Here is a 57261-nt window from a genome sequence, read left to right on the forward strand (position 1 = left end):
CTGATCTTCACCTGACCGCCATTGCCGCGGTGATTGATCGAGACATCCAGCCCGAGAGTATCGGACAGCGTGCGTTCCAACGCCAGCGTATCGGAGTCCTTTTCATCCCTGCGCGCGCCGGCGGGACGTGGATCATTCTGTGCCTTGATATCGTGCTGCGCGAGACGCTCGGCATCGCGAACCGACATGCCCTTCGAAACGATGGTCCGTGCCAGCGCAGCCGGATCGGAGGTCGAAACTAGGGCACGGGCATGGCCGGCAGAAAGCGAGCCCGCGGCAAGCATATCGCGCACCGGATCGGGAAGCTTCAACAGACGCAGAGAGTTGGCGACATGGCTGCGGCTCTTGCCGATGATCTCGCCGAGATCGTTTTGCGTATAGCCGTGTTCGGCAATCAGTTGCTCGTAACCGAGCGCTTCCTCCAAAGGATTGAGGTCCGCACGCTGGACATTTTCCACGATGGCGATTTCAAGCGCGGTCTTATCGTCGACATCCCGGACGATCACCGGAATTTCGATCAGCCCGGCAAGCTGTGCCGCCCGCCAGCGTCGCTCACCGGCGATGATTTCATAACGATCGGTGGAAACAGTACGAACCACGACCGGCTGGACGATGCCATGCTGGCGAATGGAACTGGCGAGATCATGCAGCTCAGTCTCATCGAAGTAGCGGCGCGGATTGCGCGGGTTGCGGCTAATGAATTCGATCGGGACCAACCGGTCCGGATTGACTGCCGGTCGGCTTGCATCCACGGGCGTCGGCTGATCCATCTCCCCAATCAGAGCTGCCAGTCCGCGCCCGAGGCGCCGCTTCGAAAGATCATCATTCATCGCCGATACTCACCCTGAAACAAATACTAATGTCAGGCGGCAGCTTTCCGCTGCCGCTCTCTTTGAATGACTTCGGAAGCCAGCTGGAGATAGGCCTGGCTGCCTGCACACTTCAGATCATAAAGAATGGCCGGCTTGCCATAGGAAGGGGCCTCGGACACGCGCACGTTGCGCGGAATCAACGTATGGTAGACCTTTTCGCCCAAATGGGTCCGCACGTCGCTCACCACTTGCTGCGCAAGATTGTTGCGGGAATCGAACATGGTCAATACGATTCCCTGAATATCCAGCGACGGATTGACCGTGCGCCGAACTTGATCAACCGTCTCCAACAATTGGCTGAGGCCTTCCAGCGCGAAGAACTCGCATTGTAACGGCACCAAAACGGAATGGGCAGCGGCCATGGCGTTCATCGTTAGAAGATTGAACGATGGCGGGCAATCAACGAGAATATAAGAAAAGGAGAGGGCATCCGGCGCGTTCAACGCACGGCGCAGCTTGAAGACTCGATCCGACTGTTGCGCGATCTCCATCTCGATTCCAAGTAGATCCATCGTCGATGGAACGATGAAGAGATTCGGTACGGCCGTTTCCTGCACCGTATCCATGATGCCGTGAGTACCGACCAGCAGATCATAGGAGGACAATTTGCGATCGCGCCGCTCGATACCCAAACCGGTGCTGGCATTGCCCTGTGGATCGAGATCAACGATCAGCACACGCTCGCCGATGGCGGCAAGAGCTGTCGCCAAATTGATTGCCGTCGTCGTCTTGCCGACGCCGCCCTTTTGATTTGCGATGGTAATAATCCGGTTTCGTTCGCCGATCATCTGCCGCATATCCAATTATGGTTAAATCAGGCGTCGAAGCTGACTGAGTTCCAAAATCACAGAATCTCGCTCAACGACACTCAGATGTTTTACCAGATCGAATTGCCAACGACCACGGGCTTTCTGTAGCTCCCGCTCGTAATCCCGGCCTTTGTGCAGCAAAAGCCGCAGATTTTCGTTGCGCTCGAGCCAAGGCTCCGCGTAGTCCAGCAATATCTCAAGCTCCGCAAGAGCCCGCGCGGAGATGACATCGCAATTCTGAATGGCTGCAGGCACGTCTTCAATACGAATGGCATGAACCGCGCCGCGGGCTTCGCACTCGCGTAGGCAGACGCGCAGGAAGGCAGCTTTTTTCTGATTGCTCTCCACCAAATCGACATGGCCGGCGCCTTTTTCTGCCAGCAGAATCGCCGTTATCACGCCCGGAAACCCACCGCCACTTCCCAAATCGACCCAATGTTCCGTTTTGGGATGAAGCTGAAAAATCTGGGCGCTATCTGCAATATGGCGACGCCATAGATCATCGATGGTTGACGGTGCGACGAGATTGATGGTCTTGGCCCACTTCTGGAACAGTTGCGCAAAATGCTGCAGCCGCTCCTGTGTTTCACGTGAAACACGTACCCCGTTCAATTCCATGCTGTAGACTCTCTAACCTTGCAATGTCAGGAAACGAGCTTCTGTTCTTCGGTTGCGCCCAACTTCCTCAGATAAGCTAGTAGCAATGAGATTGCAGCCGGCGTCATTCCGTCAAGGCGTGAAGCCTGGGCGATATTCTTTGGCCGGGCAGCCGCAAGCTTTTGCTTCAGTTCGTTAGATAGGCCGGAAACAGTGGAGAAGTCGAATTCAGCTGGGATGGCCCGCTCTTCTTCCCTCCGAGCCTGAACAATATCGGCGGTCTGACGATCCATATAAACGGCATAGGCCGCCTCGATTTCAATCGCCTCGATAGTCTTTCGCTCCAGCGACCGCAACTCCGGCCAGACGCGCGAGAGATTTTCGACAGACTGACCTGGATGAGAAAGAAGCTCATAGGCCGAACGTCGCTGGCCATCCTTGTTTAGGTGGATACCGACTTTTTCAGCTTCGTTTGGTGTCACCGTCAAACTCTTCAGCTGACTGCGAGCCTCTTCAAGGCGCTCTATATACCGTGCAAAACGCGACGCCCGCGATGAAGCAACGCAGCCTATCGCGAGACCCATCGGCGTCAGACGCACATCTGCATTGTCGGCTCGCAGCGATAAGCGATATTCCGCCCGCGATGTAAACATGCGATAGGGTTCCGCGACCCCTCGCGAGGTCAAATCGTCGATCATTACCCCGATATAGCATTCGGTTCGGCTGAACTCGATTGCCTTGCCACCAGCAGCTAGACGTGCAGCATTCAATCCTGCAACGAGCCCTTGGGCGCCAGCCTCTTCATAGCCTGTTGTTCCGTTGATCTGGCCGGCCAGAAAAAGACCAGGAATCTTTTCCACCTCAAGGGAGAGCTTCAACTCTCGCGGATCGACATGGTCATATTCGATGGCATAAGCATGTTGAAGGATGCGAACTCGTTCCAGGCCCGGAATGGTCCTGATGAATTCCTCCTGGACGTCCTCGGGCAGGGAGGTGGATATGCCGTTTGGATAGACAGTGCTATCGTCCAAGCCTTCCGGTTCCAGAAAAATCTGATGACCATCCCGCTCGCCAAACTTGACAATCTTGTCTTCGATCGAGGGACAATAGCGGGGGCCGACGCCTTCAATCTGCCCTGAATACATCGCGGAGCGCTTCAGGTTTTCAGCGATAATTCTATGGGTTTCCGGCGTCGTGCGGGTAACACCGCATTCGATCTGCGGATTCACAATGGCATCCGTAAAGAAGGAGAAGGGGGTGGGATCGTCATCCGCGCCCTGACGTCCCACAGCGCTCCAGTCAATGGTCGTGCCATCGAGCCGAGCCGGGGTTCCAGTCTTCAAACGACCTAGAGCAAGTCCGTGTCGGAGCAACGTGTTGGAAAGCCCGATAGAGGGCTCTTCTCCCACTCTACCTGCCGGTATCTTTTTATCGCCAATGTGAATGAGACCGCGGAGAAAGGTACCTGTTGTGAGGACAACCGCTCCACACGCAATATGACGCCCATCCTTCAAGATTACGGCAGACACACGGCCGTGGTCGAAAGCTAGATCGAAAGCATCGCCCTCTATGATATCGAGATTGTCGATGGCGGCAATCTCCGCCTGCATAGCCAGGCGATACAGCTTACGATCAGCCTGTGTGCGCGGGCCGCGCACTGCCGGGCCTTTCTTGCGATTGAGCATGCGAAATTGAATGCCAGCTGCATCGGCGACGCGGCCCATGAGACCATCAAGGGCATCAATTTCTCGAACCAGATGTCCCTTGCCAAGCCCGCCAATCGCGGGATTGCAGGACATCACGCCGATCGTCTCGCGCTTATGCGTGACGAGTGCCGTGCGTGCACCTAAGCGCGCGGACGCCGCTGCAGCTTCCGTTCCCGCATGGCCACCGCCCACAACGATCACATCATACGCTTTATCGAACATCATCAAATCCTCGGTCGTGCCGCTTGTTTGGCACACCAATTTCAGGAGTCAAGAAGGTTTCACGTGAAACGTTTAGCGAGAGCATGCCGCTCTCTGTTTCACGTGAATCATTTGCCGATGCAAAATTCCGAGAAGATCACATCCAGGAGATCCTCGACATCGACGCGCCCGGTTATGCGTCCTAAACTCGTGGCCGCCTGCCGCAGGTATTCCGCTCTGATATCTAGACCTCGATCGCCTGACGCGAGCGCCGCCCCCAATGAATGAAAACTATCGGTCAGCAATGTGCGATGACGCAACCGGCTTGGCAGAGCCAAGGACAGCATTCCCGAACGCTCCTGCAAATCCTGCCGAAGAAGCTCATGGAGCTCAGCCAGACCGACGTCGGTCGTGGCTGATATCACCACATCGTAGCCATCGTGAATACCGGGGTGAATATCAGATTTTGTTCCGATAGTCAGCACCTTGCCTGCGAACCCCGGAAAACTTCTCTGTGCGGCTTCTCCTATTTCCGCGAGAGACAAGACAAGATCCGCATCGGCGACCGTCCGCAGCGCGCGTCGAATGCCTTCACGCTCGACGATCTCCTCGGTCTCTCGAAGCCCGGCGGTATCGTAAAGCTTGACGGCATAGCCCTCGATATTCAGATCGACATGCAGCACGTCACGCGTGGTTCCGGCAATGTCCGTGACGATTGCCACTTCGCGCTTTGCCAATGCGTTCATCAGGCTGGACTTGCCAACATTCGGAGGGCCCGCAATCACCACCTTCAGCCCATCGCGGATGATCTCACCGAGATCGGCGCCAGCCAGATGGTCAGATAGTTCGAGGTGCAATTGCTGCATGCCCGCCCAGACCATATCCGATACGGAGCCGGGCACGTCATCCTCATCGGCAAAGTCAAGCTCCGCCTCGATCAGAGCACGCGCGCGCGTTAGTCGATCCGCCCAGCCATTATAGAGCTCGGACAATCCACCAGCAGCATGCTCCATCGCGAGCCGCCGCTGCATCTCGGTTTCGGCGGTAATAAGGTCTGCAAGGCCTTCCACCTCAACCAGATCCATCTTTCCGTTCTCGAGCGCTCGTCGCGAGAACTCACCATGCTCCGCCAGACGACAATTTTCGAAACTCGAAAGTTCATCGAGAAGCGCATTCACCACGGCCTTGCCGCCATGGACATGGATTTCCGCGCAATCCTCACCTGTAAAGGAGGCGGGACCGGGAAAAATCAGAACAAGAGCGCGATCGATAATAAGACCGTTACGAGTCCGAATCGTTTTAAGCGCAGCACTTCGAGGCGTTGGAAGGGGGCCAGCCAGAGACGTAACGGCATGAAAGGCGCGATTTCCGCTGATACGGACGACTGCAACTCCAGACGGCAATCCTCCGCTGGAAAGTGCATAGATTGTTGCGTTTGTCGTCAACATGAGATTGAACCGCATCCGAATCGATTGCTCAAACGCTTATGGCATCTGACATTCGATACATCAAAAACAAAATCGGGCCGCAAAGAGCGGCCCGATCATAACACTATTTACTGCCGTCAAACTTGCGACAGTAGAAATTCCGAAGAAACTAGGTGTTCATCGAATCGAAGAAATCAGGATTGTTCTTCGTCTGCTTGAGCTTGTCGATCAGGAATTCGATCGCATCGGTCGTGCCCATCGGCGCAAGAATACGGCGAAGAACGAAGATTTTCTGCAGATCCTGACGCGGCACCAGCAAGTCTTCCTTACGCGTGCCGGACTTGAGAATATCCATCGCCGGGAAGATGCGCTTATCGGCAACCTTGCGGTCAAGCACGATTTCCGAGTTACCGGTACCCTTGAATTCTTCGAAGATCACTTCGTCCATACGGCTGCCGGTATCGATCAGAGCCGTCGCGATGATCGTCAGCGAACCGCCTTCCTCGATGTTACGGGCGGCACCGAAGAAGCGCTTCGGGCGCTGCAGGGCGTTGGCGTCGACACCACCGGTCAGAACCTTACCGGAGGACGGGACAACGGTGTTGTAGGCACGGCCGAGGCGGGTGATGGAATCGAGCAGGATGACGACGTCGCGGCCATGCTCGACGAGGCGCTTAGCCTTTTCGATCACCATTTCGGCGACTTGAACGTGGCGCACGGCCGGCTCATCGAAGGTCGAGGAGATGACTTCGCCGCGCACGGAGCGCTGCATGTCAGTCACTTCTTCAGGACGTTCGTCGATCAACAGAACGATCAGATAGCAGTCCGGATGATTGGCGGTGATAGAATGGGCGATGTTTTGAAGGAGAACAGTTTTACCCGTACGCGGCGGCGCGACGATAAGGCCACGCTGGCCCTTGCCGAGCGGGGCCACAAGATCGATTACGCGCGGCGATAGATCCTTAGACGTGGGAACGTCGAGTTCCATGCGGAAACGTTCGTTCGGATAGAGCGGCGTCAGATTGTCGAAGTGAACCTTGTGGCGGATCTTTTCCGGATCGTCGAAATTGATGGTGTTGACTTTCAGCAGCGCGAAGTAGCGCTCGCCTTCCTTCGGTCCGCGAATCGGTCCCTCGACCGTGTCGCCCGTCTTCAACGAGAAGCGGCGGATCTGGGAGGGAGAAATATAGATGTCGTCCGGACCGGGAAGATAATTAGCATTCGCGGAACGCAAGAAACCGAAGCCATCCTGCAGAACTTCGACGACGCCCTCGCCGATGATTTCTACGTCCTGGCTCGCCAGCACCTTTAGGATTGCAAACATCAATTCCTGCTTGCGCATCGTGCTGGCGTTTTCCACCTCGAGCGATTCGGCAAAGGCCAGGAGATCGGTCGGGGATTTATTTTTCAGTTCCTGAAGCTTCATTTCAGCCATGAAGGGAATTACTCATTTTTTTGGAGGGGGAAGGCAATGTTGCTCGTATTCAGAACCGCGATAGGGGCGCTCGCGGGAGACAGAATGGATACATGCCACGAAGAGAAGATGGCGGGAAAATAGCGACTCACTTTCCGAACCGCAAGAGGGCCACGCAAAATGAAAGAAATTTTACGTCGCCCCTAATACAGCCCCTGCTCACGCAAACGGCTTGACGACTACGAGAATGACGATCGCGATCATCAGAAGCGTCGGCGCCTCATTCATGACACGCCAGTATCGGGCAGAATGCTTGTTCTGGTCGCGGGCAAAAGCACGCACCGCAGCACTGAAATGGCCATGAACGCCCGAGAGGATCAAGACAAGTCCGATCTTGGCATGGAGCCAGCCTCCCTGGAAATCATAGACCGACCAGGCCAGATAAAGCCCGAAAATCCAGGTCAGGACCATCGCCGGGTTGATGATATAACGCAGCAGACGCTGCTCCATCACCTTGAAGGTCTCGGATTGCTCCGATCCCGGCGCGGCATCGGTATGATAGACGAACAACCGAGGCAGATAAAACATGCCGGCCATCCACGAGATGACGGCGATGATGTGCAAAGCCTTGATCCAGAGATAGAGATCGGCCGGGTGCCAGGCAAAGAGCCCTATCGCCAGCACCGCAAAGATCAGGATCATGACATAGGCCCGTCGTCCGGCCTTCTGGCCCGGCGCGGGATCCGTCTGCTTTTCCATCGTCATCAGTTCCTCCATCCCCGCACGCGTTCGACAAGTCTCGTGACATTGGCGGGGTCCGCCTGCGGCGTAATGCCGTGCCCAAGATTGAAGATCAGCGGGCCGTGTCCGAGCTGCTGCAGGATCTCGTCGATCCCGTCGTCTAAAGCCTTGCCGCCGGCAACCACGCGCATAGGATCGAGGTTACCCTGCACCGGCCCATCTTCCTGCAGTTCCCGAGCAAAGGCCAAAGGCACCGACCAGTCGAGACCGATCGCATCGGCGCCGGTCTTCTGCCGGTAGGTTTTCAGCAGATAACCCGCCCCTTTGGCGAAAGCGATCACCCGAGCCTGTGGACGCCGCGCCTTGATCGACGCGATCATCTTTGCGACCGGCTTGATGGCGAAGGCCTCGAATTCCTTCTCGCCAAGAACGCCTGCCCAGGAATCGAAAATCTGCACGGCATCTGCACCGGCATCGATCTGCGCAACGAGGTAATCGGCTGAGATATCCGCAAGCAGCATCAACAGATGCTCGAAGGCTTTGGGGTAACGATAGGCAAAGAGCCGGGCAGGGGCCTGGTCGGGTGTCCCGTGTCCGGCGATCATATAGGTCGCAACCGTCCAGGGAGCGCCACAGAAGCCGAGAAGGGTGGTTTCCGCAGGCAAGTCTCGCCGTAGTCGCCGCACCGTCTCCAGGACGGGCTCCAGATACGCTACGATGCCCTCTGGTCTCAAAGCCAGGATACCCGCCTCATCGATCGGGTCCATCTCCGGCCCGTGCCCTTCGGTGAAGTGAACATTCCGCTTCAGTGCATCGGGGATGACGAGAATATCGGAGAAGAGAATGGCGGCATCGAAGCCGTAACGCCGGATCGGCTGAAGCGTCACTTCGACGGCGTAGTCCGGTGTATAACAGAGATCGAGGAAACTCCCGGCCTTCGCACGCGTTTCACGATACTCGGGTAGATAGCGACCTGCCTGTCTCATCAGCCAGAGAGGGGGAGGGCTGAGCGTTTCTCCGCTCAAGACCCGCATGATCTTCCGGCGTTCATCGGTCACAGACGTCGTCCTATATAAAACCAAACATATATTGAAAGGTTTCTATTTCTTAGAGTCGGTGAGTAGCAAGGATTAAAGTTCATCCCTTGCCTGTCCAATTTGTCGCGCCTCGCGCCTAAAATTGGAGAGATTTCGAAATCCTCAGCCGATATGTGGAAAAGAAGGGTGATTTTTCAATCTTTTGAGGAGGTTGAAGAGACATTTAGCTCTTCGCCTTCTGGGGATAAGTCGGGGATGAGCGAGGCGTTGTCGATCTTGTCCACATTGCCCACAGCCGCCGTCAAAGCCTCCTCTCGAAAATCCCAAATGTGGAAAACTCGGCTGTTTTCCACTTGCCCTGGATAGCCCCCTTCTCGTACCTCTCTTTTCTCCCGAGATATCAACAGGCGATGGAAAGTAGCGTGGAAAACCGGACGAGCTTCTTTCATCTGCACCTGATTTCTGACTCAACGGGCGAGACTCTCATCTCCGCCGGACGCGCCGCTTCCGTGCAATTCCATGCCAGCCAGCCAATCGAGCACGTCTATCCGCTGATCAGAAACCGCAAGCAGCTTCTGCCTGTCTTGGAAGCGATCGACCACAGTCCCGGTATCGTCCTCTATACGATCGTCGATCGCGAGCTTGCCGATTTCATTGCCGAGCGCTGCCGCGAGATGGGCGTGCCATCCGTCAATGTTCTCGAGCCGGTCATGAATGTCTTCCAGACTTATCTCGGCACAGCCTCTCGTCGCCGCGTCGGCGCGCAGCATGTGATGAATGCGGATTATTTCGCCCGCATCGAAGCGTTGAACTTCACCATGGATCATGATGATGGCCAGATGCCCGATGATTATGATGAAGCCGATGTCGTCATCATTGGCATTAGCCGCACCTCGAAAACGCCGACCAGCATCTATCTCGCGAACCGCGGCATCAAGACAGCGAACATTCCGATCGTCCACGGCGTACCCCTGCCGGAAAGCCTGAGCAGAGCAACGAAGCCACTGATAGTCGGATTAGTGGCGACGACAGACCGGATCTCGCAGGTTCGCGAAAATCGCATCCTCGGTACGACTCCTGGCTTCGACCGCGGCGACTATACAGATCGGGCCGCCATCTCCGAAGAGCTGAAATATGCCCGCTCGCTCTGCGCCAGACATAATTGGCCGATCATCGATGTCACACGCCGCTCCATCGAAGAGACCGCCGCCGCCATTGTTGCCCTGCGACCCAAGCTGCGCTAAGCGCTCCCCATGACTATCTCGGAGGCAGCCGTCATGACCTCGCCCCTTATCCTGGCATCATCCAGCCCGTTCCGGCGTATGTTGATGGAAAATGCCGGACTGCATTTCCAGGCCGTCGCCGCCGATATCGACGAACGCGCCATCGAAGCCCCACTGGAACGGGATGGCGCTGGTCCGGATGCCGTCGCCCTTGTCCTTGCAAAGGCGAAAGCAAAGGAGGTGAGCGATCGCTTTCATGGTTCGCTCGTCATCGGTTCCGATCAGACCATGTCGCTAGGTGCCCAGGTCTTTCACAAGCCGAAGACGATGGCGGATGCGGAAAATCATCTGCGGACGCTATCGGGTAAAACTCATCGGCTGAACAGCGCCATCGCGCTCGCACGCAACGGCGACATCATATGGGAGCATGTGTCTCACGCCGATCTGACCATGCGGGACTTACCGGCCGATTTCATTCACCGCCATCTGGGCCGCGTCGGCGATAAGGCCTTGTCGAGCGTCGGCGCCTATCAGCTTGAGGGCGAAGGCATTCAGCTCTTCTCCAAAATCGACGGCGATTACTTCACCATCCTCGGATTGCCGATGCTGCCGCTTCTGGAAAAACTGCGAGAGTTGGGGACGATCGATGGATGATTCACGTGAAACACAAAGCGTAAACGCTTTTGTAACGGGTTATCCGGTCAAGCATTCGCGCTCGCCGCTAATCCATGGTTACTGGCTGAAGCAGCTCGGTCTGGCCGGCAGCTATCGTGCCCACGAAGTTCCCGTAGAAGCTTTCGAAGCCTTCATTGCATCCTTGAAGGACGGCACTAGCGGCTTCGTGGGCGGCAATATCACCATCCCTCACAAGGAAGCAGCCTTCAAACTCGCCGATCGGCCTGACGAACTATCAGAAGAGCTTGGCGCGGCCAATACCCTGTGGCTCGAATCCGGCAAGCTGCATGCAACGAACACCGATGGTCGGGGGTTCACAGCAAATCTGGATGAGCGTCATCCTGGCTGGGATCGCAGCGATCGTGCCGTCATTCTTGGAGCAGGGGGTGCCAGTCGTGCCGTGATCCAGGCGGTGCGAGACCGCGGCTTCAAGGAAATTCATGTCGTCAACCGCACCGTCGAGCGGGCGCAAGAACTGGCGGATCGCTTCGGCGAATGCGTCCATGCCCATCCGATGGCCGCACTCGGCGAGGTCATGCAGGGTGCCGGCCTCTTTATCAATACGACATCGCTCGGCATGGACGGCGAAGCTGCGCCAGGCATCGATTTTTCCTCTCTTGCAGAAGGCGCCGTCGTCACCGACATTGTCTATGTACCGCTGAAGACACCGCTTCTCGCTCAGGCTGAGCAACAGGGCTTCGCCATTGTCGATGGCCTGGGAATGCTTCTGCATCAGGCAGTGCCAGGCTTCGAAAAATGGTTCGGAAAGCGTCCAGTGGTGGATGAAACTTTGAGGGCATTGATCATCGCCGACATGGAAAAACACTAATATGATCAGGATCGGACTCACCGGATCGATCGGTATGGGAAAATCGACCTCGGCAAAACTCTTCGCCGAAGCCGGAATACCGGTAAACGATTCCGATGCGATCGTGCATGATCTATATAGTGGTGAAGCGGTCCCTCTGGTCGAGGCCGCCTTTCCGGGTACGACCAGCGACGGCAAGGTCGACCGACAAGAGCTCAGTCGAAAACTGGCAGGAGATCCCTTGGGCTTCAAGCGTCTCGAGGCCATCGTTCATCCGCTGGTGCGCGATCGCGAGCGCCAGTTCCTGGAATGTCAAAGCCAGGCGGGTGCCGATATGATCGTGCTGGATATCCCGCTGCTGTTCGAAACTGGTGCCAATAAGAGGGTGGATAAGATCGCCGTTGTCAGCTGCGATCCACAGATTCAGCGGGAGAGGGTGCTTGCCCGGCCCGGCATGACGGAGGAAAAATTCAATATGATTCTCTCCCGGCAAACGCCTGATGCGGAAAAGCGCGCGCGCGCCGATTACGTCATCGATACGGGCGGAAGCATTGATGACGCCCGCCATCAGGTGCAAGAGATCATCGCGGATATCAGGCGGAAACTGATCAAGAAATAGGGAATCGGAACCTGCATGCGCGAAATTATTTTCGATACGGAAACCACCGGCCTCGACAACAGGGCAGACCGCATCATCGAAATCGGTGGCATCGAGCTCTTCAACCATTTTCCGACCGGAAAGACGCTGCACATCTATATCAATCCGGGCGATCGCAAAGTGCATCCCGATGCTCTGGCGGTGCATGGCATCACCGATGAGTTTCTGGCGGACAAGCCGCCCTTCGAAACCGTGGTGGATCAGATCCTCGAATTTTTCGGCGATGCCAAGTGGATCGCGCACAACGCGACCTTCGACATGGGTTTCGTCAACGCGGAATTTGCACGTTTGGGCCGGCCGCCGATCCTTCCCGACATGGTGATCGATACGCTCGCCATGGCGCGACGCAAGCATCCGATGGGTCCGAATTCGCTGGATGCTCTTTGCCGTCGTTATGGCATCGACAACTCGCACCGCACGAAACACGGCGCGTTGCTCGACTCCGAACTGCTGGCGGAAGTCTATATCGAGATGATCGGTGGTCGGCAGACGGCCCTTGGACTTGGCAGCGCCACCGGTTCGTCGACGCGCTCACGCCAGAACGATGCCGTGGAGGAAGTTGTCGTCGACATCTTCGCGCGACCCGCTCCACTACCGAGTCGGCTGACCGAGGAGGAACTCGCGGCTCATGCGGCGCTGGTCGCCAAGCTCGGCACGAAAGGAATCTGGTCAAAATACAGCGCTTCCGAGTAAAAGCACTTTTCAAAACATCAAAAGAAAATGCCCGGACGTGGATCCGGGCATTTTGGTTTCTGGAAAAGGAAAAATTCAGGCTCAGTTCGGAACAGCCGAAACCTGGGCGCGAGCCTGTTCTTCAGCCATGCGCTGTGTGAACATCTGCGCGAAATCGATAGGGTCGATCATCAGCGGCGGGAAGCCGCCATTGCGCGTGACGTCGGCGATAATCTGACGTGCGAAGGGGAACAGCAGGCGCGGGCATTCGATGAAGAGCAGCGGCAGCATGTGTTCCTGCGGGAAGCCGGTCACACGGAAGACGCCGCCGTAAACCAGCTCGGTGTGGAAGAGAACGCGCTCGCCATCCTTGGCTTCGGCGCTCAGCGTCAGCACCACGTCGAAATCGGAATCCGACAGCGGGTTGGCGTTGACGTTCACATTGATATTGATGTCGGGAGCATTTTCCCGGGCCTGGAGCGAGCGCGGAGCACCCGGATTTTCGAAGGAAAGATCCTTGGTGTACTGAGCAAGGATGCTGAGGCTCGGGCTGGCTGCACCGTTGCCGTTGGTCTCGTTGGCCATGGGGGTGTCCTCTCACGTCTCGATGGGTGTCGCCATCTAGCATTTAGAAAAGGGGCTTACAACCCTTATGGCTCCGGCGCTGCGGAGGCTGTTTTCTAGTCTTCCAGCCGCTTTTGGTCCGACCAGGGCGAGTTGCGGTTCGGCTCGCGATGGAAATCGCCTTCATCGAGATCGACGACGTTTCCGGGTTTGTTCGGCCGGCCTTGCGGTCCGGCAGCTGGGCCTTGACCTCGGCGGAACGCCCGCGAATTGCCGACGACGACGATGCGCTTGCGCAAAACCTGCCAGGCGAGATCGCGTACGGCGGGGATGAAAAGCAGCAAGCCGATAATATCGGAGATGAAGCCGGGCAACATCAGGAAGAAGGCGGCTACCACGATCATGGCGCCATGCACCATCTCGCGGCCGGGATCGCCGCCATTGCGGCTTTCGGCCGAGATGCGCTGGAGAATGCCGATGCCCTGGATTCTCAAAAGAGCAGCACCCAGAAGTACGCTGAGGATGACAAGTCCAAGTGTCGCCCAGACGCCGATCATCTTTCCGACGACGATGAATCCGGCGATTTCAGCCAGAGGCATCAAAAAGACGAAGATGGGAAGAAGTGATAGGCGCATGTTAGGGTCGTCCTGAGAGCGGGGTTTCTTCGCGTAAGCGTTGGTTTCGCGCATATAATAAAGAAACTGGTCCGCTATTTGAATGATAGATCGATGCGGACTATATGGGGATGGATCTTTTAATTTTAACGGTGGTTCCGATACGAGATGGGTGCAAACGACTTTGTGACGATCTTTTTCCTGGTGGCAGCGGTGCTGATCTTCTTTCAGCTGCGCAGCGTTCTTGGCCGCCGCACAGGAAATGAGAAGCCGCCGCGCGATCTCTATGGTTCCGCAGATCCAGTCAATGGCCCAACGGCACCGGATGCCGGCAAGGTGGTGACCTTGCCGCGGCGCGATGGCACCGAAGAGGAAGATCGTTTTGCCGCCATCGATGCCTTCACCCCGGCTGGCACGGCGCTTAATGATTCGCTGCGCGACGTGAGCAAGGCCGATCCTTCCTTCAATCCCAAGGAATTCGTCAACGGTGCCCGCATGGCTTACGAGATGATCGTCATGGCCTTTGCCGAAGGCGACCGCAAGTCGCTGAAGGGACTACTGTCGCGAGAGGTCTACGAGGGCTTCGATGCGGCTATTAGCGATCGCGAAGCGAAAGGCGAAAAGGTGAAGTCCACCTTCGTCGGCATCGACAAGGCCGATATCGTCACCGCCGAGGTGAAGGGAACGGATGCCCTTATCACCATGCGCATCGTAAGCCAGATGATCTCCGCCACCTATGACAAGGCTGGCACGTTGATCGATGGCGATGCCGAGGCTGTCGCCGAGATCAGCGATCTCTGGACCTTTGCCCGCGATACGCGCTCGCGCGATCCAAACTGGAAACTCGTGGCGACCGAATCGGAACAATGACGAGCCCATCGCAGGAATTCAGGCTGGAGCCGGCAACCTTCGCCGATCTGAAGGGCTGGGAGGAGGATGATCCTTCCAGCCTTTTTCGCGCGATGAAGGGCTGTCGTACCCATATCCGCGATGTGAAGCCCTATCGCACGGGTGCGGTGGGACTGACGGCCGACGATCTCCTGCCGCTCCTCGATGCCGCAGAAGGGAAAGAGCCAGGTGATGCAGCCGAAGCCAGAGCCTTCTTCGAACAGCACTGCCAGCCCTTCTTCATTCGCCGCGATGGCGCTGCGGCCGGCTTCGTGACAGCCTTCTACGAGCCGGAAATAGAGGTTTCTGCTGTTCAGGACGAAACCTACCGCTATCCATTCTATCGCCGGCCGGACGATCTGATCGATCTGGATGAGAGCAACCGACCTGCGCAGCTCGACCCATCCTACATGTTTGGACGGCTGCGAGATGGGGTAATTTCCGCCTATCCCGATCGCGGAGAAATCGATCGCGGCTATCTCGAAGGCAAGGAGCTGGAAATCGCCTGGGCAAAATCCAAGGTCGATGTCTTCTTCGTGCATGTGCAGGGCGCGGCGCGTCTGCGCTATCCCGATGGGCGTCTTGGCCGCATCACCTATGCTGCCAAGGCCGGTCATCCCTTCTCGGCAGTCGGGCGCTTGCTCATAGACCGCGGCCTGCTGGATCGCGCCACGATCTCTATGCAGACAATCCGCGATTGGCTCTACGCGCATCCGGAGCAGGTCGACGAAGTCCTCTGGCACAATCGATCCTACATCTTCTTCCGTGAGGCCGATGTCAGCGATCCCGCTCTCGGGCCGATCGCAGCGGCGAAAGTGCCGCTGGTGCCCGGCCGTTCCCTTGCGGTCGATCGGCTCATCCACACTTTCGGTTTTCCCTTCTTCATCCGGTCTGAAAGCCTGACACATCTCGACGCCGGCAAGCCCTTCGCCCGGCTCATGCTGGCACTCGATACGGGTTCCGCCATCGTCGGGCCGGCGCGGGGCGATATCTTTACCGGTTCGGGTTACGATGCCGGAGAGCTAGCCGGCACCGTGCGCAATGACGCCGATTTTTATATACTCGTTCCGAAGGCGGCGGCGCAGAGGTTCGGCTGATGGCCCCGGAACGGAAGGACAAGGAACGAAAGCTCAGCGCGGAAGACCGTATCCTCTGGGGTAAGGTCGCCAAGAGCACCCGCCCCATGCCGGGGCGAATGGCTGACATCGAGGCTTTTGAGGCGGCGCTGCAAGCCGAAGCCGAAAGCGAGGAAACTGCCCGCGCCGCAAAGACGAAGCCAGTGCCTCTCTCCGCGGAAACACAGGAAACTACGGCGCCGGCCAAGCAGCCGGCCGGCCGCCATCATCCGCTCGAGCGCCCCGTCAAGCGCAAGATAGCCAAGGGCCATCTGGCGCTGGAGGCGAGGATCGACCTTCACGGCCTCATCCAGAGCGAGGCGCATTCCATGCTCCTGGATTTCCTGTTGCGCGCCCATAGCCGCGGTCTTCGCCATGTGCTCGTCATAACGGGCAAAGGCAGCTCTATGGGAAGCGAGGGAGCGCTGAAGCGTGCCGTGCCGCTTTGGTTCTCCAAGCCCGAATTCCGCTTTCTGATTTCTTCCTACGAAACGGCAGCACAGCATCATGGCGGTGAAGGTGCGCTCTATATCCGACTGTCGCGCCTGAAGGGGGAGAAGCCTTGACCCCGTTCGGCGAAGCGGTGCGAAAACTGAGATTGCGCAAGGGCGTCTCGCAGAAGCAGATGGCTGAGGCGCTGAATGTGACTCCGGCTTATTTATCCGCCTTAGAACACGGAAAGCGCGGCTTGCCGACCTTCGATCTCCTGCAGCGGATCGCCGGATACTTCAATATCATCTGGGACGAGGCCGAGGAATTGTTCCTATTGGCCCGTTTTTCGGATCCGCGCGTCGTCGTCGATACATCCGGGCTTGCGCCGGAATATACCGCATTTGTCAACCACTTGGCGGGCAAGATACGCAGCCTTGACGCGGTTACGATCCGCGAACTGTCGAAGGTTCTGGAAAATGCCGGAAAAACCGGCTGAAAACCACCTTAATCCCCTGTTTTATACCTGATTCCGGGGCCTTCCGTTTGGAACTTCAGGGTGAAACATCCTATATTCAGACTAGGAAAAACCGCTGATTCGCTAGGGATCGGCGAGATTCTCTAAACACTGGAAAGACTTCAATAAAATGACCGATATAACCGATAACGGCGGCAATGCTGAATATGGCGCAGATAGCATCAAGGTCCTGAAAGGGCTTGATGCCGTGCGCAAGCGTCCGGGCATGTATATCGGCGACACGGATGACGGTTCGGGCCTGCATCACATGGTCTACGAAGTCGTTGACAACGCTATCGACGAGGCGCTTGCTGGCCATGCCGATATCGTGACCGTAACCCTTAATCCCGATGGCTCCGTCACGGTCACCGACAACGGCCGCGGCATCCCTACGGATATTCACAGCGGCGAAGGTGTTTCGGCGGCTGAAGTTATCATGACCCAGCTTCATGCCGGCGGTAAGTTCGACCAGAATTCCTATAAGGTTTCCGGCGGCCTGCATGGCGTCGGCGTTTCGGTCGTCAACGCGCTTTCCGTCTGGCTGAAACTCAAGATCCGCCGCCAGGGCAAGATCCATGAAATGAGCTTCACCCACGGCGTGGCGGATGCTCCGCTGAAAGAAACGGGTGATGCGGGCGATGCAACCGGCACTGAAGTCAGCTTCATGCCGAGTGCTGAAACTTTCACCATGACGGAATTCGATTACAGCACGCTCGAGCATCGCCTGCGCGAACTCGCCTTCTTGAATTCCGGCGTCCGCATTGTCTTGACCGACAAGCGTCATTCCGATGTCAAGCAGGAGGAGCTGCTTTACGACGGCGGCCTCGAAGCCTTTGTCGCCTATCTCGATCGCGCCAAAAAGCCGCTGGTTCAGAAGCCGGTATCGATCCGCAGCGAGAAGGACGGCATCACGGTCGAAGTGGCGATGTGGTGGAACGACAGCTACCACGAAAACGTGCTCTGCTTCACCAACAACATCCCGCAGCGCGACGGCGGTACACATATGGCGGGCTTCCGCGCCGCTCTCACGCGTCAGATCACCTCCTATGCCGATTCATCGGGCATCACCAAGAAGGAGAAGGTGACGCTGACGGGCGATGACTGCCGCGAAGGCCTGACTGCTGTGCTGTCGGTCAAGGTTCCCGATCCGAAATTCTCCTCGCAGACCAAGGACAAGCTGGTTTCCTCCGAAGTTCGCCCGGTCGTCGAAAGCCTGGTCAACGAAGCGCTCAGCACCTGGCTCGAAGAGCATCCGTCCGAAGCCAAGGTGCTGGTCGGCAAGGTTGTCGAGGCTGCCGCTGCCCGCGAAGCTGCCCGCAAGGCCCGCGAATTGACGCGCCGCAAGGGCGCGCTGGATATTGCCTCGCTACCCGGCAAGCTTGCCGACTGCTCCGAGCGCGATCCTGCCAAATCCGAAGTCTTCCTCGTCGAAGGTGACTCGGCAGGCGGTTCGGCCAAGCAAGGTCGTTCGCGCGAAAATCAGGCCATCCTGCCTCTGCGCGGGAAGATCCTGAACGTCGAGCGCGCCCGCTTCGACAAGATGCTGTCGAGCCAGGAAATCGGCACGCTGATCACCGCGCTCGGCACGGGCATCGGCAAGGACGAATTCAACGCCGAAAAGCTGCGCTATCACAAGATCATCATCATGACGGACGCAGACGTCGACGGCGCGCATATCCGCACCCTGCTTCTGACCTTCTTCTTCCGGCAGATGCCCGATCTCATCGAGCGCGGCCATCTCTACATCGCCCAGCCGCCGCTCTATAAGGTGACGCGCGGCAAGTCGGTGCAATATGTCAAGGATGAGAAGGCGCTGGAAGAGTATCTCATTGGCCAGGGCACCGAAGATACCAGCCTGCGCCTCGGCAACGGCGAAGTCCGCATCGGCCAGGATCTGCGCGAGGCGATCTATGACGCGCTGCGCCTGCGCACGCTCATCGATAATCTGCATTCCCGCTATAATCGCGCCGTCGTCGAACAGGCTGCTATTGCAGGGGCCCTCAACGCCGAAATGGTCAGCGATCCCACGCGGGCGGAAGCGCTCGCCAACGACGTTGCCAAGCGGCTCGATGTCATCGCCGAAGAAACCGAACGCGGCTGGAGCGGCGCTGTGACCGGCGAGGGTGGCCTGCGCTTTGAGCGCACCGTACGCGGCGTCAAGGAGGTCGTCTTCCTCGACATGGCGCTCATTGGTTCGCAGGATGCCCGCCTCATCGACCAACTAGGCTCACGGCTGAAGGAAGTCTATGTCACACCGCCGAAGCTTGTTCGCCGCGACGGAGAGACGGAGATTTCCGGTCCCCGCCAGCTGCTGGATACGATCTTCTCCGGCGGCCGCAAGGGGCTGACGCTGCAGCGCTATAAAGGTCTCGGCGAGATGAACGCCGAACAGCTCTGGGAAACGACGCTTGATCCGAACGTCCGCTCGCTGCTGCAGGTGAAGGTCACGGATGCGACCGATGCCGACGGCCTGTTTGCGCGGCTTATGGGTGATGAGGTCGAGCCGCGGCGCGAGTTCATTCAGGACAACGCGCTGAACGTCGCCAATCTCGATATTTGATCGTTCTACATCCTATGCAAAAGGGCCCGCCGGAGTTTCGGCGGGCCCTTTTCTTTTATCGATTACATATCTTTTTATCGATTACTTAGCGATGAAGGTGCCGTTGAAGGCCAGTTCCGAAAGTGGCTTGCGCTGGCTCGGCACTTCGCGCTCGCGCAGCTTTTCCGGCAGCTGGTTCTTGTCGCCGATCTTGCCGATCGCCACGGCCGCTTCGACGCGGAACCCCTCCGGAACGCCGAGAACTTCATACGCCTTTTCGACATGGAAGCCCGTCATGCCATGAGCTTCATAGCCGGCTAAATGTGCCTGGATTGCCAGGAAACCCCAGGCCGCGCCCGCATCGAAAGAATGGCTGTAGCTGGGCTTCTGTTCGGCCGAGCCGAGTTCCCCACTATGTGTACGGGAAATGACGAAAAGCAGCGCACCAGCGGATTTCACCCAGCCCTGATTGAAGTCGATCAGGACGCTCAAAAACCGGTCCCAATGTTCCGAGCCGCGCAGGGCATAGAGAAAGCGCCAGGGCTGCAGATTCGAGGCGGAGGGCGCCCAATGCGCCGCTTCCAGAATGGTCAGCAGCTCGGCTTCCGGTATTGCTTCGTTGGAATAGGCACGCGGCGACCAACGATCGAGAAAGAGCTTGTCGATCGGATACTGGGATTCGCGGCTGTTGCTTGATGTCATGAGTGCTTCTTTCCTTGGAGATGATCGGCCGTGAGCGGTCGAAACCGGCCGTTGGCTGTGGTTATGAAAGGGAACGGAAACTTAAAGTGGAGCAGTCCAGCTCACGTCAAGCTCCTCGCGGAAGGCGAAGCGCTTGAGGTGGTCTGCAACGACGTTCTGCATGCGCTCGAGGTCTTCGGGCTTCTCGACCGTCAGCGTCATGACAAGGGTGCCGGGCTCTGCTGCCAGATCGAGGAAGGTTTCCGCGCTGAACGGCACCTTGCCTGCTGCGGCATCGAATTCCACGCTGAAGCGATGGCTCCAATGCTTGCAGAGCTGCTGGAGATAGCGGCTGGCATGTTCGGTCCTGACGTTGGAAACGGATGTCGCCATGGGATTTCTCCGATAAACCTGTTCGCAAACGCGCCCTTTGATACATAGAGGCATCTGCATTCGCCAGGTAGACAGTCTGTTTCAAGTTTGCGTTATTCCGGTGAAATTCTGTTTCGCTATGCTGAACGCCAATAGGAACGTGTGTGAGCGGAGACAGAGCCTTGCTGGTAGATGGAAAATGGACCGAGGATTGGCAGCCCGTCCAGGCCAAGGATGAGAAGGGCGGCTTCGTTCGCCAGATTTCGAGCTTCCGCAACTGGGTGACGCCTGACGGCCTGCCTGGGCCGACGGGGGAGGGTGGCTTTACGGCTGAGGCTGGCCGCTATCACCTTTACGTCGCACTGATATGCCCCTGGGCGTCGCGTACCCTGATTGGCCGCAAGCTGAAAGGCTTGGAGGACGTTATTTCCGTTTCCATCGTCGAACCTGTGCTGTCCAAGCAGGGCTGGCAATTCGGCGATTATCCCGGCGCGACGAACGATCCGATCAACAGCGCCAGCTACATGCACGAGATCTACACGAAGGCCGATCCTCACTTCACCGGCCGCGCTACCGTCCCGGTCCTATGGGACAAGCAGAAGAGTACGATCGTCAACAACGAGTCCTCCGACATCCTGCGCATGCTGAATGACGGTTTCGGCGATTTTGCCAGCAACGACATCGATCTCTACCCAGCTGGCAAACGGGGCGAGATCGATGCTTTCAACGCGCGGATCTATCCGGCGCTCAACAATGGCGTCTACCGCGCCGGCTTCGCGACAACGCAGATCGCTTATGAAGAGGCCTTCAACGAAGTCTTCAATTGCCTCGATCAGCTCGAGACGGAGTTGGAGGGCAAGGATTTTCTTTTTGCCAATCACCCCACCGAAAGCGATATCAGGCTCTTCGTAACGCTCGTCCGTTTCGACCTCGCCTATCAAGGCCTGTTCAAATGCAATCTCCGCCGATTGTCGGACTATGCCAATCTCCAGTCCTTCTGCCGCCGGATGCTCGATTGGCCAGGTGTTGCCGAAACGGTGAATTTCGACCATATCAAGCGCGGCTATTACTCGATCAAGACGCTCAATCCTGCGGGTATCGTACCGCTTGGACCGGCGCTGGACGAGCTGTTCTGATACTCGACCACATATCAAAACCGGTCTAAGGTCCGCCTCGTTCGATGGAACAGGGAGGACCGTGATGGATTGGGAAGAGTTCCGGCGGTGGTCGGAGAAAGCGGCACATTGGGGCGCGGATTACCGCGCGTCGCTTCGTGACAGGCCGGTCCGGGCAAAGATAGCGCCAGGCGAGATTGGGGCTCACATCGCCGATTCCCCGCCGGAATCGGGGGAAGCGATGGAGGATATCTATAGAGATTTCGAGGATATCCTCGTTCCCGGCATGACGCATTGGCAGCATCCGCGTTTCTTCGCCTACTTTCCCGCCAATGCCGCTCCGGTCTCTGTGGTTGCCGAATATCTGGTCAGCGCCATCGCCGCCCAATGCATGCTTTGGCAGACGTCACCTTCCGCCACCGAACTTGAAACGAAGGTCGTCGATTGGCTGCGACAGGCCCTCGGCCTGCCGGAAAGCTTCACCGGCGTCATTCAGGATTCCGCCTCGACAGCAACGCTTGCCGCCGTCCTCGTGATGCGTGAGAGAGCGCTGGACTGGCAGGGCAACAAAAGCGGCCTTGCGGCCAACAAGGCAGTTCGTATCTACTCGACCGACCAGGTGCACACGTCCATCGACCGCGCCATCTGGATTGCCGGCGTCGGGCAGGAAAATCTGGTGCGGATTCCCACCGGCGGTCCCAACAAGGCCATGGATCCGAAAGCACTTGCCGATGCGATCGAGCGTGATCGCGCGGCCGGGCTTTTGCCCGCCGGCGTCATCGCCTGCGTCGGCGGCACCAGCGTCGGCGCCTGTGACGATATCGCTGCCGTTGTTGAAGTTGCCCATGCGCATGGTCTCTATGTCCATGTCGATGCAGCCTGGGCCGGCTCGGCAATGATCTGCCCGGAATTCCGCACTCTGTGGCAAGGCGTCGAGCAGGCCGATTCCATCGTTTTCAATCCGCATAAATGGCTCGGCGCGCAATTCGATTGCTCCGTCCAGTTCGTGCGCGAGCCGGAGACGCTGGTCCGCACGCTGGCGATCCAGCCCGAATACCTGCGCACCGATGGCCATGACGGTATCATCAATTACTCGGAATGGTCCGTGCCGCTTGGGCGCCGCTTCCGCGCGCTGAAGCTTTGGTTCCTGCTGCGCTATCACGGGCTGGAAGGCCTGCGGACGATGATCCGCAACCATGTGTCCTGGTCCCAGAATCTGGCTAAGCGCCTGGCTGCAGAGCCGGATTTTGAAATCGTCACCGAGCCGTTCCTGTCGCTGTTTTCCTTTGATCACAGGGCGCCCGAGGGTATCGATCAGGAAAGCCACACCCAGCGGCTGCTCAATGCCATCAACAATGATGGCCGCATCTATCTGACGCAGACACGCGTCGGCGGCAGGTTGGTCATCCGTTTTCAGGCCGGCCAGTTCGAGGCGACGGCTGATGACATCGATACGGCTTTCGATGTCATTGTCGAGATCGCCAGATCATTATCCCCGAACTAGAAAAGCTGTTTTTCCGGCGTAAAGAGCAGAGCCGTGCTAGGCTCTCCAAAATCGATTGGTGACACTGGTGAATAACTCGTTCATATATGGTGTCAGCAATTTTATCGTAAGAGTAATCTCGTCTTTGAAGATGCAGGGAAGGAAAATCCATGAAACTGTTGCGCGTTGGCGAAGTCGGCAAGGAAAAGCCGGCGCTTCTCGATAGCGACGGCAAGATCCGCGATCTCTCTGCCCATGTCGCCGATATCGGCGGCGAGGCCATTTCGCCCGCAGGTCTGGCGAAGATCGCGGCTCTCGATCCGAAGAGTCTGCCTGAATTGCCGGAAGGCCGTCTCGGCGCTTGCGTCGCCGGCACGGGCAAGTTCATCTGCATCGGCCTGAATTTCTCCGACCATGCCGCTGAAACAGGTGCCACAGTGCCGCCGGAGCCGATCATCTTCATGAAGGCAAGCTCGGCGATTGTCGGCCCGAACGACAATGTGCTGATCCCGCGCGGTTCTGAAAAGACCGACTGGGAAGTCGAGCTCGGCGTCGTCATCGGCAAGACCGCGAAATATGTTAGTGAAGCCGACGCGCTCGATTATGTCGCCGGTTACTGCGTTTCCCACGATGTCTCCGAGCGCGCCTTCCAGACTGAGCGTTCGGGACAGTGGACCAAGGGCAAGTCCTGCGACACCTTCGGTCCGATCGGCCCCTGGCTCGTCACGAAGGATGACGTCGCCGATCCGCAGAATCTTGGCATGTGGCTGAAGGTCAACGGCAAGATGATGCAGAATGGCTCGACCAGGACCATGGTCTATGGCGTTGCCCACCTCGTCTCCTATCTCAGCCAGTTCATGTCGCTACATCCCGGCGACGTCATCTCCACCGGTACGCCTCCGGGCGTCGGCATGGGCATGAAGCCGCCGCAGTTCCTGAAGCCGGGCGATGTCGTTGAGCTTGGCATAGAAGGCCTGGGCACGCAGCGCCAGACCTTCCTGGCCGACGCGTAAGGCGTGCAAAGCTCAGGAACTTTAACCTTTTGAGATCATTGTTGATGCCGGGGAAGCAATTCCCCGGCGTTTTTTATAGATAAGAACCAATTGTAGTTATGTTGCTCTGCAGCAAAAACTGCTACGTTGGATTAGAGGAAGGATGAGGATCGCGCCCGAGGAGCCGTCATTATCCTGCTGCACAGCGCGACCGGAGGAGCGCGGCAGTGAAGGCAGCGACACGCAAGACGCGTGCGCTTCAATGATTTAGGTGATCAGCGCGGCCGAATGCCCGCATCACGAAAGGTAAAGCCCCCATGTTTTATCAGTTTTATGAACTCAATCACGCCGCTCTCGCCCCTTTTCGCGCCGCAGCGGACATGATGCGCCTGGCCTATGCCAATCCGCTTAATCCTCTTTCGCATACGGTGTTTGGCCGCACCTTGACGGCGAGCCTCGAGGTTTTCGAGCGCACCACCCGACGCTATGGCAAGCCGGAATTCGGCCTTCCGGAGACGACGATCGATGGCAAACCGGTCTCCGTTCACGAAAAGATTATCTGGAAGAAGCCCTTCTGCAATCTCATACATTTCGAGCGCAGCCTGCCCGCCGGCCACGGCGCCGATCCTCGCATCCTGATCGTCGCACCAATGTCTGGCCACTATGCGACGCTGCTGCGCGGCACGGTGGAGGCCCTGCTGCCAGGCGCTGACCTCTACATCACCGATTGGATCGACGCCCGCATGGTGCCGATGACAGAGGGCACTTTCGATCTCGACGACTATATCGATTACGTCATCGAGATGCTGCATCACCTCGGCCCGGATACGCATGTCGTCGCCGTCTGCCAGCCATCCGTTCCGGTTCTCGCGGCAGCTGCCGTCATGGAAGCGGCGGGCGATCGCCTGGCGCCCTCATCGATGACGCTGATGGGTGGCCCGATCGATACCCGCATCAATCCGACGGCGGTCAACCAGCTTGCCAAGGAAAAGCCGCTGGAATGGTTCGCCGACAATGTCGTCATGAACGTACCCTGGCCGCAGCCAGGCTTCATGCGGCCCGTCTATCCCGGATTCCTGCAGCTTTCCGGCTTCATGTCGATGAACCTCGACCGACACATGATCGCGCATAAGGACTTCTTTGTGCACCTCGTCAAGAATGACGGCGAGCCGGCAGAGAAGCATCGCGATTTCTACGACGAATATCTGGCCGTCATGGATCTCACGGCAGAATTCTATCTGCAGACGGTCGATCAGGTCTTCATCAAGCACGCGTTGCCCAAGGGCGAGCTGATGCACCGCGGCGAACGCGTCGATCCCTCAGCTATTCGCAACGTCGCGCTTCTGACCGTCGAAGGCGAAAACGACGATATTTCCGGTGTCGGCCAGACACAGGCTGCGCAGACCATCTGCACCAACATCCCCGACCATATGCGCATGCACTACCTGCAGCCGGATGTCGGCCACTACGGCGTCTTCAACGGCTCGCGCTTCCGCCGCGAGATCGCGCCGCGTATCCTGGCCTTCACCCGCGAACATGCCCGCACCGGTCGCTCGGTGGTCAAGCGCGTCATCAAGGGCGGAAAATCCGCCTGAGCGCAAGCAAAATCAACGGGATAGAGCGTTTCTGAGCTTGTTGAGGAGCCGAACCGTTCCTGCTGTGCAAACTATTAGCTTTTGTTGAATTATCCACGCTGATTCAGGCACTTATCCGATTCCACCTGGCGATCCCATTGAAGCCTCACGAAGCGGTTACCATCTCGATTCCAGCGGTACCGCAGAGATCGGGCCGTTTGCCGCGCCGCGCGCCCTTGGAACGCGCTGAGATGCAGGTAGAGCTTTAAAAACCGCGCAGAAGCCTGACCATTGACCAGTATCGGTCGAGGGGCGATGCGCCGTGCGAGGATACCTGACAATGAATCAATCTGCATTGCTTCGCCCGGATTGGACTCCGGCTACTATTGCCCTGATGGTGCTTGGCTTCGTGGTCTTCTGGCCGCTGGGCTTTGCCATGCTCGCCTATATTCTCTTTGGAGAACGTCTGCGGGAATTCAAACGGGATGTAAACGAAAGGACCGACGGCATATTTGCTGGCTGCGGACGTCATCGCAATCGTCATCGCCACTCCTATTCCTCTACCGGCAATGTCGCCTTCGACGACTGGCGCAAGGCCGAACTCGAGCGCCTCGAAGAGGAACGCCGCAAGCTGGACGAGATGCGCGCCGAGTTTGATACCTATGTGCGCGAGCTGCGCCGCGCCAAGGATCAGGATGAGTTCGACCGCTTCATGCGCGAGCGCAACAGCGTCAAGCGCAATGACAATGGCGGCGCGCCGACTGAATTCCAGACGCCGTGACGGAAGTTCCGTCACGAGGTCAAAACCGGCATCGGATGATGCCGGTTTTTCTTTGCCAGAAACGCCCGCGAATCATATAAAACTGCCTTCATGTTTCCGCTGCTCTCCAGATCCCGCAAACCGCCGGCCAAGCCGCCCGCGCCGGAAACGCGCACGCTTGACGTCGCCGGCCGGCTGATGCCGCTGACGATCCGTCAGCACGAGCGGGCAACGCGCATTACGCTCCGAATCGAGCCCGGCGGGCGGTCGCTGAAGATGACCATTCCACGTGGGTTGGCGGCACGCGAGGTCAATGCCTTCCTCGACCGGCATCAGGGCTGGCTGCTGACGAAGCTCGCGAAATTCTCCGTCGACAGCAACCTGCGCAGCGGTAGCGAAATCCTGCTGCGCGGCGTGCGTCACCGGATCGAGCATACCGGCACTCTGCGCGGCCTCACTGAAGCCGTCACTATCGAAGGCATGCCGGTGCTGCGCGTCAGCGGCATGCCGGAACATGCCGGCCGCCGCATCGCCACCTTCCTGAAGAAGGAGGCCCGCGCCGATCTGGAAAAGCTCGTGGCTGTCCACGCCAAGGCCATCCGCGCCACCGTCACCTCCATCACCATGAAGGATACCCGCAGCCGCTGGGGCTCCTGCTCCTCGCAGGGAAATTTGAGCTTCTCCTGGCGCATCGTCATGGCGCCGCCATTGGTGATCGATTACCTCGCCGCCCATGAGGTCGCGCATCTCAAGGAAATGAACCACGGCCCGCGCTTCTGGGCGCTCTGCCGCAAGCTCTGCCCCGACATGGACGAGGCGAAAGCCTGGCTAAAGCGCCACGGCAGCCAGCTGCACGCGATCGATTTTGATTGAGCGCACAGCCAGCACGCCCTCATTCGGCGACATTGTACCCGGCCATCTCCGCAGTTTGAATGGTTTGCATCAGTTTCTCGGCGGTGACGCTCGCAGGGACTGAAAGTCTTTCACGCCCGTACGCATTGGCGTTCATTTCGGCATGGCAATACGAATAGGACGTGTTCCGATCGGGGCGCCGGTCGCGCGGTCGATGGTGACTGGATCGATTTCAGTGTCGGTTTCGGCATCGAAGAACCTGGTCACGCCGTCCGCGGGGCGGTGCTTCCGCCCCCACGCACCAATTGCAAACAGCACCGGCAGGAGGTCTTGCCCGGCCGGCGTCAATACATATTCGTCGCGCGGAGGTCGTTCTGAGTATCGCCGCTTCTCCAGCAGACCGTCTTCCGTAAGCGCAGATAGCCGAGCGGTTAGCATTGTTGGCGCAATACCTAAACTCTTGCGAAATTCGTCGAAACGAGTGAGGCCCGCATGGGCATCGCGCATGATCAGCATGGACCATGCATCGCCCACCAATGCCAGGCTGCGGGCGATCAGACATGGCTGGTTAGAAAGATTCTTCATGTCGATATCTTTTTGATAGTGACTTACTATTAAATTGATAGTAACAGAATGCTCATCCATGTGCCATGATAAAAACGAAGGTGAGCACAATGAGTAAGACAGAACGTGGTGTCGCCCTGGTCACGGGTGCTTCCTCCGGTATCGGATTAGTGACCGCGCAAGCGTTGCGGTACGCTGGATATCGTGTGTTTGGAACCAGCCGCAAGCCCAGGCCGGATACTCCGGACGGGGTTGTAATGCTGGTTTGTGACGTTACCGATGATGAATCGGTGCGGAGTGTGGTCGATGAAATACTGGCCCGCGCCGGACGGATCGATTTGCTCGTCAACAACGCCGGGATCGGATTGCTTGGCGCAGCTGAGGAATCCTCCGCTGCGCAAGCGAAAGCTCTGTTCGACGTGAACCTGTTCGGTGTCCTGCGGATGACGAATGCAATACTTCCGGTGATGAGACGCCAGCGGAAAGGCAGGATCATCAACATGAGTTCCATCCTGGGGCTGATTCCCGCTCCCTTCAACGCGCTCTACGCATCGACCAAGCACGCGATAGAAGGCTATTCCGAATCCCTTGACCACGAGGTTCGTACGCACGGCATCCGCGTCGTGCTTGTGGAGCCCGGCGTTACCCGCACGCCTTTCGAGGAGAACCTGACGCGACCGGATGGTCCGCTTCCGGTATACGATAAAGTTCGCATCGACGCTGAGAAACTGATGCGCGAGATTGTTGAGACGGGCGATGCGCCGGAGGTGGTTGCCGACGTGGTGGTCAACGCCGCCAACGCAGCATCGCCGAAAAGACGCTACACTGCGGGAAAGGCGGCGGGGCAGATCCGCTTCATACGCCGCTTCCTGCCGGAGTCATTCGTCGACAAGAACCTTCGCAAATTCAACAGGCTTCCCGCCTGACAGCCGCTGTCGCCGAATGTTGCTGCTCGGCGTTTGGCTGCTCGTTACCCTGGAAACGAAAGTTAGCTTTCATGAAAGCATTTCTGATCGATCGCTACTCAAAGGGCGGCATCCTGCGGCTCAGCGAAAGCCCTATGCCGGAGCTGCGGGACAATGACGTGATGGTCGAGGTTCACGCAGCTAGCGTGAATCCTCTGGATGCCAAGATCAGGGATGGCGAGTTCAAGCTCATCCTGCCATACCGTCTTCCGCTGATCCTTGGTAACGACGTGGCAGGCGTCGTGGTCCGGGTCGGATCCAAAGTCCGGCGTTTCAAGCCGGGAGATGAGGTCTATGCACGTCCGGCTCAGGATCGTATTGGCACCTTTGCAGAGTTTATAGCGATAAATGAAGCCGACGTTGCGATGAAACCGCAGAATGTGACCATGGAAGAGGCTACATCATTGCCTCTCGTCGCCCTAACGGCCTGGCAAGGACTTGTCGAGCGCGCTGGCCTTAAGAAAGGGCAAAAGATTCTCATCCATGCCGGCTCGGGTGGGGTGGGGACGATTGCCATTCAGCTCGCAAAGCATATAGGTGCGCATGTGGCAACCACCACGAGCACAGCCAATGTCGATCTCGTCAAGAAGCTCGGCGCCGATGTCGTCGTCGATTACAAGAGGGACGATTTCGAGAAGGTCTTGCAGGGGTACGACGTTGCGCTGAATAGCCTTGGCAAGGACACATTGGAGAAATCACTGCGCGTGCTGAAGCCAGGCGGTAAGCTCATCTCGATCTCGGGTCCGCCCGATCCGGCGTTTGCCAGGCAGAATGGTTCCGGCTGGCTGCTTCAGCAGGTGATGGGCCTGCTGAGTTTCGGCATCCGAAGGAAATCAAGGCACCGTGGGATCAGCTACTCGTTCCTTTTCATGACGGCGAGCGGAGAGCAGCTCGGCCAGATCACGTCCTTGGTCGAAACAGGGGCCGTGCGACCCGTCATTGACAAGGTTTTTCCGTTCGAGAACCTCAACGAGGCGTTAACCTATGTGGAGGCTGGTCGAGTTAAGGGCAAGGTCGTAATCTCGGTGAAGTAAAGCGCGAGTTGTTGCTTCCGGATAGCGCAAAAATCCCGCCAACGTCGCCTTTAGGCTCGACTCTTGCGAAATTTCGTGTCACTCCGCTGCCATGAACCCCGATATCAAAATTTGTGGTCTGAAGACGCCGGAAGCGGTGGATCGTGCTCTTGAGCGCGGCGCTACCCACATCGGCTTTATCTTCTTTGAAAAAAGCCCGCGCTATATCGAGCCGGATCTCGCTGGCCAGTTGGCGGAGCGCGCGCGCGGCAAGGCGAAGGTCGTTGCCGTCACGGTCGATCCCACGAACGACGATCTCGATGAGATCATGGCGTTGGTGAAGCCGGATATGCTGCAGCTCCATGGCAATGAGAGCCCGGAGCGCGTACTGACCATCAAGGCGGTCCATAACGTGCCGGTCATGAAGGCCATGTCGGTGCGCGATGCCGACGATCTGAAGCGGGTGGAATCCTATATCGGCATTGCCGACCGCTTCCTCTTTGATGCCAAACCGCCGGCTGGCTCTGTGCTGCCGGGCGGAAACGGCGTATCCTTCGATTGGAGCCTGATGAGCTGGCTCGACGATCGGGTGGACTATATGCTGTCCGGCGGCGTAAACAAGGACAATGTCGCCGAGGCGCTGGCTTGCACCAAGGCTAGTGGCATCGATCTCTCCTCCGCCCTCGAGAGTTCGCCGGGCGTGAAGGATCTAGGCAAGATCGACCAGTTTTTCGACGCTTTTGCAGAAGCATGCCTGCCGGAACCGGCAGCAGGGAGTAGAAAGTGAACCAGACGCCTAAACCTAATTCCTTCCGCTCTGGCCCCGATGAGGACGGCCGTTTCGGCATTTATGGCGGTCGTTTCGTAGCTGAAACGCTCATGCCGCTGATCCTGGATCTGCAGGAGGAATGGGCGAAGGCGAAGGATGATCCGGCCTTCCAGGCGGAGCTGAAGTCTCTCGGCACGCATTATATCGGCCGTCCGAGCCCGCTTTATTTCGCCGAGCGCCTGACGGCAGAGCTTGGCGGCGCGAAGATCTATTTCAAGCGCGAAGAGCTGAACCACACCGGTTCGCACAAGATCAACAACTGCATCGGCCAGATCCTGCTCGCCAAGCGCATGGGCAAGACCCGCATCATCGCCGAAACCGGCGCCGGCCAGCATGGCGTGGCATCGGCGACTGTTGCCGCCCGCTTCGGCCTGCCTTGCGTCGTCTACATGGGCGCGACCGATGTCGAACGCCAGGCGCCGAACGTCTTCCGCATGAAGCTCTTGGGCGCCGAGGTCATCCCGGTGACGGCCGGCAGCGGCACGCTGAAGGACGCCATGAACGAAGCGCTTCGCGATTGGGTCACCAATGTCGACGACACCTATTATCTGATCGGTACGGCTGCCGGTCCGCATCCCTATCCGGAGATGGTCCGCGATTTCCAGGCTGTGATCGGCACCGAAGCCCGCGCGCAGATTTTGGAGGCCGAAGGCCGCCTGCCGGATCTCGTTATCGCCGCTGTTGGCGGCGGCTCGAATGCCATCGGCATCTTCCATCCATTCCTCGATGACGAAGGCGTCAAGATCGTCGGCGTAGAAGCTGGCGGCAAGGGCTTGCAGGGTGATGAGCATTGCGCCTCCATCACCGCCGGTTCACCCGGCGTGCTGCATGGCAACCGCACCTACCTGCTGCAGGATGGCGACGGCCAGATCAAGGAAGGTCATTCGATTTCGGCCGGCCTTGATTATCCCGGCATCGGCCCGGAACATTCCTGGCTGAACGATATCGGCCGCGCCGAATATGTGCCGATCATGGATCATGAGGCGCTCGAAGCCTTCCAGATGCTGACGCGCCTCGAAGGCATCATTCCGGCGCTCGAGCCGAGCCATGCGCTCGCCGAAGTGATCAAGCGCGCCCCGAAGATGGGCAAGGACCAGATCATCCTGATGAACCTCTCCGGCCGTGGTGACAAGGACATCTTCACCGTCGGCAAGATTCTGGGAATGTGAGTTAGACGCCATGACCGCACGTATGGACAAACGCTTCGCCGCTTTGAAGGCTGAAGGCCGCCCGGCACTCGTCACCTATTTCATGGGCGGCGATCCCGATTACGAGACCTCGCTCGGTATCATGAAGGCCCTGCCGGAAGCTGGCGCCGACGTCATCGAACTCGGCATGCCCTTCTCCGATCCCATGGCCGACGGCCCGGCGATCCAGCTTGCCGGCCAGCGTGCCTTGAAGGCAGGTCAGACGCTGAAGAAGACCCTGCAGCTCGCCGCCGATTTCCGTAAGGTCGATGCCGATACGCCGATCGTGATGATGGGCTATTACAATCCGATCTATATCTACGGCGTCGAAAAGTTCCTCGATGACGCGCTGGCTGCCGGGATCGATGGCCTGATCGTCGTGGACCTGCCGCCGGAAATGGATGACGAGCTCTGCATCCCGGCGATCCGCAAGGGCATCAATTTCATCCGCCTGGCGACGCCCACCACCGACGACAAGCGCCTGCCGACGGTTCTGAAGAACACGACGGGCTTCGTCTACTACGTCTCGATGAACGGCATCACCGGTTCGGCGTTGCCCGATCCGTCGCTGGTGTCTGGCGCTGTCAAGCGCATCAAGCAGCACACCGAGCTGCCGGTCTGCGTCGGCTTTGGTGTCAAGACGGCCGAGCACGCCAAGCTGATCGGCGCGTCCGCCGATGGCGTTGTCGTCGGCACCGCGATCGTCAACCAGATTGCCACCAGCCTCACCAAGGACGGCAAGGCAACGGCCGATACCATCCAGGCTGTCGCGACCCTGGTGCGCGGCCTGTCGACGGGAACGCGTTCCGCCCGCCTTGTTGCCGCCGAATAGTTTCCCCATATAGGCCTCTCATCAATCCCCTGCGGATTGAGGGAAAAGCCTATGGGCATTTGGTGACGACTAGGATATCGATTAATTCGGTCGATTAGGAGTTTCGAATTGAACTGGATCACGAACTACGTCCGCCCGCGGATCAATTCCATGCTGGGCCGTCGCGAGGTTCCGGAGAATCTCTGGATCAAGTGCCCGGAAACGGGCGAAATGGTCTTCCATAAGGATCTGGAAGAGAACAAGTGGGTCATCCCCGCCTCCGGCTTCCATATGAAGATGCCGGCTAAGGCGCGTCTTGCCGATCTCTTCGACAACGGCGAATACGAAGCCCTGCCGCAGCCCAAGGTCGCGCAGGACCCGCTGAAGTTCCGCGACTCTAAGAAATATACCGACCGCCTGAAGGACAGCCGCCTGAAGACCGAGCAGGAAGATACGATCCTCTCCGGCGTCGGTAAGGTTCGCGGTCTGAAGCTGGTGGCGGTCGTGCATGAATTCAACTTTATCGGCGGTTCGCTTGGCATGGCCGCCGGCGAAGCCATCGTGAAGGCTTTCGAGCGCGCTATCGCCGAAAAGTGCCCGCTGGTCATGTTCCCGGCTTCGGGCGGCGCCCGCATGCAGGAAGGTATCCTGTCGCTGATGCAGCTGCCTCGCACCACGGTTGCCGTCGACATGCTGAAAGAAGCTGGCCAACCCTACGTCGTGGTTTTGACCAACCCGACGACCGGCGGCGTCACGGCCTCCTACGCCATGCTGGGTGACATTCACCTCGCCGAACCCGGTGCTGAAATCGGCTTTGCCGGCAAGCGCGTGATTGAGCAGACGCTGCGCGAAAAGCTTCCCGAAGGCTTCCAGACCTCGGAATATCTGCTGGAGCACGGCATGGTGGATATGGTCGTCAAGCGTCATGACATTCCGGACACTTTGGCGACGCTTCTGAAGATCCTGACCAAGGCGCCGGCAAACGACGTATCGGTCAAGAACAAGAATGGCGCGGCACTGGCGATAGCAGCGAGCGCCTGACATCATCGATTGCCGATAGGCGGAGGTGCGGGATGACGTCTATGGATCAGTCCGCAATGAGCGAGGCAGCACGCGAGATCGAAAAGCTCATGGGCTTGCACCCCAAGGGCTTCGATCTTTCTCTGGAGAGAATAACCAGGCTGCTCGAGGTCCTCGGCAATCCTCATCAGAAATTGCCGCCGGTGATCCATGTCGCCGGCACCAACGGCAAGGGCTCGGTGACGGCCTTCTGCCGCGCGCTGCTCGAAGCCGGTGGCTATAGCGTCCATGTCCATACCTCGCCGCATCTCGTCAATTGGCACGAGCGCTATCGCATCGGCGTCAAGGGCGGTCGCGGCAAGCTCGTCGACGATGCCGTGTTTGCCGATGCGTTGAGACGCATCGCCAAGGCCAATGGTGGACAAAAGATCACCGTCTTCGAAATCTTGACGGCCGCAACCTTTCTCCTCTTTGCCGAGCATCCGGCCGATGTCGCGGTCATCGAGGTCGGCCTTGGTGGCCGCTTCGACGCCACCAATGTCATTTCCGATCCGGCCGTCTCGGTCATCATGCCGATTTCGCTTGATCACCAGCCCTATCTCGGCGACCGCGTCGAACTGATCGCCGCCGAAAAGGCCGGCATCATGAAGCCAGGCCATCCCGTCGTCATCGGCCATCAGGACTATGATGCCGCGCTCGACGTGCTGATCTCCACCGCCGAGCGGCTTCGTTGCCCGACTGCCGTCTTCGGCCAGGATTTCTCCGCCCATGAGGAATATGGCAAGCTGGTCTATCAGGATGAGTTCGGTCTCGCCGACCTGCCACTGCCGCGCCTGCCCGGCAGGCATCAATATGGTAATGCCGCCGCTGCCATACGGGCGGTCAAGGCCGCCGGTATCGTCGTGACCGAAGCGATGATGGAAAAGGCGATGACCTCGGTCGAATGGCCAGGCCGCCTGCAGCGGCTGACCGAAGGCGAACTGGTTGCGCATGCGCCGGAACGAGCCGAGATCTGGGTCGATGGCGGCCACAATCCCGGCGCCGGCGAAGTCATCGCCGAGGCCATGGCCAATTTTGAAGAGCGTCAGCCGCGGCCCTTATTCCTGATCATCGGAATGATCAACACCAAGGATCCAATCGGCTATTTCAAGGCTTTTGCCGGCTTGGCGGAGAAAGTTTATTGCGTGCCGATTCGCGGCAGCGAAGCCATGGTCGATCCGGTCATCCTGGCGAATGCCGCCTATGATGCCGGTCTGATCGCCGAGCCTATGTCGACTGTCGGTGAGGCGCTGGATGCAATCAAGGCTCTGGCTGTGCCAAATTCGCCTGCCCCGCGCATCTTGATCGGCGGTTCCCTCTATCTGGTCGGCGATGTCCTTGCCGACAACGGCACGCCGCCGCAGTGATTCTGGTCGGGTGGTCAACCATCCGCCCTCCTGCTTCGAGACGGCTTGAGGCCTCCTTAGCATGAGGGCTACTCCCTTACCCTGGCTCGCAACTCGCTCCGCCTCATCCTGAGCTCGTCGAAGGATCAGGCGGCCCATGGGGGCGCGCACAAACATAACATGGCTGCTAAGTCTCGAAGGGCGAGAATGGCCCGCGCTCTCCGACTAACAAAAAACCCCGCCGAAGCGGGGCTTTTTTCATGCGATCGATACCGATCAGGCTGCGCTGGAGATCCAGCTCTGCAGGGCCGTCTTGGGAGCGGCGCCGACCTTGATGTCAGCGACTTCGCCGGCCTTGAACATGGCGAGCGTCGGAATCGAGCGAACGCCGAACTGGGCGGCCAGTTCCGGATTTTCGTCGATGTTGAGCTTGGCAACCTTGACCTTGCCTTCGAACTGCACGGCGAGTTCTTCCAGAGCCGGGGCGATCATCTTGCACGGACCGCACCATTCGGCCCAGAAATCAACGACGACAGGCTCTGCAGACTGCAGCACTTCGGTGGCGAAGTTGGAGGTATCGACTTTAACGGTAGCCATAGGCTGCTCCTTATCAGGATTTGCGTGTTGCTAGATATGTGATGGTGCGGTGCCCAGATTTCAATATCTGGTATTTCACTTTGTCTCGAGCTCCGCAAGCGCCAATGCAAGCGCCCCGTCCGACAGCGTGTAGATCGAGGCATTTTCGGTATAGACCAGCATGCAGTCGAGGCGCTTTCCCGGATAGAGCGGCGAAAGAATCTCGCGATAGATGGCAAGCTGAGCTTTGTGCGCGAAGGGGATGGCGTTTTCCTCGTCAGGCGGCACGCGATTCGTCTTGTAGTCGAGAATGACGACACGGTCATCGAGCACCGCGAGTCGGTCGATACGGCCGGAGACGGCATAGGACTGCCTGCCGAGCTTGAGCGTGCCCATGATCGACACTTCGGCCTGCGCATGGGTGCTGAACGTGCCCTGCAGATCAGGATGCGATAGCAGCGCCATGACCGACTTCACCAGCGCATCTTGTTCGGCCTGCGGCCAGAAGCGCGCTGCTCGTTCGGTGTAACGCCGGGCGGCATCGGCCCGTTCTTCGGGCGCGATTTCAGGCAAGGTCTGCAGCATTCGGTGAATGAAGCGGCCTTTCTGTAAGGCGCGGTCGGATTTGGTTTTCTCGCCGAAAAGCGCCGAAGTCACCAACAGATCGTCGGCTTCCTCATCGACGACGGTGCCGACGCCGGAGGGACTAAGCGGCCGCGGCAGGCTTTTTTGCGGCGGCAATGGCCGACTGAGACCCGCCGGCAGGCTGACGCGCTCCGAACGCTTCTCATGCTCTCTTGCGGTCTCGAATTCGAGCTGGACCTGGGCAACGCGCCAACTCAAGCCTTGCCAGTCGCCATCCGAGCCGGTGAAGGTCTTCTGCGTGCAGTGCAGGTCATGCCCGCGCAGCGCCACGGAAATCATCGCATGCCAAGTATCGGCATTCTCGCGGACGCCGCGGTAGCCGCAAATGATCAGGCGGTCGGCGGCGCGGGTCATGCCGACATAGAGCAGCCGGCGATATTCCTCCTCCGCCAGCGCCTGCAGCCGCGCCGTATCGGCCTGCGTCAGCGAATTGGCGAGCGCCGAGACCGGCACCCAGACCGGGAGCGGGATTTCGTCCCTGCCGGTTTCGATCAGCCGTAGCTTCGGCAGATGCGTATGGGTGAAGGCCTTGCCGCCGCCATCGACGAGGAAAACGATCGGCGCCTCCAGCCCCTTCGAGGCATGCACCGTCATGATCCGCACCTCGTTGCGGCCCTTGTCCTGCTCGCGCTTGACCGTCGGCGCTTCCAATTCCAGCGTCGAGATGAAGGATTGCAGGCCGGGCAGGCCGCTCGTCTCGTGATCGAGCGTGAAGGTCAGGAATTCATCGAGGATATCGCTGACTTCAGTGCCGAGCCGCGCCAGAAATTTCCGTCTGCCGCCGAAGCTGCCAAGCACGCGCGCATAGAAATCATGCACGGGCAGGCTCTTGGACAGGGCAAGGAAGGTTCTCAGCCGTTCGACCACCTCTCTGAAGCGGTCATGGCCGTCTGAGGCAAATCTCTGCAGATGGCTCCAGACGCTTTCCTCATCGTCGCGATAGGCGGCGACCGCAAAGACATCCTCTTCGCTGAGGTCGAACAAGGGGCTTTTTAACAGTGCACAGAGCGAGAGATCGTCCTCCGGCAGCAACAGGAAACGGCCGAGCGCCAGAAGATCCTGAATGGCGATATGGCTCGTCAGCACCAGACGATCGGCGCCGGCGACTGGAATATTGCCGCGCCGTTTCAGGGCTCGGGTCAGCGCGTTGACGAAGCTGTCGCGCTTGCGCACCAGCACGAGAATGTCGCCAGCCTCGATGAAGCGGGCCTTGCCTTTCTCGATGATCGTTTCCCGGCCGATGAGATTGCCGATCGTGTGTGCCATCCGCCGCGCCAGGATGGCGGCGGGTGCGCTTTCCGGCGTCGAATCGAAGGGGGCCGTCCAGTCTTCTTCCTTGGTGGCCGGCTCCGGCGCGATCATCTCCCACAGGTCAACGGCGCCGGGGTGGCCGATGCGGCTGGAGCGATGCACGACAGGCTCGTTGACGGCGCTAAGCCCCCGGGCATTCTCCGGACTCGTGAAGACATGATCGACGGCGCCGAGCACATCGGCCGTCGAGCGGAAGGAGAGGGGCAGGCGGATCGATGAGAATTGCTGACCGCTCGCCGCCACGCGACGCCTTGTGCGATCGCTTTCCTCGGAAAAGCGTTCCGGACGGGCGCCCTGGAACGAATAGATCGATTGCTTCTCGTCGCCGACGGCAAAGATCGTGCGCAGTGTCGGCCGGGCGCTGTCACCGGAGAAGAAATCCTCCGCCAGCGACTGGATGACGCTCCACTGGATCGGGCTCGTATCCTGTGCCTCGTCCACCAGAATATGATCGATGCCCTGATCCAGCTTGTAGTGGATCCAGGGACCGACGTCCTTCTTGGTCAGAAGATCGGCCGTGCGGGTAATGAGATCTTCGAAATCGAGCTGGCTGCGCCGCTTCTTCAGCTCCTCGTAATCGCGGTTCAGACGATCGGCGAGAATAAGGGCAGCATGGGTGGCCCGATACATCCGCATCAGCTTCAGCCGGTCGCGGCTGGCAACGACGTGGGCGCGCGCCGCAGCGACCGCTTCGGCGAGGGTGGGCGCATCGGCAAGCATCGCCTTGACGAAGAACTGGCTGTCCGATTTCGGTTCGCCCTTGGCGGTCAGCATGGCCTTTTCGAGGATCTCGGCGCGGGCAAGCGGATCCGCCTCGCGTTTGGCGAGGCGCAGCGCATAAGCAACTTCCTGAGCCTTGGCGCCCCCCTTCTGATCGGCGAGCGTGAGATAGAGCTCCAGTATTGCGCCGGACAGACCGGGCAACGGCCAGTATTGCTCGGCAATGCTCGTTTCCGTCTCTCCGCGCGTGAGGCCAAGCCGGGCAAGCAACGCGGCCTCGATGCCGCCTTTGCGTTCGGCTGCTTCCGTGAAACGACGGATCGCATTGCGATTGGCAACGATATCGCCGAGCAGGGTCTCGAGCCCGGACTCGTCGCCGAGATCGAGTACATGGTCGAACGCTCGCGCCAGTTTTGCATCGCCATGCGGTGTCGTTGCCGTCAGCAGCGCGCGGCGGGCATCATCAAGCAGGACCTCGGCCGCTCGATCGTCGAGAACGGAGAAATGCCCGGCGACGTTTGCCTCGAGCGGGAACTGATGCAGCAAGGCCTCGCAAAAGGCATGGATGGTCTGGATCTTCAGTCCACCCGGCGTTTCCAGCGCCTTGGCAAAGAGCCGGCGCGCCTCAGCGAGCTTGAAGATATCAGGCTCCTTGCCCTCGATATCGGCAACGCGTTTCTTCAGCTCCTCGTCCGGCATTGTCGCCCAGGCGGCGAGCCTGTCGAAGACGCGGTTCGACATTTCGGACGCCGCGGCCTTGGTATAGGTCAGGCAGAGGATCGCCGAGGGGCGGGCGCCTGATAGCAGCAGGCGGATGACGCGTTGCGTCAGCACATGCGTCTTGCCGGAGCCGGCATTGGCCGAAACCCAGGCCGAGCGTTCGGGGTCGGAGGCGATCGATTGCTGGATCGTCGTCCAGCCGATCCAGACGCCGGGATCGTCGCTTTCGGGCAGGATGGCGATATCGTCGGCGGGAAAGTCACTCATCGCCGCTGCCTTCCTGCTCGGTTTCGGCCGTCGACCATTCAGAAACGCGGGCGAGGTGATCGTAGTCACCGCCATATTCGAACTGCTGCGCCGGGATCAGCCGCGAGGAGAAGCCCTTCTCGCCCGATTGCAGCAGCGAGACGAATTTCACCAGCTGGTCCATCGATTCCTGCGCCAGATCCATAGCCGACTTTGTTTCCGTCCTGCCACTGCGTATCGAGTGCTCATTATTGACCGGTTCATCCTTAAACCGGTCACCGGGTCTGAGGCGGACATAGAGCAATTTTTCCGGCGTAAGCGGACCTATGTTGCGAAAGGCACCCACTTTCAGTGCATAGGCTTCCAATGCCAGCTGCGGATCAAGCAGTGCACGGGCCTGCGCTGGCGTAGGATTGGAACCCGTCTTGTAGTCGATGATGTCTGCAGTTTTATTATCTTTGATGTCGATACGGTCGGCAACGCCGGTCAACCGAATGCCGATCGGCTTGATCTCGACGCCGGCAGGCACTTCCGTTGCCGTTTTGCGAATCACCGGCCGCCGTTCCGCTTCCCAATTCAGGAAGGCGCGCGCCACCTCGCGGAAGCGCGGTCGCCAGACGCTGTCGATATGGACGGGCAGCCGCTCGGCATCGAAAAGCTCCGCAATGATCCGATCCATCGCCAGCGCCGCATCCGGCGTACCGGCGATGTGTCCTTCCCGAACGAAGCGATCGATGATCTTATGGTAGAGCGTGCCGCGTTCGGCCGGGCCGGGATCGCGGTTGAATGGATCGACCGGATCGAGCCGCAGCACGCGCCGGGCGTAGATCGCATAGGGATCACGCCGCAGCCGGCCAACTTCGCTGAAGGAATAGCTCTTCGGCTGCAGCTCTGCAGGTGGCTTCGGTGCCGGCCGCTGCGCCGGCGCCTGGTTTTCGCCCTCGTCGATCATCCCTGCCCAGTGGCGATACTGGTCGCCGCGCGCCTTCATTGCCGCTTCCAGCTCCTCGCCGCCGAGCGCGATCAACCGCTGCAGCCAGCGGGACGCGACCGTCGGCGTCGAACCCTGGCGCAACGCACGCGAATAGATCAGGTCGCGCGTGCCGTTCGCCATCTCGAAATCGTGAGCAAGCTGGCCGATACGGCGCTCCGGCGGCTCCAGCCCAATCTCGGTCTTCATGCTGCGGGAAATGAAGGGATTGTTTGCCGTCTGCCCCGGCCAGGATCCTTCGTTCAATCCGCCGAGGATCAGCGTATCGACGCTCTGCAGGCGCGCTTCCAGCGTGCCGAAGATGAAGAGGCGGGGATGGCTGAGCGCCCGCGGCTTTACCGCTTGACCCACGCAGAGAGCGGCCATGATGTCGATCCACTGCACCCCATCGGCCTCGAGCTGACCTTCGGTTTCGATGACGTCCCGAAGCAGGCTGGCAAGCGTATCTCCCGCCTCGCCAGACCAGAGCCCTGCCAGGCTGCCGCGCTCGTCGACGGCGGCGGCTTCCAGGGCACGGCCGGTGCGCTCGGCCCAATCCGAAAGGGTGAGGAGGCTTTCTGACGCGGGCAGGGAAAGCGCCGATACCAGAGGTTCGCATGCCGCAGTCACTCGGTGGGCCAGCGCCCGCGCATGCCCGATGGCCTCAGGCGGCAGCGCTTTGCGCCATTGCGGCGCATGGCGGTCATTGGCTTGCTCCGCTACGCGGTCGTCAAGCAGGGCTTCCAGCCTGCCGATATCGATGTTGTCGACACCGCCCCTGAGCGCGAGGATCTCCAGCGCATCGACACCCGGTTGATGTGTCTCCGAAGGCAGGCCGAACAAGGCGAGGGGATGTTTCAGCAGCGCAACGACGGCCACGGGATCGCCGGGTCGAAGGGATGCCTCCAGCAGCAGTTGCAGCAACGTGCCCTGTGGCGTGGCGTTCAGCGGCGTTCCGGCCGAATCGTCGGCGATGATGCCGAAACGGGCAAGCTCGGCGGTCACGCGCCGGGCGAGATTGCGGTCGGGCGTGATCAGGGCCGCCTGGCTTTCACCGCCGTTGCGCCCCGGCTTGTCCAACGCCAGCCGTAAGGCGATGGCGATCGCGGTCGCCTCCTCGCGCTCATTGGCCGCCTCGATCAGCGCCACGTCGGCGAATGCATCCAGGATCGCATCGGGAGCGAGCGTCTTCCGCCAGCTTCCCCAGCCGCTCGTCGCCTTGGCTGGCGCAAGCGCGCGCGACAGGATCTGCGCGCGCATCTGCATGGTTTCAGCCGCGTTTGCGATGGGCTCGACATCACGCCGCGTGACCTGTAATCGCTTCAATAGCAGCGAAAGCCCATATTGCGAATGGCTGCGCGTCGTTGGATCGGCTCTTTCGCCGATTGATGTTTCCGGCGCCACCAGCTGCCAATCCTCGTCCGGCATTGCGAGATCGAGGCCTGGGAGTACGATCACGCCTTGCGGCAGGGCCGCGACGGCCGCGATCAGCTCCGCCGTTGCCGGCACCGAGCCGGTTGAGCCTGCAACGATGACCGGCCCGGGGTGCCGCATGGTGGAGATCCGCTGCGCCTCGGCACGCAGAATGGCATTGCGGTTGCGGACGGGTGACGATTTGCCGAGTTCTGTAAGGCGCGCCGGCCAGAAGGCGCTGGCAATCGCCAGGAATTCGGCCGTCAGCTGCCACCAGAGCGCATGATCCTCTGCGCTGAGGCTGGCAAGCTCGCTCCATTCACGATCCTCGGTCTCCAGCGAATCGATGAGTTCGGCGAGATTGCGGGCGAGCCAAATGGCATCCGCCGGGCTTGCCGGCGCCACCAGAGGCGAATCGGAGTGAATGTCGCGCACGATTTGCGGCAGCTTGTTGCGCCAGGCAAGGATCAGCCGTGCCAGCTCCAGCAGTCGTGCCGTATTGGCAAGCGGCTGCGCCAGATCGGCCGTTTCCGGCAGGGCTTCTTCGAAGTAGCCGCTGTCGTCGTCGGTTTCGCCGAGTGGGCGGATCACTGGTAGGATGGCGGAGCGGCCGCCGAGCAGATCGACGAATTCTGAACGCAGCACGCGCGCCGCTCGCCGCGTCGGCAGGAAGATGCTGACCTTGGCGAGTGATAGCGGGTCTTCCGGATCATGGCGGAAATGTTCCGTCAGCCGACCGTCGCAGAGAGCGGACGCGAGGGTCTTCAGGAAGGGCAGGCCTGCCGGAATCGTCAGAATGCGCTGCCGGTGTCCGCCTGCCATAGGCTCACGCAAACGCCCGGAAATTCCGGATCGTTTCCTCCGCCTCGCTGACAGCCTCCGGCGTGCCAACCGTCAGCCAATGACCGTCGAGCATGGTGCCGTAGAGCCGGCCCTTGGCGATGGCCTTGTCGTAGTATGTGTTGATGTTGAAGGCGTCGGCTGGCGCATCATCGAGAACCGAAGGGTTTATAACAAGCGTTCCAGCATAAACGACACCATTGCCAGCGAGAACGTCATAGCGCGAAAGGCGGCCGTCTTCGGCAATGCTGAAATCGTTCTTGCCATTATGGCCGGTCGTCTTGTCCAGCTCGACGCAGAGCATACCGAAGTCCATGCGGCTTGCGTCGAAGAATCCGGCTAAGCGCTTGAGGTTCGTTGGTTGGTTTTCTCTTTCTCCAATCCAGAAGAGATCCGAATTCATGACGAAAACCGGATCACGGCCGAGCAGCTTCAATCCCTTGGCTAATCCGCCGCCATTGTTCATCAGCGCATCCCGTTCGTCCGAGATCAGGATGTCGAGTTTGCCGTAGCCGCGCAGATGCGCCTCCATCTGGTCGGCATGATGATGGACGTTGACGACGACCTGCTCGACGCCGGCTTCCGCCAGCGCATCCAGCGCATAATCGATCATCGGCTTGCCGGCGATCTTCACTAGTGGCTTCGGTATGGTGTCGGTGATCGGTCGCATGCGGGTTCCAAGCCCCGCCGCCAATACCATGGCTTGCTTGATGGTCATTTCGTCTCGAACTTTCGATTCCTATCTTCTTTCCATAGCACAAGGCCGGAAAGCCGTCGCCGGTCTCTGGCCGTTATGCTCGACCGATTCCGGCCTTTTCGCACCATTCTCGCAGAGGTGCGAGCGCTTCGTGCTCGAAGGCGATGGCGAGATAGGCGAGCGTGCGCGGCATGTGCTTGAGATAACCTGGCTTGCCGTCGCGCTGTAAGAGCCGCACCCAGAGGCCGGCAAGCTTGCAGTTGCGCTGTGCCGACATGATCGCCCAGCTCTTCAGGAATTTCGTCTCGTCGAAGCCGCCTTGGGCATGACGAAGTGCGAGATAATCCGCCATAAGCTGGTCATGCAGATCGCGCTCGATCGTCACGCGCGCATCCTGCACCAGCGAAGCGACGTCATAGGAGGTCGGCCCGATCATCGCGTCCTGGAAGTCGATAAGGCCGATACGCTTTATGCCCTGTTCATGCGCCCGCCAGATGATGTTTGGGGAATGCATGTCGCGCAGCAGCAGGTTCTTTTCCGCGTCCTCGAGCTGATCGATCAGCTTGTCCCAGATCGCCAGATAGTCGGCCCGTTCCTCATCGCTTGCTGGCGTGCCTCGCTTCCAGGGCAGATGCCAGTCGAGCAGCAGCCGCGCTTCCATCTTCATGGCGGTCCGGTCGAAATCCGGAATGTGATGGATGTGATCGGGCGTGACTGGAATATCGCGGGGGATCGAAAGGCTGTGCAGATGCGCAAGGCAAGCGACGCTGGCCCGATAACGCTCGGCAATCGGCCTGCCTTCTTCATCGAGTACGCCGTCAGTGCCGAGGTCTTCGATCAGAAGAACGCCGAGATCGTAGTCGGCGGCGAAAATTTTGGGGGCGGCAAAGCCGTTTTCGCTGAGAATATTGGCGATCGCCACAAAGGGGTAGGTATCCCAGGCGAGATGCGCGACCTTGGGATAGGGCTTGCCGTCGAGCACCGGAGGCCCTTCCGGCAGCCGTGGCCAATCCATCAGGATCACACGGCCGCCGCCATCGGCAGGATAAAGGGACTCGTAAGCCCGCAGCGAGGCATCGCCGGTGAGGAAACGCCTTGCGGCACCGCGATAGCCATGCGAATCGAGAAAGGCGCGTATAGCCAATACGCGCTCGATGCGTGCTGTCTGCTTGGCCGGTGCCGTGATGACGGCGCGCCGTCCTTCGCCTTCATGCGTCAGCTTGAGGTCGATGCGCTCCTTCGGCAGCTCGCCCTCGGCCATTTCGGGCCACTCGACAAGGCAGATACCGCTCTGCAGGGCTTCGTCGAATCCGAGTTCCGTCAATTCGCTTGGATCGCCGAGGCGATAGAGATCGAAATGCGAGACGGGGATGCGCAGCTCGTAGGATTGGACGAGGGTAAAGGTCGGGCTCGGCACGTCCAATTCGGCATCGTCGGCCATGGCGCGCAGCAGGGCGCGGGCGAGCGAGGATTTGCCCGCACCGAGATCGCCTGATAGTGCCAGACAGTCGCCGACCTTCAGAGCTAGCACCAGATCCTCGCCGAGTTGAGCCGTGGCGGCGTCATCTGCGAGGAAAAGGGAAATGCTGCTGTCGGAGGCTGTCATTCTGCTGCGACGGAGTGGGGTAGTTCGGCCGAAGGAATCCGGCAGGTGACCGTCGTTCCCTTGCCCGGCTGGCTTTCGATCGAAACCTCGCCTTCATGCAGGCTGACGAAGCTTTCGACGATGGAAAGGCCGAGGCCGGCGCCGCTGCGCTTACCTGCCTTGCCGCCGGAGGCGAAGCGGTTGAAAACCGTGTTGAGCAAATCCTCTGGTATGCCCGGACCCTTGTCCGAGACCGAGAAGACGAAATCCGTGCCTTCGCGTCCGCATCTCAACGAGATCGTCGATCCCTCCGGCGCGAAATTGGTAGCATTGGTCAGAAGCTTCAGTAGGATCTGCTTCAGCCGCTGCTGATCGGCGACGATGGAGCCGAGATGCGCCGGGACGGTGATTTCAAGCATCACGCCGCTTTCCTGAAGCCGGTCGGCGATCTGCATCGACACTTCATCTAGCAGGTCGTTAAGCACGATTTCCGAATAGTTCAGGCGCATGATGCCGGCGTCGAGCGTCGCGAGATCAAGGATGTCGTTGACTAGCGTGAGCAGCACGGAAGAAGATGTCGAGATATGGTCGATATATTCGGCCTGCCGCTCGTTGAGAGAGCCGATACCCGGCGTCTTCAGGAGGTCGGTGAAGCCGATGATGTTGGTCAGCGGCGAACGCAGCTCGTAGGAGACGTGCTGGACGAAGTCGTTCTTGAGCTCGTCCGCCTTTAGCAGCGCCTCGTTCTTCTCGGTCAAAGCCCGTTCGGCGCGCACACTGTCGGTCTTGTTGACGAAAGTCAGCATGGTCTGCGCATTCGGCAGAGGAATGACGGCGTAGTCGAGCACGAGATTGGAATAAAGCTCCAATGTGCCCTGCGATGAGGGCCGCTCGTCGTCGAAACTGGTGATCTGCTCGGCAAACCGCTTCCAGCCGTCCGGCCGGTCGTAGGAAGGCGCGCACGCTTCCGCCAGAGCCTGGATATGCGTCCCGGGCTTGGCCTGTGCCTCGGTTATGTTCCAGAGAATGCGGAAGGCCGGGTTCGACAGGCGGATGCGGCCATCGGGACCGAAAACGGCGACGCCTTCGGACAGATGGTCGATGGTTTCGCCCTGAACCTTGACCAGCGTGTTGTAGCGCGTCTCGAGATCGACCTGTTCGGTCAGGTTCTCGAATACCCAGGTGGCGCCGCCTTGCGGATGTGCGGTCGCGAAAACTTTGAGAATCTGGCCGTTGGGGAGATGCCAAAGATCCGTCTGCGTGTCGAGCGCCTGATAGACCGAAAGGACGCCGTCCTTCCAGGTCTTCCAGTTCAGCTGCTCCGGCAGCTTCTTGGCGCCGCGCAGCCGGTCCAGGAGCTCGCTATTATCGGGTCGTTTCTCGAGGAAAGCGATATCGAGTTCCCAGAGCTGGACGAAGGCCTGATTGTAGAATTGCAGCCGCCTGTCGCCGTCGAAAATCGCAACCGGTGTCGCCAGATGGTCGAGAGTTTCGGCGTGGCTCTTCAGCGTACGAGCCAGCTCGGCGCGGACCGCTTCCGCTTCGGAAATATCGATCGCCATGCCGGCGGAGCCGTTTGGCGATTTGACGTCGACAACGTCGAAAAAGGTGCGATTGCCGTGTACCACGGTCGAAATCTTGTCGTGAAAGGGCGACTCCGGCGTGGCTGCGGCGCGAATGCGCTCGCGGGTCACGGTCGTCAAGAATTCCCGTCCTTCGCGCACCGCTTCGTCGGTCGAAACCGCTTCCACGGCCTCGCCATAGGCCTGATTGACCCAGGTGAGCTTGCCTTCCGCATCGCGCTGCCAGACCGGTACGTCGATGGCGTCGAGCAGATTCTGGAACGCGGAGATCGAGGTCATCAGCCGGTCACGCTCGATCTTCAGTTCGGCGAGTTCGGCGCGCAGATTGTTGAGTGCGATGAAGCGGACGAAGGCGCGTCCGCCGGAAATGCGGCCCTGCGCTTCCAGAATTTCGTCGCGGTTGGTTTCGACCACCATGTCGAAGCTCTGGCCGCTGCCGCGCAGCTTGTCGATCGCCTTGTCGAGCTCGCCGGCCGACCATGATTTCAGCCAGCGCCCGAAGGCGAGGAATTCGTTGTCCTGTGGCGCGCCGGTCTCGACCGGCAACTGGCCGAGCAGCTCCGGCCGGGCGTTCTGGCCATCCCAGATGACGATGCGGCGGTTCTTGTCGGCAATCAGCGCCTGATATTGCGAAATACGCTGGTTGGCATCCGAAAGGGCCGTACGGATCTCGCGGCTTTCGCTTTCCATATTGCCGCGCTGGCGCACCATCCACATTGTCGAGAGGAGCGCGGCGGAGATCACGCCGATGATGATGGAGAAGACGGCCATTTCCGAGGAAGTGAAGAGGCGCATACTCGTCTGTGCGGCGTCATTGCCCTGCGCAAGAACCGGTCCTGCCAGGCCGGTGACTAGACCGCCGAAAACGCTGACCCGTAGCAGGCGTGTCAGCAAAGCCAACCGGCTTTTGCCCTGCTTCGCTTTTGCCGAAAGCCAATATGCACCGCCCTGCCGCAACCGCGCCGCCGCTTGGCGTGGCGCTGGCTGATGCAGGTTGTCTTCCCCTTCAAACATAAGAGGTCTGTCTCCGTCTTATAATGTGCCGCATCCTGACAAGACATCCCATTTTCATGGCTCCGGGCGTGCCCGGTTCGTCACGAATCAAGTGTAAAAACAATACTGCCTAGGAGAATCCGGGGGAAGGGAGCTGGCTAAAAAATAAGCCCCGGCATTTGTCAATGCCAGGGCCACAAGATGTTGTGGATAGTGTTTAAATAATCAGTATCTGTAGTGGTCCGACTTGAACGGGCCCTTCGGTGTCACGCCGATATACGAAGCCTGCTCTTCCGAAAGCTCCGTCAGCTTCACGCCGAGCTTGGCAAGATGCAGACGCGCGACCTTCTCATCCAAGTGCTTTGGCAGAACGTATACTTCGTTCTTGTACTGGCCGGGCTTGGTGAAGAGTTCGATCTGCGCCAGCGTCTGGTTGGTGAAGGAGGCCGACATCACGAACGAGGGATGGCCGGTGGCGTTGCCAAGGTTCAAGAGGCGACCTTCCGACAGCAGGATGATGCGGTTGCCCTTGGCAAACTCGACCATGTCGACCTGTGGCTTGATGTTCGTCCACTTCAGGTTCCGCAGGGCGGCAACCTGAATCTCATTGTCGAAGTGGCCGATGTTACCAACGATCGCCATGTCCTTCATCGCGCGCATATGGTCGATGCGGATGACGTCCTTGTTGCCGGTCGTGGTGATGAAGATGTCGGCCGAGGAAACGACGTCTTCGAGCTGAACGACTTCATAGCCGTCCATGGCAGCCTGCAGGGCGCAGATCGGGTCGACTTCCGTGACCTTTACGCGAGCGCCGGCGCCGGAAAGCGAAGCGGCGGAACCCTTGCCGACATCGCCATAGCCGCAGACGACGGCGACCTTGCCGGCCATCATGACGTCGGTGGCCCGGCGGATACCGTCAACCAGCGATTCCTTGCAGCCGTACTTGTTGTCGAACTTCGACTTGGTGACGCTGTCGTTGACGTTGATCGCCGGGAAGGGCAGCAGGCCCTTCTGGCTGAGCTGGTAGAGGCGGTTGACGCCCGTGGTGGTTTCTTCGGTCACGCCCTTGATGGCGTCGCGCTGCTTGGTGAACCAGCCAGGCGTAGCCTGCAGGCGCTTCTTGATCTGCGCGAAGAGGATTTCCTCTTCTTCCGAATGCGCATGGGAGAGCACGTCCTCACCGGCTTCGGCACGGGCGCCGAGCAGGATATACATGGTGGCGTCGCCACCATCGTCGAGGATCATGTTGGAAAGACCGCCATCGGCCCACTGGAAGATCTTGTCAGTGTAAGTCCAGTAGTCCTCGAGGCTCTCGCCCTTGACGGCGAAGACTGGAACGCCGGATGCGGCGATCGCGGCGGCGGCATGGTCCTGCGTCGAGAAGATGTTGCAGGATGCCCAACGCACCTGAGCGCCGAGGGCCACCAGTGTCTCGATGAGAACGGCTGTCTGAATCGTCATGTGCAGCGAGCCGGTGATGCGTGCGCCCTTCAGCGGCTGCGCTTCGCCGAATTCGGCGCGGCAGGCCATCAGGCCAGGCATCTCGGTTTCGGCGATTGCGATTTCCTTGCGACCATAGTCGGCAAGGCCGATATCCGCGACGATGTAGTCCTTTTCAGTGCTCATGAAGCTCTCCAGCCTGAACGATGCAGCCGCGCCGCAGGCAGACGCCTCGACCGAATGCAACAAGAATTGCACGCTGACAGCGTGTGGATGATGCCGTGTATCAGGCTTCAGGGTGGAAATCAATAATGATATAAAGAAGTCTTTATGTCTTTATATCCAGGCGGAGGGAGCGAAAAGCCTATATTTCCTCGCCGAACTTGTTGGCGACAAGCTGGTCGAGCGCTTCAAGGGCTTCGGCGGCCTGATTGCCGCTCGCCGTGACCAGCACGCTGCAGCCGGGGCTTGCCGCCAGCATCATCAGGCCCATGATCGATGTGCCGCCGACCGTGGTGCCGTCCTTCGAAACGGTAATGGCGGCGTCGTAGGCTTCGACGGTCTGGACGAATTTCGCGGAGGCACGGGCATGCAGGCCCCGCTTGTTGATGATCAGGAGTTCCCGGGAAAGCTCGGTCATGGGGGCGGTGTTTGCCTCGTTATTTGCCACTGAGCACACGGCTGGCCACGTTGATATACTTACGCCCGGCCTCCGAAGCCTCCACCAGGGCCCTTTCCATGTTATTGTCGCCGCGCACGCCGGCGAGCTTGATCAGCATTGGCAGATTGACGCCGGCGATGACCTCGGTATGACCGCTATTCATGACGGAGATTGCGAGATTGGAAGGGGTGCCGCCGAACATGTCGGTGAGGATAATCACGCCATGGCCATCATCGGCGCCGGCAACGGCCTGCAAAATATCCTGCCGCCGCTTGTCCATGTCGTCTTCGGGACCAATGCATACCGTTTCTATGAACTTCTGCGGACCAACGACATGCTCAACAGCATGCCGAAACTCTTCAGCCAGCTTGCCATGAGTGACAAGCACAAGTCCAATCATGATATTACTGCTCCCATCGCATACGCAAACAGGTGGCCCATACCGCAATGCAGCAATGTCGTCCACCGGTGGGGGGACATCTTGGCGATGAAAAGACGAAGTGCAAGCTTAAAATATGGGATTTGCGCGCCTATGCGGACCTAAATGGCCGATTCATCTAAACTCGCGCCGATTTTCGCCATTATTATGGCAAGAGGATTCGCGGAGGTTGCAGCCAAGCGGATCAAAGGCAACCGAATCGATCCGGTAATATCGATCTGCTCGTCTTCAGGTGGCAGCCTTTCCGCCGTAGTCGGATCGACCGGGTAGATAGCGAAGTGCATTTCGCCCTCGGGAACGTGAGGCATTCTAACGATGCCCGTATATCGGATTTCCATGAGCCCAGCGATCGAAGGCGGGCATTTTGCGATAACGGAGCCGTTATCCTCGCTGATCAGCACCCGGTCGTCTGCGACCAGGCTTGCTGCCAATCCCAGCGGTTTGGCCGCGGCAAGGCAGGAGAAGGCGAGAGCGGATTTGCCGCTACCCGAAGGGCCGATAAACAGCAGTCCCGTCCTGCCGATGACGATCGCCGTTGCATGGATATTGGTTGTCTCGCCGGTCATGCGGCTGCTCACGCCGTCGTCTGGGCGGGCAGGGAGAGGATGAAGCGGGCGCCGAGCAGCGTCTCGCCATCGCTGTCGACGATATTCTCGGCGCGCAGAGAGCCGCCATGCGCCTCGGCGATCTGTCGACTGATCGAAAGGCCGAGACCGGAATTCTGCCCGAAACCTTCGGATTCGGGCCGATCGGTGTAGAAGCGTTCGAAGATGCGGTCGATATTTTCGGCCTGAATGCCGGGACCATTATCTTCAATATAGATGACGCAGCGCGTCCGCGTCCGAGTCAGCCGCACGGTGATCTTGCCGGTTTCCGCCGGGACAAAGGATCGTGCGTTTTCGATGAGATTGGTGACGATCTGGCCGATACGCAGGTCGTGGCCGTCGACGGAGAAGTTCGGCTTGTTGCCCGGCTTGCGGTCGACGATATAGTCGATCTCGACGGCCTTCTTGCTGTGCCCAACCTGCCTGGAAATATCGATCATGTCGCGCAGGAGCACTTCAAGATCGAGCGACTTCGCATCCGAACGCGCGAGTTCCGCGTCGAGGCGCGATGCGTCGGAGATATCGCTGATCAGGCGGTCGAGGCGGCGCACGTCATGCTGGATCACGTCCATCAGCCGCTTCTTGGAATCGTCGCTCTTGGCGAGCGGCAGCGTTTCGACGGCGCTGCGCAGCGATGTCAGCGGGTTCTTGAGCTCATGGCTAACGTCGGCCGCAAAACTCTCGATCGCATCGATGCGGTCGTAGAGCGCAGATGTCATGTCGCGCAGCGCGATCGACAGATTGCCGATTTCGTCCTGACGAGCGGAAAAGTCCGGGATTTCCTCGCGTTCCTTCGCCCCGCCGCGACGCACGCGGATGGCCGCGGCCGAAAGCCGGCGCAGCGGATTGGCGATGGTGGAGGATAAAAGCAGCGACAGCACGACGTTGACCAGCGTCGCCACGCCGAAAACGCGCATGATCGCGAGGCGCTCGGCATGAACGATCTTGTCGATATCGCCGGCCTGGGTCGAGAGCAACAATACGCCGAGAACGGCACGAAAGCGCTGGATCGGCACGGCGACCGAAACGATCAGCTCGCCCTTCTCCGTGGTGCGGACCACGGCCCCGCGCACGCCGGTCAGCGCGTTCATGACTTCCGGATAGATCGAGCCGTCGCCGCCCGGCGCTTCCTTATAGACGGGCAGGTTACCCGGCTGAAGCATCTTGTTGAGCAACCCGCTGAACCAGTCGGACCAGCTCTGCTTCTCGTCGTCGACGGGAGGCAGATCGTAGCGCAGCACCTGGCCGCGGGAATAGAGATGGCGGCTGTCGAGCAGCAGGTTCGCGTCGGCATCGAAGATGCGCGCGCGGGTGCGCGTCGGCGAGATCAGCCGCGTCAGCACCGGCGCCACCTTTTCCGGATCGATGGGGAATTCCAGATCCTCATCGTTCGGAACCGGCGTAATGCTCTGGCCGGCCTGCAGCTCCAGCAGCTTCTGCGGGTCGATGGTGATGGAGTTGGTATCGACCGATGCCGAGGCCGAGACGGCACCGGCGATGATCTCGCCCTGCGTCAAGAGGCTCTCGACGCGGGCATCGATTAGGCCTTCGCGGAACTGGTTGAGGTAGAGAATGCCGCCGACGAGGACGACCAGCGCCGCCAGATTGAAGAAAAGGATGCGCCGCGTCAGGCTCGAAAAAACGGCATTGCCGAAGATGCGGCGGATCAGCACGAAGGGATGAGTCCAGCGCCGGCGCGCGATTCGAGCGCCGCTCGGGCTTTCCGAGTCGTCTATGTCCCTGTCCTGCACCAGCTGTGCCAAGCCTACGGCCCTTTCGAAGAACGGGATCGGCGACCCCGTCCGCATGCTCTTAATCCATTGCCCGCCGTATGGTCCAGTTAACTATCCGTATGGTCTAGCTAACTATTATGCTGCTTCGCGGAAGCGGTAGCCGACGCCATACAGCGTCTCGATCATATCAAAATCGAGGTCGACCATCTTGAATTTCTTGCGCAGCCGCTTGATGTGGCTGTCGATCGTGCGGTCGTCGACATAGACCTGCTCGTCATAGGCCGCATCCATCAACGCGTCGCGGCTCTTGACCACGCCGGGGCGCTGGGCAAGCGAATGCAGGATGAGAAATTCGGTGACGGTGAGCGTCACGGGTTCGCCCTTCCAGGTGCAGGTATGGCGTTCCTGATCCATGACAAGCTGTCCGCGTTCCAGCGAACGGGCCTGCTGAGTGGCGCCCGGTTTGGCAGCTGCTGCGCCGCCGGCGGCATTTGCGGCCTCGCGGGCGGAGGCGCGGCGAAGAACAGCCTTGACGCGTTCCACCAGCAGCCGCTGCGAGAACGGCTTGGTGATGAAGTCGTCGGCGCCCATTTTCAGGCCGAAAAGCTCGTCGATCTCTTCGTCCTTCGAGGTGAGGAAGATCACGGGCAGATCGGACTTCTGCCGCAGGCGGCGCAGGAGCTCCATGCCGTCCATGCGGGGCATCTTGATATCGAAGATCGCCAGTTGCGGCGGCCGGGCCAGCAGCCCGTCCAGCGCCGAGGCTCCGTCCGTATAGGTCTCTACCTTATATCCCTCTGCTTCCAAGGCAATCGAAACGGAAGTCAGGATATTGCGGTCGTCGTCAACGAGCGCGATTGTCAACATGGTATTCGTCTCCGTCATCAGTGCGCGTCTCCCGGATTTGGAATCCAGCCCAGGCGGTCTGCCAGTTCGGTCGGCGGTAACCTGGCGCGCTTATGGGGATAAAGGTGGAACAAATTGTGGCAAAGATAAAGGGGAGGATTGTCACGAGGAAAAGCCCTTGCGCAGGGGTTGTGCGGCGAAACGTCTCTCCACCCTTCATTCAAACGATTTAAAATTATCTGGATTTATTTAAATCGATTAAATAACTGATATCATTAAATATTTTTTGCCATTGGCTCTTGTGCTTTTAAAAGGAGCCCTCTACGCTTTAGACAATTCTAACGGCCAAGCCCCTTTGTAGAGGAAAAAGTGATGGAGCAATTCGGCGTCCGCAATCCCGCGACTGAACTGGGATCGATCGGCCTGGGAGCCGCCGCCAGTGTGCGTTACAACCTCATGGAGGCTCATCTTTACGAAGAAGCGATTCGCCGTTGCGAAGCCGATCTGACAGCCGATGGTGCGCTCAGGGCCTTAACCGGCCAGCACACCGGCCGTTCCCCGAAGGACAAGTTCGTGGTGCGCAATGCCATCACGGAAGACCAGATCTGGTGGGATAACAACAAGCCGATGTCGCCGGAGCACTTCGAGCTGCTGCACGAGGACATGCTGGCCCATGTTCGTGGCAAGGACCTGTTCGTGCAGGATCTGATCGGTGGCGCCGACGCCGAATATGCTCTGCCGACGCGCGTCATCACCGAATTCGCCTGGCATTCGCTGTTCATCCGCAATCTGCTGATCCGTCCCGATCGCTCTAAGCTCGAAAGCTTCGTACCGCAGCTGACGATCATCGACCTGCCAAGCTTCCGCGCCGATCCGGAGCGTCACGGCTGCCGCACCGAAACGGTCATCGCTTGCGATTTCGTCAATGGCATCGTTCTGATCGGTGGTACCTCCTATGCCGGCGAGATGAAGAAATCGGTGTTCACTGCGCTGAACTACATGCTGCCGGAACGCGGCGTCATGCCGATGCATTGCTCGGCCAATGTCGGTCCCGAAGGCGATGCCGCGATCTTCTTCGGCCTGTCGGGCACCGGCAAGACGACGCTGTCGGCCGATCCGACTCGTACGCTCATCGGCGACGACGAACATGGCTGGGGCGAAAACGGCATCTTCAACTTCGAAGGCGGCTGCTATGCCAAGACCATTCGCCTCTCGGCCGAAGCCGAGCCGGAAATTTACGCGACGACCCGCCGTTTCGGCACCGTGCTGGAAAACGTCGTGCTCGACGAGCATGGCCGGCCGGATCTCGACGATGGTTCGCTGACAGAAAACACCCGCAGCGCCTATCCGCTGCATTTCATCCCGAATGCCTCGGAATCCGGCATCACCGGCCATCCCGAGACGATCATCATGCTGACGGCGGACGCATTCGGCGTCATGCCGCCGATCGCCAAGCTGACGCCGGATCAGGCGATGTACCACTTCCTGTCCGGCTACACCGCCAAGGTCGCGGGCACGGAGAAGGGCGTCGTCGAGCCGGAAGCCACCTTCTCGACCTGCTTCGGCGCTCCTTTCATGCCGCGCCATCCGGCCGAATACGGCAACCTCCTCAAGGAGCTGATCGCCCGCCATGGTGCCCGTTGCTGGCTGGTCAACACCGGCTGGACCGGCGGCGCGTATGGTACGGGTCGCCGCATGCCGATCAAGGCGACGCGTGCGCTGCTCGCAGCTGCTCTGAAGGGTGATCTCGACAATGTCGAATTCCGCACCGATGCGAATTTCGGCTTTGCGGTTCCGGTCGCCGTCGACGGTGTGGATACCGCGATCCTCGATCCGCGTTCCACCTGGGCCGATGGCGCCGCCTACGATGCCCAGGCCAAGAAGCTTGTGCAGATGTTCGTCACCAACTTCGCCAAGTTCGAGGATCATGTGGATGGCAACGTTCGTGACGCGGCTCCGGGGATGCCGGTCGCTGCAGAATAATCATCCAGAGCGGGAATGACTCACGTGAAACCCGGCGACCAGTTCGCCGGGTTTCGTTTTATCCGGTAATGGTTTTCAACCACGCATCAATGTGGGATAGACAGGCGCGGAGAAAATCATGGCCAGCGAAGCGCTTTATATCAACGACCGGATCACGATTGCCGGCTGGGAGCTGACGGAACAATTCGTTCTGGCTGGCGGTCCTGGCGGCCAGAACGTCAACAAGGTCGCGACCGCGGTCCAATTGTTTTTCGGTATTGTGAGTTCCCCTTCACTCAGCGACCGCGTCAAAGCGAATGCGGTCAGACTTGCCGGCCGTCGTGTGTCCAAGGACGGCGTGCTGATGATCGAGGCCAGCCGCTTCCGCAGCCAGGATCGCAATCGCGAGGACGCACGCGAGCGGCTGAAGGAACTGATCCTCGAAGCCGCCGCTCCGCCGCCACCGCCGCGCCGAAAGACCAAGCCCACAAAAGGATCGATCGAGCGCCGGCTGAAGGAGAAATCCGGGCGCTCTGAGGTTAAGAAGATGCGCGGTAAACCGGGCGGCGATTAGGTTGGCTTTTCAGGCTGCTCCGAATCGCCTGTCGCGCTATCTTGAGCGGATTGAATTTTCGGAAGACCGTCATGCTGCTTCCCAACGGAATTCGTCATCTTCCCGATTATCTCGACCGTCCCAAACAGGAAGCGCTGGTCGAGGTAATTCGCGGCGTCGTGGCCAAGGCGCCGCTGTTCACGCCTGTCATGCCCGGCACCGGCAAGGAAATGTCGGTGCGCATGACCAATTGCGGTTCGCTCGGTTGGGTTACGGACAAGCAGCGCGGCTATCGTTATCAGCCGACGCATCCGGTCACCGGTAAGCCATGGCCAGCGATGCCCTCGCAACTGCTTGACCTCTGGAATGATATAGCAGGCTATGAAAAGCCGCCGCAGGCTTGCCTTGTCAATTTCTACGACGACGATGCCCGCATGGGCCTGCATCAGGATCGCGACGAGCAGGATCTCGCTGCCCCCGTCTTGTCGATCTCGCTCGGCAACACCTGCCTCTTTCGCGTCGGCGGCCTCAATCGCAATGATCGCACGCTATCTTTCAAACTCTCGAGCGGCGATATCGTCGTTCTCGGTGGCGAGGGAAGATTGTGCTTTCACGGCGTCGACCGCATCTATCCCTCGACATCGACGTTGCTAAAGAATGGCGGCCGGATAAACCTGACTTTAAGGCGGGTGCAGCCCTGAGCCTCAGAGCTTCCTCAACGCCACCTGCTCGATCAGATGATTCTTGCCCTTCTGCAGGATGAGATCGGCGCGTGGCCGCGTCGGCAGGATGTTCTGGCGCAGGTTCTTCAGGTTGATGTTTTTCCAGAGCCCCTCGGCGATCGCCAGCGCCTCTTCCTCGCTGATCGAGGCGTAGCGATGGAAGAAGGAGTTGGGATCGCGGAAGGCCGTCTCACGCAGCCGCATGAAACGGGCGACATACCAATTGTGGATGAGCTCCTCGTCGGCATCGATATAGATCGAGAAGTCGAAGAAATCCGAGACCATCGGCACGATCTTGCCGTCAGCCGGCAGATGCCGCGATTGCAGCACGTTGATGCCTTCGAAGATCAGGATGTCCGGGCGGTCGACCGTCTTGAATTCGTTCGGCAGCACATCATAGACAAGGTGCGAATAGGAAGGCGCCTGCACATTCGGCTGGCCGGCCTTGATCGCCGAGAGGAACCGCAGCAGCGCTGCCGTATCGTAGCTTTCCGGAAAACCCTTGCGCTGCATCAGGTTGCGGCGCTGCAATTCGGCATTCGGATAGAGAAAGCCGTCCGTGGTGACGAGATCGACTTTCGGGCTTGATGGCCAGCGGCCCAGCAATTCCTTCAGGATACGGGCCGTGGTGGACTTGCCGACTGCGACGGAGCCGGCAATGCCGATGACGAAGGGCGTCTTGGCGATATCGGAGAGGCTGAGGAATCGATTGCGCTGCTCGAACAGGATCTGCGAGGATTCCACATGCGAGGACAAAAGTCGTGACAGCGACAAATAGATGCGCCGGACTTCGTCGAGATCGATCGGGTCGCCCATCGAGCGCAGTCGTTTGACTTCGTCGGCGGTCAGCGTCAGCGGCGTGTCGGCCCGGAATTTCGCCCATTCTTCCGAG

Annotated in this window: 52 protein-coding genes (2 of these 52 only partly in view); 26 read left to right on the top strand and 26 right to left on the bottom strand. The window is 59.3% G+C overall.

The window, feature by feature from the left end:
• From ACYJRZ_RS24715 to hemE, 8 genes are all read right to left on the bottom strand, one after another.
• Nucleotides 1–830, bottom strand: the 5' portion of a protein-coding gene (locus ACYJRZ_RS24715) for a ParB/RepB/Spo0J family partition protein (RefSeq protein ID WP_459463483.1). Its footprint begins 55 nt before the window's first position; 830 of the gene's 885 nt are visible here — the first part of the coding sequence; it begins with the start codon at nucleotides 828–830; the stop codon falls past the left edge of the window.
• A 32-nt stretch (nucleotides 831–862) separates the two neighbouring features.
• The gene (locus ACYJRZ_RS24720) at nucleotides 863–1660 is read right to left on the bottom strand and encodes a ParA family protein (protein ID WP_459463485.1); all 798 of its coding nucleotides are present in this window, start codon (nucleotides 1658–1660) and stop codon (nucleotides 863–865) included.
• 21 nt (nucleotides 1661–1681) lie between these two features.
• Nucleotides 1682–2299 carry a 16S rRNA (guanine(527)-N(7))-methyltransferase RsmG gene (rsmG, locus tag ACYJRZ_RS24725; RefSeq protein WP_459463487.1) on the bottom strand — a complete coding sequence of 206 codons (618 nt, stop codon included), beginning with the start codon at nucleotides 2297–2299 and terminating at the stop codon, nucleotides 1682–1684.
• A 26-nt stretch (nucleotides 2300–2325) separates the two neighbouring features.
• Nucleotides 2326–4206, bottom strand: a complete 1881-nt coding sequence (gene mnmG, locus ACYJRZ_RS24730) for a tRNA uridine-5-carboxymethylaminomethyl(34) synthesis enzyme MnmG (RefSeq protein ID WP_459463547.1) — start codon at nucleotides 4204–4206, stop codon at nucleotides 2326–2328.
• A 107-nt stretch (nucleotides 4207–4313) separates the two neighbouring features.
• A complete protein-coding gene (gene mnmE, locus ACYJRZ_RS24735; RefSeq protein ID WP_459463489.1) occupies nucleotides 4314–5633 on the bottom strand; it encodes a tRNA uridine-5-carboxymethylaminomethyl(34) synthesis GTPase MnmE in 1320 nt (439 codons plus the stop codon).
• A gap of 148 nt (nucleotides 5634–5781) precedes the next feature.
• On the bottom strand, nucleotides 5782–7047 hold the full coding sequence (gene rho, locus ACYJRZ_RS24740) for a transcription termination factor Rho (RefSeq protein WP_004127423.1): 1266 nt from the start codon (nucleotides 7045–7047) through the stop codon (nucleotides 5782–5784).
• 198 nt (nucleotides 7048–7245) lie between these two features.
• Entirely contained in the window at nucleotides 7246–7791 is a 546-nt protein-coding gene (gene hemJ / locus ACYJRZ_RS24745; protein WP_459463491.1) for a protoporphyrinogen oxidase HemJ, read from the bottom strand.
• Complete coding sequence (gene hemE / locus ACYJRZ_RS24750; protein ID WP_459463493.1) at nucleotides 7791–8825, bottom strand: uroporphyrinogen decarboxylase; 1035 nt, start codon at nucleotides 8823–8825, stop codon at nucleotides 7791–7793. The genes hemJ and hemE overlap by 1 nt, the downstream gene beginning before the upstream one ends.
• A gap of 401 nt (nucleotides 8826–9226) precedes the next feature.
• Here hemE and ACYJRZ_RS24755 point away from each other — a divergent pair, with 401 nt between their 5' ends.
• The 5 genes from ACYJRZ_RS24755 to dnaQ are packed head-to-tail and all read left to right on the top strand — an operon-like array spanning nucleotide 9227 to nucleotide 12861.
• Nucleotides 9227–10048 carry a pyruvate, water dikinase regulatory protein gene (locus ACYJRZ_RS24755; protein WP_459463495.1) on the top strand — a complete coding sequence of 274 codons (822 nt, stop codon included), beginning with the start codon at nucleotides 9227–9229 and terminating at the stop codon, nucleotides 10046–10048.
• Between the two features lie 33 nt (nucleotides 10049–10081).
• Nucleotides 10082–10681 carry a Maf-like protein gene (locus tag ACYJRZ_RS24760; RefSeq protein WP_459463496.1) on the top strand — a complete coding sequence of 200 codons (600 nt, stop codon included), beginning with the start codon at nucleotides 10082–10084 and terminating at the stop codon, nucleotides 10679–10681.
• Nucleotides 10674–11531, top strand: a complete 858-nt coding sequence (locus tag ACYJRZ_RS24765) for a shikimate dehydrogenase (RefSeq protein WP_459463497.1) — start codon at nucleotides 10674–10676, stop codon at nucleotides 11529–11531. Before ACYJRZ_RS24760 ends, ACYJRZ_RS24765 begins: the two co-directional genes overlap by 8 nt.
• Before the next feature lies 1 nt (nucleotide 11532).
• Nucleotides 11533–12129, top strand: coding sequence for a dephospho-CoA kinase (coaE, locus tag ACYJRZ_RS24770; RefSeq protein WP_459463498.1), 597 nt, complete (start codon nucleotides 11533–11535; stop codon nucleotides 12127–12129).
• Between the two features lie 15 nt (nucleotides 12130–12144).
• Nucleotides 12145–12861 (top strand): DNA polymerase III subunit epsilon, encoded by a 717-nt coding sequence (dnaQ, locus tag ACYJRZ_RS24775; protein WP_145321718.1) that lies wholly within the window; start codon nucleotides 12145–12147, stop codon nucleotides 12859–12861.
• A gap of 81 nt (nucleotides 12862–12942) precedes the next feature.
• On the opposite strand, the gene secB is transcribed toward dnaQ, so the two are convergent.
• Both secB and ACYJRZ_RS24785 read right to left on the bottom strand, forming a co-directional pair.
• Nucleotides 12943–13425: a protein-export chaperone SecB gene (secB, locus tag ACYJRZ_RS24780; protein WP_069613913.1), complete on the bottom strand. Its 483-nt coding sequence runs from the start codon at nucleotides 13423–13425 to the stop codon at nucleotides 12943–12945.
• Nucleotides 13426–13520: 95 nt separating this feature from the next.
• Nucleotides 13521–14039, bottom strand: a complete 519-nt coding sequence (locus ACYJRZ_RS24785) for an FxsA family protein (protein WP_459463499.1) — start codon at nucleotides 14037–14039, stop codon at nucleotides 13521–13523.
• 147 nt (nucleotides 14040–14186) lie between these two features.
• On the opposite strand from ACYJRZ_RS24785, the gene ACYJRZ_RS24790 reads away from it, so the two are divergent.
• The 5 genes from ACYJRZ_RS24790 to gyrB all read left to right on the top strand — a co-directional run bounded on the left by ACYJRZ_RS24790 (nucleotide 14187) and on the right by gyrB (nucleotide 19527).
• A complete protein-coding gene (locus tag ACYJRZ_RS24790) occupies nucleotides 14187–14888 on the top strand; it encodes a Tim44/TimA family putative adaptor protein (RefSeq protein ID WP_459463500.1) in 702 nt (233 codons plus the stop codon).
• Nucleotides 14885–16003: a murein transglycosylase A gene (mltA, locus tag ACYJRZ_RS24795; RefSeq protein WP_459463501.1), complete on the top strand. Its 1119-nt coding sequence runs from the start codon at nucleotides 14885–14887 to the stop codon at nucleotides 16001–16003. Before ACYJRZ_RS24790 ends, mltA begins: the two co-directional genes overlap by 4 nt.
• Nucleotides 16003–16587, top strand: a complete 585-nt coding sequence (locus ACYJRZ_RS24800) for a Smr/MutS family protein (RefSeq protein ID WP_459463502.1) — start codon at nucleotides 16003–16005, stop codon at nucleotides 16585–16587. The genes mltA and ACYJRZ_RS24800 overlap by 1 nt, the downstream gene beginning before the upstream one ends.
• Complete coding sequence (locus tag ACYJRZ_RS24805; protein WP_459463503.1) at nucleotides 16584–16949, top strand: helix-turn-helix domain-containing protein; 366 nt, start codon at nucleotides 16584–16586, stop codon at nucleotides 16947–16949. Before ACYJRZ_RS24800 ends, ACYJRZ_RS24805 begins: the two co-directional genes overlap by 4 nt.
• Nucleotides 16950–17097: 148 nt before the next feature.
• A complete protein-coding gene (gene gyrB / locus ACYJRZ_RS24810) occupies nucleotides 17098–19527 on the top strand; it encodes a DNA topoisomerase (ATP-hydrolyzing) subunit B (RefSeq protein ID WP_459463504.1) in 2430 nt (809 codons plus the stop codon).
• A gap of 81 nt (nucleotides 19528–19608) precedes the next feature.
• Here the strand turns inward: gyrB and ACYJRZ_RS24815 are convergent, their stop codons facing one another.
• Together ACYJRZ_RS24815 and ACYJRZ_RS24820 are read right to left on the bottom strand one after the other, a co-directional pair.
• Complete coding sequence (locus ACYJRZ_RS24815; RefSeq protein WP_459463505.1) at nucleotides 19609–20208, bottom strand: nitroreductase family protein; 600 nt, start codon at nucleotides 20206–20208, stop codon at nucleotides 19609–19611.
• Between the two features lie 81 nt (nucleotides 20209–20289).
• Complete coding sequence (locus ACYJRZ_RS24820) at nucleotides 20290–20580, bottom strand: DUF2218 domain-containing protein (protein WP_459463506.1); 291 nt, start codon at nucleotides 20578–20580, stop codon at nucleotides 20290–20292.
• A 161-nt stretch (nucleotides 20581–20741) separates the two neighbouring features.
• On the opposite strand from ACYJRZ_RS24820, the gene ACYJRZ_RS24825 reads away from it, so the two are divergent.
• The 6 genes from ACYJRZ_RS24825 to ACYJRZ_RS24850 all read left to right on the top strand — a co-directional run bounded on the left by ACYJRZ_RS24825 (nucleotide 20742) and on the right by ACYJRZ_RS24850 (nucleotide 27356).
• Nucleotides 20742–21695, top strand: coding sequence for a glutathione S-transferase family protein (locus ACYJRZ_RS24825; protein WP_459463548.1), 954 nt, complete (start codon nucleotides 20742–20744; stop codon nucleotides 21693–21695).
• Between the two features lie 64 nt (nucleotides 21696–21759).
• Nucleotides 21760–23178, top strand: a complete 1419-nt coding sequence (locus ACYJRZ_RS24830; protein WP_459463507.1) for a pyridoxal phosphate-dependent decarboxylase family protein — start codon at nucleotides 21760–21762, stop codon at nucleotides 23176–23178.
• A 149-nt stretch (nucleotides 23179–23327) separates the two neighbouring features.
• On the top strand, nucleotides 23328–24170 hold the full coding sequence (locus tag ACYJRZ_RS24835) for a fumarylacetoacetate hydrolase family protein (RefSeq protein ID WP_459463508.1): 843 nt from the start codon (nucleotides 23328–23330) through the stop codon (nucleotides 24168–24170).
• Between the two features lie 296 nt (nucleotides 24171–24466).
• Complete coding sequence (phaZ, locus tag ACYJRZ_RS24840; RefSeq protein ID WP_459463509.1) at nucleotides 24467–25744, top strand: polyhydroxyalkanoate depolymerase; 1278 nt, start codon at nucleotides 24467–24469, stop codon at nucleotides 25742–25744.
• A gap of 319 nt (nucleotides 25745–26063) precedes the next feature.
• Complete coding sequence (locus ACYJRZ_RS24845) at nucleotides 26064–26504, top strand: DUF2852 domain-containing protein (RefSeq protein ID WP_459463510.1); 441 nt, start codon at nucleotides 26064–26066, stop codon at nucleotides 26502–26504.
• Between the two features lie 90 nt (nucleotides 26505–26594).
• Nucleotides 26595–27356, top strand: coding sequence for a M48 family metallopeptidase (locus ACYJRZ_RS24850; protein ID WP_459463511.1), 762 nt, complete (start codon nucleotides 26595–26597; stop codon nucleotides 27354–27356).
• 132 nt (nucleotides 27357–27488) lie between these two features.
• Here ACYJRZ_RS24850 and ACYJRZ_RS24855 read toward each other — a convergent pair whose 3' ends face one another.
• Complete coding sequence (locus ACYJRZ_RS24855) at nucleotides 27489–27920, bottom strand: winged helix-turn-helix transcriptional regulator (protein ID WP_113333414.1); 432 nt, start codon at nucleotides 27918–27920, stop codon at nucleotides 27489–27491.
• An 89-nt stretch (nucleotides 27921–28009) separates the two neighbouring features.
• Here ACYJRZ_RS24855 and ACYJRZ_RS24860 point away from each other — a divergent pair, with 89 nt between their 5' ends.
• From ACYJRZ_RS24860 to ACYJRZ_RS24890, 7 genes are all read left to right on the top strand, one after another.
• Entirely contained in the window at nucleotides 28010–28825 is an 816-nt protein-coding gene (locus ACYJRZ_RS24860) for an oxidoreductase (RefSeq protein ID WP_113333483.1), read from the top strand.
• Between the two features lie 71 nt (nucleotides 28826–28896).
• Entirely contained in the window at nucleotides 28897–29898 is a 1002-nt protein-coding gene (locus tag ACYJRZ_RS24865; RefSeq protein WP_113333413.1) for an NADP-dependent oxidoreductase, read from the top strand.
• A gap of 91 nt (nucleotides 29899–29989) precedes the next feature.
• Entirely contained in the window at nucleotides 29990–30664 is a 675-nt protein-coding gene (locus tag ACYJRZ_RS24870) for a phosphoribosylanthranilate isomerase (RefSeq protein ID WP_459463512.1), read from the top strand.
• Complete coding sequence (gene trpB, locus ACYJRZ_RS24875) at nucleotides 30661–31875, top strand: tryptophan synthase subunit beta (RefSeq protein ID WP_459463513.1); 1215 nt, start codon at nucleotides 30661–30663, stop codon at nucleotides 31873–31875. The genes ACYJRZ_RS24870 and trpB overlap by 4 nt, the downstream gene beginning before the upstream one ends.
• A 10-nt stretch (nucleotides 31876–31885) precedes the next feature.
• Complete coding sequence (trpA, locus tag ACYJRZ_RS24880) at nucleotides 31886–32725, top strand: tryptophan synthase subunit alpha (RefSeq protein WP_459463514.1); 840 nt, start codon at nucleotides 31886–31888, stop codon at nucleotides 32723–32725.
• Between the two features lie 108 nt (nucleotides 32726–32833).
• Nucleotides 32834–33745 carry an acetyl-CoA carboxylase, carboxyltransferase subunit beta gene (accD, locus tag ACYJRZ_RS24885; protein ID WP_459463515.1) on the top strand — a complete coding sequence of 304 codons (912 nt, stop codon included), beginning with the start codon at nucleotides 32834–32836 and terminating at the stop codon, nucleotides 33743–33745.
• A gap of 56 nt (nucleotides 33746–33801) precedes the next feature.
• Nucleotides 33802–35130 carry a bifunctional folylpolyglutamate synthase/dihydrofolate synthase gene (locus ACYJRZ_RS24890; protein ID WP_459463549.1) on the top strand — a complete coding sequence of 443 codons (1329 nt, stop codon included), beginning with the start codon at nucleotides 33802–33804 and terminating at the stop codon, nucleotides 35128–35130.
• Nucleotides 35131–35385: 255 nt separating this feature from the next.
• Here the strand turns inward: ACYJRZ_RS24890 and trxA are convergent, their stop codons facing one another.
• The 12 genes from trxA to ACYJRZ_RS24950 form a co-directional block, all read right to left on the bottom strand.
• Nucleotides 35386–35706: a thioredoxin gene (gene trxA, locus ACYJRZ_RS24895; RefSeq protein WP_069613933.1), complete on the bottom strand. Its 321-nt coding sequence runs from the start codon at nucleotides 35704–35706 to the stop codon at nucleotides 35386–35388.
• A 75-nt stretch (nucleotides 35707–35781) separates the two neighbouring features.
• Nucleotides 35782–39348 carry a double-strand break repair helicase AddA gene (addA, locus tag ACYJRZ_RS24900; RefSeq protein WP_459463516.1) on the bottom strand — a complete coding sequence of 1189 codons (3567 nt, stop codon included), beginning with the start codon at nucleotides 39346–39348 and terminating at the stop codon, nucleotides 35782–35784.
• On the bottom strand, nucleotides 39341–42532 hold the full coding sequence (gene addB / locus ACYJRZ_RS24905; RefSeq protein ID WP_459463517.1) for a double-strand break repair protein AddB: 3192 nt from the start codon (nucleotides 42530–42532) through the stop codon (nucleotides 39341–39343). The genes addA and addB overlap by 8 nt, the downstream gene beginning before the upstream one ends.
• 4 nt (nucleotides 42533–42536) lie before the next feature.
• Nucleotides 42537–43268, bottom strand: a complete 732-nt coding sequence (locus ACYJRZ_RS24910) for a nucleotidyltransferase family protein (protein WP_459463518.1) — start codon at nucleotides 43266–43268, stop codon at nucleotides 42537–42539.
• Nucleotides 43269–43341: 73 nt separating this feature from the next.
• The gene (gene tsaE / locus ACYJRZ_RS24915) at nucleotides 43342–44853 is read right to left on the bottom strand and encodes a tRNA (adenosine(37)-N6)-threonylcarbamoyltransferase complex ATPase subunit type 1 TsaE (RefSeq protein ID WP_459463519.1); all 1512 of its coding nucleotides are present in this window, start codon (nucleotides 44851–44853) and stop codon (nucleotides 43342–43344) included.
• Nucleotides 44850–47429, bottom strand: a complete 2580-nt coding sequence (locus tag ACYJRZ_RS24920) for a PAS domain-containing sensor histidine kinase (protein ID WP_459463520.1) — start codon at nucleotides 47427–47429, stop codon at nucleotides 44850–44852. The genes tsaE and ACYJRZ_RS24920 overlap by 4 nt, the downstream gene beginning before the upstream one ends.
• A gap of 204 nt (nucleotides 47430–47633) precedes the next feature.
• Nucleotides 47634–49034 (bottom strand): adenosylhomocysteinase, encoded by a 1401-nt coding sequence (ahcY, locus tag ACYJRZ_RS24925; RefSeq protein ID WP_459463521.1) that lies wholly within the window; start codon nucleotides 49032–49034, stop codon nucleotides 47634–47636.
• Nucleotides 49035–49212: 178 nt separating this feature from the next.
• Nucleotides 49213–49488, bottom strand: coding sequence for an HPr family phosphocarrier protein (locus tag ACYJRZ_RS24930; protein WP_069613940.1), 276 nt, complete (start codon nucleotides 49486–49488; stop codon nucleotides 49213–49215).
• A 19-nt stretch (nucleotides 49489–49507) separates the two neighbouring features.
• Nucleotides 49508–49909 carry a PTS sugar transporter subunit IIA gene (locus tag ACYJRZ_RS24935; protein WP_015338202.1) on the bottom strand — a complete coding sequence of 134 codons (402 nt, stop codon included), beginning with the start codon at nucleotides 49907–49909 and terminating at the stop codon, nucleotides 49508–49510.
• A 140-nt stretch (nucleotides 49910–50049) separates the two neighbouring features.
• Entirely contained in the window at nucleotides 50050–50514 is a 465-nt protein-coding gene (locus ACYJRZ_RS24940; protein WP_459463522.1) for an HPr kinase/phosphorylase, read from the bottom strand.
• An 8-nt stretch (nucleotides 50515–50522) separates the two neighbouring features.
• Nucleotides 50523–52316, bottom strand: a complete 1794-nt coding sequence (locus tag ACYJRZ_RS24945) for a stimulus-sensing domain-containing protein (protein ID WP_459463550.1) — start codon at nucleotides 52314–52316, stop codon at nucleotides 50523–50525.
• A 105-nt stretch (nucleotides 52317–52421) separates the two neighbouring features.
• Nucleotides 52422–53153 carry a response regulator transcription factor gene (locus ACYJRZ_RS24950; RefSeq protein WP_459463551.1) on the bottom strand — a complete coding sequence of 244 codons (732 nt, stop codon included), beginning with the start codon at nucleotides 53151–53153 and terminating at the stop codon, nucleotides 52422–52424.
• A gap of 351 nt (nucleotides 53154–53504) precedes the next feature.
• Between ACYJRZ_RS24950 and ACYJRZ_RS24955 the strand changes: the two genes are divergently transcribed.
• From ACYJRZ_RS24955 to ACYJRZ_RS24965, 3 genes are all read left to right on the top strand, one after another.
• On the top strand, nucleotides 53505–55115 hold the full coding sequence (locus tag ACYJRZ_RS24955) for a phosphoenolpyruvate carboxykinase (RefSeq protein ID WP_459463523.1): 1611 nt from the start codon (nucleotides 53505–53507) through the stop codon (nucleotides 55113–55115).
• Nucleotides 55116–55233: 118 nt separating this feature from the next.
• Complete coding sequence (arfB, locus tag ACYJRZ_RS24960) at nucleotides 55234–55668, top strand: alternative ribosome rescue aminoacyl-tRNA hydrolase ArfB (RefSeq protein ID WP_459463524.1); 435 nt, start codon at nucleotides 55234–55236, stop codon at nucleotides 55666–55668.
• A gap of 71 nt (nucleotides 55669–55739) precedes the next feature.
• Complete coding sequence (locus ACYJRZ_RS24965) at nucleotides 55740–56348, top strand: alpha-ketoglutarate-dependent dioxygenase AlkB (RefSeq protein WP_459463525.1); 609 nt, start codon at nucleotides 55740–55742, stop codon at nucleotides 56346–56348.
• Nucleotides 56349–56351: 3 nt separating this feature from the next.
• On the opposite strand, the gene coaA is transcribed toward ACYJRZ_RS24965, so the two are convergent.
• Nucleotides 56352–57261: the 3' portion of a type I pantothenate kinase gene (coaA, locus tag ACYJRZ_RS24970; RefSeq protein WP_168841868.1), read on the bottom strand. 86 nt of this gene lie beyond the right edge of the window; only the last 910 of its 996 coding nucleotides appear in the window; its start codon lies beyond the right edge, outside the window; it ends in the stop codon at nucleotides 56352–56354.

The organism is Rhizobium sp. No.120 (assembly GCF_054558365.1).

Bases quoted from the DNA above. Each gene is read 5' to 3' on its own strand.
- ACYJRZ_RS24720 (WP_459463485.1), bottom strand. From the start codon at position 1,660: ATGATCGGCGAACGAAACCGGATTATTACCATCGCAAATCAAAAGGGC.
- rsmG (WP_459463487.1), bottom strand. From the start codon at position 2,299: ATGGAATTGAACGGGGTACGTGTTTCACGTGAAACACAGGAGCGGCTG.
- mnmG (WP_459463547.1), bottom strand. From the start codon at position 4,206: ATGTTCGATAAAGCGTATGATGTGATCGTTGTGGGCGGTGGCCATGCG.
- mnmE (WP_459463489.1), bottom strand. From the start codon at position 5,633: ATGTTGACGACAAACGCAACAATCTATGCACTTTCCAGCGGAGGATTG.
- rho (WP_004127423.1), bottom strand. From the start codon at position 7,047: ATGGCTGAAATGAAGCTTCAGGAACTGAAAAATAAATCCCCGACCGAT.
- hemJ (WP_459463491.1), bottom strand. From the start codon at position 7,791: ATGACGATGGAAAAGCAGACGGATCCCGCGCCGGGCCAGAAGGCCGGA.
- ACYJRZ_RS24760 (WP_459463496.1), top strand. From the start codon at position 10,082: ATGACCTCGCCCCTTATCCTGGCATCATCCAGCCCGTTCCGGCGTATG.
- ACYJRZ_RS24765 (WP_459463497.1), top strand. From the start codon at position 10,674: ATGGATGATTCACGTGAAACACAAAGCGTAAACGCTTTTGTAACGGGT.
- coaE (WP_459463498.1), top strand. From the start codon at position 11,533: ATGATCAGGATCGGACTCACCGGATCGATCGGTATGGGAAAATCGACC.
- dnaQ (WP_145321718.1), top strand. From the start codon at position 12,145: ATGCGCGAAATTATTTTCGATACGGAAACCACCGGCCTCGACAACAGG.
- secB (WP_069613913.1), bottom strand. From the start codon at position 13,425: ATGGCCAACGAGACCAACGGCAACGGTGCAGCCAGCCCGAGCCTCAGC.
- ACYJRZ_RS24785 (WP_459463499.1), bottom strand. From the start codon at position 14,039: ATGCGCCTATCACTTCTTCCCATCTTCGTCTTTTTGATGCCTCTGGCT.
- ACYJRZ_RS24790 (WP_459463500.1), top strand. From the start codon at position 14,187: ATGGGTGCAAACGACTTTGTGACGATCTTTTTCCTGGTGGCAGCGGTG.
- mltA (WP_459463501.1), top strand. From the start codon at position 14,885: ATGACGAGCCCATCGCAGGAATTCAGGCTGGAGCCGGCAACCTTCGCC.
- ACYJRZ_RS24800 (WP_459463502.1), top strand. From the start codon at position 16,003: ATGGCCCCGGAACGGAAGGACAAGGAACGAAAGCTCAGCGCGGAAGAC.
- gyrB (WP_459463504.1), top strand. From the start codon at position 17,098: ATGACCGATATAACCGATAACGGCGGCAATGCTGAATATGGCGCAGAT.
- ACYJRZ_RS24815 (WP_459463505.1), bottom strand. From the start codon at position 20,208: ATGACATCAAGCAACAGCCGCGAATCCCAGTATCCGATCGACAAGCTC.
- ACYJRZ_RS24820 (WP_459463506.1), bottom strand. From the start codon at position 20,580: ATGGCGACATCCGTTTCCAACGTCAGGACCGAACATGCCAGCCGCTAT.
- ACYJRZ_RS24830 (WP_459463507.1), top strand. From the start codon at position 21,760: ATGGATTGGGAAGAGTTCCGGCGGTGGTCGGAGAAAGCGGCACATTGG.
- ACYJRZ_RS24835 (WP_459463508.1), top strand. From the start codon at position 23,328: ATGAAACTGTTGCGCGTTGGCGAAGTCGGCAAGGAAAAGCCGGCGCTT.
- phaZ (WP_459463509.1), top strand. From the start codon at position 24,467: ATGTTTTATCAGTTTTATGAACTCAATCACGCCGCTCTCGCCCCTTTT.
- ACYJRZ_RS24845 (WP_459463510.1), top strand. From the start codon at position 26,064: ATGAATCAATCTGCATTGCTTCGCCCGGATTGGACTCCGGCTACTATT.
- ACYJRZ_RS24850 (WP_459463511.1), top strand. From the start codon at position 26,595: ATGTTTCCGCTGCTCTCCAGATCCCGCAAACCGCCGGCCAAGCCGCCC.
- ACYJRZ_RS24855 (WP_113333414.1), bottom strand. From the start codon at position 27,920: ATGAAGAATCTTTCTAACCAGCCATGTCTGATCGCCCGCAGCCTGGCA.
- ACYJRZ_RS24860 (WP_113333483.1), top strand. From the start codon at position 28,010: ATGAGTAAGACAGAACGTGGTGTCGCCCTGGTCACGGGTGCTTCCTCC.
- ACYJRZ_RS24865 (WP_113333413.1), top strand. From the start codon at position 28,897: ATGAAAGCATTTCTGATCGATCGCTACTCAAAGGGCGGCATCCTGCGG.
- ACYJRZ_RS24870 (WP_459463512.1), top strand. From the start codon at position 29,990: ATGAACCCCGATATCAAAATTTGTGGTCTGAAGACGCCGGAAGCGGTG.
- trpA (WP_459463514.1), top strand. From the start codon at position 31,886: ATGACCGCACGTATGGACAAACGCTTCGCCGCTTTGAAGGCTGAAGGC.
- ACYJRZ_RS24890 (WP_459463549.1), top strand. From the start codon at position 33,802: ATGAGCGAGGCAGCACGCGAGATCGAAAAGCTCATGGGCTTGCACCCC.
- trxA (WP_069613933.1), bottom strand. From the start codon at position 35,706: ATGGCTACCGTTAAAGTCGATACCTCCAACTTCGCCACCGAAGTGCTG.
- addA (WP_459463516.1), bottom strand. From the start codon at position 39,348: ATGAGTGACTTTCCCGCCGACGATATCGCCATCCTGCCCGAAAGCGAC.
- addB (WP_459463517.1), bottom strand. From the start codon at position 42,532: ATGGCAGGCGGACACCGGCAGCGCATTCTGACGATTCCGGCAGGCCTG.
- ACYJRZ_RS24910 (WP_459463518.1), bottom strand. From the start codon at position 43,268: ATGACCATCAAGCAAGCCATGGTATTGGCGGCGGGGCTTGGAACCCGC.
- tsaE (WP_459463519.1), bottom strand. From the start codon at position 44,853: ATGACAGCCTCCGACAGCAGCATTTCCCTTTTCCTCGCAGATGACGCC.
- ACYJRZ_RS24920 (WP_459463520.1), bottom strand. From the start codon at position 47,429: ATGTTTGAAGGGGAAGACAACCTGCATCAGCCAGCGCCACGCCAAGCG.
- ahcY (WP_459463521.1), bottom strand. From the start codon at position 49,034: ATGAGCACTGAAAAGGACTACATCGTCGCGGATATCGGCCTTGCCGAC.
- ACYJRZ_RS24930 (WP_069613940.1), bottom strand. From the start codon at position 49,488: ATGACCGAGCTTTCCCGGGAACTCCTGATCATCAACAAGCGGGGCCTG.
- ACYJRZ_RS24935 (WP_015338202.1), bottom strand. From the start codon at position 49,909: ATGATTGGACTTGTGCTTGTCACTCATGGCAAGCTGGCTGAAGAGTTT.
- ACYJRZ_RS24940 (WP_459463522.1), bottom strand. From the start codon at position 50,514: ATGACCGGCGAGACAACCAATATCCATGCAACGGCGATCGTCATCGGC.
- ACYJRZ_RS24950 (WP_459463551.1), bottom strand. From the start codon at position 53,153: ATGTTGACAATCGCGCTCGTTGACGACGACCGCAATATCCTGACTTCC.
- ACYJRZ_RS24955 (WP_459463523.1), top strand. From the start codon at position 53,505: ATGGAGCAATTCGGCGTCCGCAATCCCGCGACTGAACTGGGATCGATC.
- arfB (WP_459463524.1), top strand. From the start codon at position 55,234: ATGGCCAGCGAAGCGCTTTATATCAACGACCGGATCACGATTGCCGGC.
- ACYJRZ_RS24965 (WP_459463525.1), top strand. From the start codon at position 55,740: ATGCTGCTTCCCAACGGAATTCGTCATCTTCCCGATTATCTCGACCGT.